General features: G+C 70.1%; 31 protein-coding genes. 20 read left to right on the top strand and 11 right to left on the bottom strand.

Going from position 1 to position 41563, the window contains the following annotated elements:
- Positions 1 to 828 (top strand): sensor histidine kinase (locus NX1_RS31000; protein ID WP_169812314.1); only part of this gene is annotated, 828 nt, incomplete at its 5' end.
- 4 nt (positions 829 to 832) lie between these two features.
- On the opposite strand, the gene NX1_RS31005 is transcribed toward NX1_RS31000, so the two are convergent.
- Entirely contained in the window at positions 833 to 1375 is a 543-nt protein-coding gene (locus tag NX1_RS31005) for a GtrA family protein (RefSeq protein ID WP_068067327.1), read from the bottom strand.
- A 39-nt stretch (positions 1376 to 1414) separates the two neighbouring features.
- Between NX1_RS31005 and NX1_RS31010 the strand changes: the two genes are divergently transcribed.
- The 6 genes from NX1_RS31010 to NX1_RS31035 all read left to right on the top strand — a co-directional run bounded on the left by NX1_RS31010 (position 1415) and on the right by NX1_RS31035 (position 19923).
- Positions 1415 to 2635, top strand: a complete 1221-nt coding sequence (locus NX1_RS31010; RefSeq protein WP_068067330.1) for a 5-(carboxyamino)imidazole ribonucleotide synthase — start codon at positions 1415 to 1417, stop codon at positions 2633 to 2635.
- Positions 2628 to 3128: a 5-(carboxyamino)imidazole ribonucleotide mutase gene (gene purE / locus NX1_RS31015; RefSeq protein ID WP_084501883.1), complete on the top strand. Its 501-nt coding sequence runs from the start codon at positions 2628 to 2630 to the stop codon at positions 3126 to 3128. Before NX1_RS31010 ends, purE begins: the two co-directional genes overlap by 8 nt.
- A 65-nt stretch (positions 3129 to 3193) precedes the next feature.
- Complete coding sequence (locus tag NX1_RS31020) at positions 3194 to 3883, top strand: TetR family transcriptional regulator (protein WP_068067336.1); 690 nt, start codon at positions 3194 to 3196, stop codon at positions 3881 to 3883.
- Between the two features lie 156 nt (positions 3884 to 4039).
- Positions 4040 to 5200 carry an acyl-CoA dehydrogenase gene (locus NX1_RS31025; RefSeq protein WP_068067339.1) on the top strand — a complete coding sequence of 387 codons (1161 nt, stop codon included), beginning with the start codon at positions 4040 to 4042 and terminating at the stop codon, positions 5198 to 5200.
- 476 nt (positions 5201 to 5676) lie between these two features.
- Positions 5677 to 6348, top strand: a complete 672-nt coding sequence (locus NX1_RS31030) for a DUF6875 domain-containing protein (RefSeq protein ID WP_245668769.1) — start codon at positions 5677 to 5679, stop codon at positions 6346 to 6348.
- 33 nt (positions 6349 to 6381) lie between these two features.
- Positions 6382 to 19923, top strand: a complete 13542-nt coding sequence (locus NX1_RS31035) for a non-ribosomal peptide synthetase (RefSeq protein WP_068067343.1) — start codon at positions 6382 to 6384, stop codon at positions 19921 to 19923.
- A 55-nt stretch (positions 19924 to 19978) separates the two neighbouring features.
- On the opposite strand, the gene NX1_RS31040 is transcribed toward NX1_RS31035, so the two are convergent.
- Both NX1_RS31040 and NX1_RS31045 read right to left on the bottom strand, forming a co-directional pair.
- Entirely contained in the window at positions 19979 to 20263 is a 285-nt protein-coding gene (locus NX1_RS31040; RefSeq protein ID WP_068067344.1) for a GNAT family N-acetyltransferase, read from the bottom strand.
- Positions 20264 to 20349: 86 nt separating this feature from the next.
- The gene (locus NX1_RS31045; protein WP_068067345.1) at positions 20350 to 21708 is read right to left on the bottom strand and encodes an FAD-binding oxidoreductase; all 1359 of its coding nucleotides are present in this window, start codon (positions 21706 to 21708) and stop codon (positions 20350 to 20352) included.
- 190 nt (positions 21709 to 21898) lie between these two features.
- Between NX1_RS31045 and NX1_RS31050 the strand changes: the two genes are divergently transcribed.
- Positions 21899 to 22210 carry a hypothetical protein gene (locus NX1_RS31050; RefSeq protein ID WP_068067348.1) on the top strand — a complete coding sequence of 104 codons (312 nt, stop codon included), beginning with the start codon at positions 21899 to 21901 and terminating at the stop codon, positions 22208 to 22210.
- 184 nt (positions 22211 to 22394) lie between these two features.
- Positions 22395 to 22832 carry a GtrA family protein gene (locus tag NX1_RS31055; protein ID WP_245668771.1) on the top strand — a complete coding sequence of 146 codons (438 nt, stop codon included), beginning with the start codon at positions 22395 to 22397 and terminating at the stop codon, positions 22830 to 22832.
- Positions 22833 to 22853: 21 nt separating this feature from the next.
- Here the strand turns inward: NX1_RS31055 and NX1_RS31060 are convergent, their stop codons facing one another.
- From NX1_RS31060 to NX1_RS31070, 3 genes are read right to left on the bottom strand one after another with little or no spacing between them, the layout of a single operon-like run.
- On the bottom strand, positions 22854 to 23492 hold the full coding sequence (locus NX1_RS31060) for a Type 1 glutamine amidotransferase-like domain-containing protein (RefSeq protein WP_068067351.1): 639 nt from the start codon (positions 23490 to 23492) through the stop codon (positions 22854 to 22856).
- 3 nt (positions 23493 to 23495) lie between these two features.
- Positions 23496 to 24335: a maleylpyruvate isomerase family mycothiol-dependent enzyme gene (locus NX1_RS31065; protein ID WP_068067354.1), complete on the bottom strand. Its 840-nt coding sequence runs from the start codon at positions 24333 to 24335 to the stop codon at positions 23496 to 23498.
- Positions 24332 to 24805, bottom strand: a complete 474-nt coding sequence (locus tag NX1_RS31070) for an HIT family protein (RefSeq protein ID WP_084501887.1) — start codon at positions 24803 to 24805, stop codon at positions 24332 to 24334. Before NX1_RS31070 ends, NX1_RS31065 begins: the two co-directional genes overlap by 4 nt.
- A gap of 405 nt (positions 24806 to 25210) precedes the next feature.
- Here NX1_RS31070 and NX1_RS31075 point away from each other — a divergent pair, with 405 nt between their 5' ends.
- The 7 genes from NX1_RS31075 (at position 25211) to NX1_RS31105 (ending at position 32809) form a co-directional block, all read left to right on the top strand.
- The gene (locus NX1_RS31075; protein ID WP_068067358.1) at positions 25211 to 26326 is read left to right on the top strand and encodes a Re/Si-specific NAD(P)(+) transhydrogenase subunit alpha; all 1116 of its coding nucleotides are present in this window, start codon (positions 25211 to 25213) and stop codon (positions 26324 to 26326) included.
- The gene (locus tag NX1_RS31080) at positions 26326 to 26646 is read left to right on the top strand and encodes an NAD(P) transhydrogenase subunit alpha part 2 (RefSeq protein ID WP_068067360.1); all 321 of its coding nucleotides are present in this window, start codon (positions 26326 to 26328) and stop codon (positions 26644 to 26646) included. Before NX1_RS31075 ends, NX1_RS31080 begins: the two co-directional genes overlap by 1 nt.
- A 4-nt stretch (positions 26647 to 26650) precedes the next feature.
- Positions 26651 to 28069, top strand: coding sequence for an NAD(P)(+) transhydrogenase (Re/Si-specific) subunit beta (locus tag NX1_RS31085; RefSeq protein ID WP_068067362.1), 1419 nt, complete (start codon positions 26651 to 26653; stop codon positions 28067 to 28069).
- A 124-nt stretch (positions 28070 to 28193) separates the two neighbouring features.
- Complete coding sequence (locus tag NX1_RS31090) at positions 28194 to 29324, top strand: DUF5925 domain-containing protein (RefSeq protein WP_068067403.1); 1131 nt, start codon at positions 28194 to 28196, stop codon at positions 29322 to 29324.
- A gap of 67 nt (positions 29325 to 29391) precedes the next feature.
- The gene (locus NX1_RS31095; RefSeq protein WP_068067365.1) at positions 29392 to 30645 is read left to right on the top strand and encodes an MFS transporter; all 1254 of its coding nucleotides are present in this window, start codon (positions 29392 to 29394) and stop codon (positions 30643 to 30645) included.
- A gap of 737 nt (positions 30646 to 31382) precedes the next feature.
- Positions 31383 to 32390, top strand: coding sequence for an AraC family transcriptional regulator (locus NX1_RS31100; RefSeq protein ID WP_068067373.1), 1008 nt, complete (start codon positions 31383 to 31385; stop codon positions 32388 to 32390).
- Complete coding sequence (locus tag NX1_RS31105; protein WP_245668763.1) at positions 32387 to 32809, top strand: acyl-CoA thioesterase; 423 nt, start codon at positions 32387 to 32389, stop codon at positions 32807 to 32809. The genes NX1_RS31100 and NX1_RS31105 overlap by 4 nt, the downstream gene beginning before the upstream one ends.
- 82 nt (positions 32810 to 32891) lie before the next feature.
- Here the strand turns inward: NX1_RS31105 and NX1_RS31110 are convergent, their stop codons facing one another.
- Both NX1_RS31110 and NX1_RS31115 read right to left on the bottom strand, forming a co-directional pair.
- Positions 32892 to 33695, bottom strand: coding sequence for an SDR family oxidoreductase (locus NX1_RS31110; protein ID WP_068067379.1), 804 nt, complete (start codon positions 33693 to 33695; stop codon positions 32892 to 32894).
- A 51-nt stretch (positions 33696 to 33746) separates the two neighbouring features.
- Complete coding sequence (locus NX1_RS31115; protein ID WP_068067381.1) at positions 33747 to 34241, bottom strand: Lrp/AsnC family transcriptional regulator; 495 nt, start codon at positions 34239 to 34241, stop codon at positions 33747 to 33749.
- A 143-nt stretch (positions 34242 to 34384) separates the two neighbouring features.
- On the opposite strand from NX1_RS31115, the gene pdhA reads away from it, so the two are divergent.
- The 3 genes from pdhA to NX1_RS31130 are packed head-to-tail and all read left to right on the top strand — an operon-like array spanning position 34385 to position 37831.
- The gene (pdhA, locus tag NX1_RS31120; protein ID WP_068067384.1) at positions 34385 to 35497 is read left to right on the top strand and encodes a pyruvate dehydrogenase (acetyl-transferring) E1 component subunit alpha; all 1113 of its coding nucleotides are present in this window, start codon (positions 34385 to 34387) and stop codon (positions 35495 to 35497) included.
- A complete protein-coding gene (locus NX1_RS31125) occupies positions 35494 to 36468 on the top strand; it encodes an alpha-ketoacid dehydrogenase subunit beta (RefSeq protein WP_068067387.1) in 975 nt (324 codons plus the stop codon). Before pdhA ends, NX1_RS31125 begins: the two co-directional genes overlap by 4 nt.
- A gap of 28 nt (positions 36469 to 36496) precedes the next feature.
- Positions 36497 to 37831, top strand: a complete 1335-nt coding sequence (locus NX1_RS31130) for a dihydrolipoamide acetyltransferase family protein (protein ID WP_084501886.1) — start codon at positions 36497 to 36499, stop codon at positions 37829 to 37831.
- Here NX1_RS31130 and NX1_RS31135 read toward each other — a convergent pair.
- On the bottom strand, positions 37821 to 39047 hold the full coding sequence (locus NX1_RS31135; RefSeq protein ID WP_068067411.1) for a benzoate/H(+) symporter BenE family transporter: 1227 nt from the start codon (positions 39045 to 39047) through the stop codon (positions 37821 to 37823). The genes NX1_RS31130 and NX1_RS31135 overlap by 11 nt on opposite strands.
- A gap of 186 nt (positions 39048 to 39233) precedes the next feature.
- Between NX1_RS31135 and NX1_RS31140 the strand changes: the two genes are divergently transcribed.
- Entirely contained in the window at positions 39234 to 40043 is an 810-nt protein-coding gene (locus NX1_RS31140; RefSeq protein WP_218024209.1) for a sulfurtransferase, read from the top strand.
- 90 nt (positions 40044 to 40133) lie between these two features.
- On the opposite strand, the gene NX1_RS31145 is transcribed toward NX1_RS31140, so the two are convergent.
- Both NX1_RS31145 and NX1_RS31150 read right to left on the bottom strand, forming a co-directional pair.
- A complete protein-coding gene (locus NX1_RS31145) occupies positions 40134 to 40841 on the bottom strand; it encodes an HNH endonuclease family protein (RefSeq protein WP_245668765.1) in 708 nt (235 codons plus the stop codon).
- Between the two features lie 80 nt (positions 40842 to 40921).
- Positions 40922 to 41284 carry a hypothetical protein gene (locus NX1_RS31150; protein ID WP_068067397.1) on the bottom strand — a complete coding sequence of 121 codons (363 nt, stop codon included), beginning with the start codon at positions 41282 to 41284 and terminating at the stop codon, positions 40922 to 40924.
- Between the last annotated feature and the right edge of the window lie 279 nt (positions 41285 to 41563).

A 41563-nucleotide genomic window follows, 5' to 3' on the forward strand; every position in this document is an offset into this window, starting at 1 on the left:
GATCCGCTGCGCGACGTCGCGGCACGCGCGGCGCGGCTGGCGAAGGGCGATTTCCGCCCCGACCCGCGCCGCCATGGCATCTCCGAACTGGACCGGGTCTCCGACGTGCTCGACTCGGCCACGGTCGAGATCGCGGGCAGGCTGCAACGCGAGCACGCGCTGGTCGCCGACGTCTCGCATCAGCTGCGAAGCCGCCTGACGGCGGTGCGGCTGCGGCTGGACGAACTCTCCGCGCACGCCGACCCCGAGGTGGTGCACGAGGCCGAAGAAGCGATGGCGCAGGTCGACCGGCTCACCGACGCCATCGACGAACTGGTCCGCGCCTCCCGCGACGAGGATGCCGCCGATCGTGATCCGATCCCGGTGATGGACGAGCTGAGCGGCATCGTCACCGAGTGGACCCACCCGTTCGCCGAGGCGGGCCGCACTCTGATGCTGACCGGCGACGCGTCGCTGCGCGCGCCGATCACCGCGTCGCGCCTGCGTGAGGCGGTGACGGTGCTCATCGACAACGCGCTCATGCACGGCGGCGGCACCTGCACCGTGTCGGTGCGCACGGTCCGTCCAGGCAATGCCCGCGAGCCGCTGGTGTGCGTCGAGGTGGCCGACGAAGGGGAAGGCGTGCGCGACGAGCTGGCGCCGCACATCTTCGATCGGGGCTTCTCGGCGGGCGGGTCGACGGGTGTGGGCCTGGCCTTGGCGCGCGCGTTGATCGAGGCGGACGGTGGTCGCCTGGAGTTGCAGCGCCGCAGGCCCGCGCTGTTCGCGGTGTTCCTCGGGCCGTCGGTCTCGGCGCGGACGCCGGGCACGGCGCCCGAGCCGCGGTGAGACCTCAGCTGCGGCCCAGCTGTTCCTCTTCGATGAGTTCCTCGAGCTCGGCCTCCAGCTCGGTCATCTCGTCCGGGAAGACCCAGCGGCGCATCGCCCAGAACCGGAAGGCCATCTGCAGGAAGTTGCCGATGATGAAGGCGCTGAAGAAGTCGGCCAGGTTCTCGACGGCGAAGCTGACGTTCGGTTGCCGCAGGTCGAACACGTAGCTGGAGATCCACAGCGGGATATTGCTCAGCACCACCCCGACGCCGCTGACCACGAAGAACAGCAGGGCTTCGTGGTGGCGTTCGCGGCCGCCGCGGTTCTTGAACGACCACTCCCGGTTCAAGATGTAGGAGGCGATCACGGCGATGACGCCGGAGATGATCTTCGCGGTGACCGGTTTCTCGGTCAGCACGGTCCATTTGAGCGCGTAGAAGATGCCGCTGTCGATCACGAAGGTCGACGCGCCGACGATGGCGAACTTGATCAGCTCGTGATGGCGGTAGGCCATCTCCCGCAGGGGCTGGGGGAGGACGCTGACCACGCCGTCGACGAAAGACACGAGAGCCGAGTGTACCGGTAGCGGTCATGGCGGCCGGACATGACAAGATTGCACGACGTGAGCACCCGTTCCTTCGATCAAGCCGCCATGCCGACCGTCACCATGATCGGTGGCGGTCAACTCGCCCGGATGACCCATCAAGCGGCGATCGCGCTCGGCCAGCGGCTCCGGGTGCTCGCCGAGAACCCGGACGACCCGGCCGCCCAGGTCAGTCCCGAAGTGGTGCTCGGCAGTCACACCGATCTCGCCGCGCTGCGCAAGGCCGCCGTCGGTTCGCACGCGCTGACCTTCGATCACGAGCACGTGCCGACCGAGCACCTCGAGGCGCTGGTCGCCGAGGGCGTCAACGTGCAGCCGCCGCCGCGGGCCCTGGTGTACGCGCAGGACAAGCTGGCCATGCGGACCAAGCTCGCCGAGCTCGGCGTTCCGGTGCCCCCGTTCACCGCGGTCGCGGAGCCGGCCGACGCGGTGCGCTTCGGCGACGACCACGGCTGGCCGTTCGTGCTCAAGGCGGTGCGCGGCGGTTACGACGGCCGCGGCGTCTGGATGCCCGCCGACGCCGCCGAGGCCGAGCGGATCGTCACCGATCAGCTCGCGCACGGGGTGCGGCTGCTCGCCGAGGCGAAGGTCGATCTGAAGCGCGAGCTCTCGGCGATGGTGGCCCGTTCACCGTTCGGGCAGGCCGCGACCTGGCCGGTGGTGGAGACGGTGCAGCGCAACGGTCAGTGCGCCGTGGTGCTCGCGCCCGCGCCCGATCTGGCCGACGCGCAGGCCGCCGAGGCCGAGACCCTGGCGCTGAACCTTGCCGCCGAGCTCGGCGTGGTCGGCGCGATGGCCGTCGAGCTCTTCGAGACCCACGACGGCGCGCTGCTGGTGAACGAGCTGGCGATGCGCCCGCACAACTCCGGCCACTGGGGTATGGACGGTGCGCGCACCGGGCAGTTCGAGCAGCATCTGCGCGCGGTGCTGGACTATCCGCTCGGCGACACCAGTCCGCTGGCTCCGGTCACCGTGATGGCCAACATCCTCGGCGCGGCGCAGGCGCCCGAGATGTCGATGGACGAGCGGCTGCACCATCTCTTCGCCAGGATGCCGGAGGCGAAGGTGCACCTGTACGGCAAGGGCGAGCGCCCCGATCGCAAGATCGGGCACGTCAACATCCTCGGCGACGACGTGGCCGAGGTGCGCGAGAAGGCAGAGCGGGCGGCGCACTGGATGTCGCACGCGGTGTGGACCGACGGATGGGATCCCCATGAGTAATCCTCGAGTTGGCCTGATCATGGGCAGCGACTCCGACTGGCCGACCATGGAGGCGGCCGCCGAGGCGCTGGCCGAGTTCGGCGTGCCTTTCGAGGTCGGCGTCGTTTCCGCGCACCGCACGCCGCAGCGCATGCTCGACTACGCGCGCGACGCGGCCGATCGCGGCATCCAGGTGATCATCGCGGGCGCGGGCGGCGCCGCCCACCTGCCGGGCATGGTCGCCTCGGCCACCCCGCTGCCGGTGATCGGCGTTCCCGTCCCGCTGAAGTACCTCGACGGCATGGACTCACTGCTCTCGATCGTGCAGATGCCCGCGGGCGTCCCGGTGGCCACCGTCTCCATCGGCGGCGCCCGCAACGCGGGCCTGCTCGCCGTCCGCATCCTCGCCGCAGCCGACCCGGCCCTGCGCACCCGCATGACCCAATTCCAGTCCGACCTGGAAAAGCTGGTCCTCGACAAGGACGAAGCCCTCCGCACCAAACTCCTCGGCTGACGTGCGCCCGTACCACCCGGCGCGCGGGCGCCGGTCCTCTCTCGCCGGTCGCTACGGTGGCTGCCGTGGCAAGTGAGGAGAGTGCGCGGGCGCGGGCCGGGGAGGATCCGGCGCAGTTTCGGCTGACGGTGGTGGATCAGGCGCTGCGGTTGTTCGCGGACAAGGGGTACGAGGCGACGACGGTCGACGAGATCGCGGAGGCGGCGGGGATTTCGCGGCGGACGTTCTTCCGGCAGTTCCGGTCGAAGGAGGACGTGATCTTCGCCGATCACGAGTCGCAGTTGACCCAGGCGGCGGCCTATCTCGCAAGCGCGCGGGACGACGATCCGTGGGAGGCGGTGTGCGCGGCCGTCGTGCAGGTCTTCGAGCGGTTCACGCAGTGGCGGGAGATCGCGGCGCGGCGCTACCGGGTGGTGCGCCGGGTGCCCGCGCTGCGCGAGCGCGAGATCGTCACGGTGTTCCGGTACGAGCGGCTGTTCACCGACTATCTGCGCGAGCGCCTGCCCGAGGTGCCCGATCTGGCCAGGGTTCAGTTCGCCGCGGCGGTCACCGCGACGCACAACTATCTGCTGCGCCGGATGGTGCGCGGCGAGTCGGACGCGGGCGCCGCGGATCTGCGGGTGGAGCTTTCCGCCATTCCACGCGGTAACGGCCGGATCCGCGACGCCGAGGAGATGGTGGTCGCGGTCTTCCCGAGGGACATGTCGTCGCGCCAGGTCGTCGATCTGCTCACCCGCAAGCTCGGCAACCTGTGACCTGGCTCACAGTGCCACGCGTTGACACTCAGTGCCAATAGGTATCCGCACGTTGCGGCAAATCTCGTGCGTATACTGGCGTTCGAAGTGGCACTGAGTGCCGACCTGTTGAAAGCTGCCGACGCGGCCTAAGACCATCACCCAGGAGCGTGTCCCATGGCGGGAAACCCCGATTTCGACCTGTTCAAGCTCGAGGACTTCCACGACGAACTGCGGGCGGCCATCCGCGGTCTGGCGGAGAAGGAAATCGCGCCGTACGCCAAGGACGTCGACGGTAACTCCCGCTTCCCCGAGGAGGCGCTCACCGCGCTGAACGCCGCGGGCTTCAACGCCGTGCACGTGCCGGAGGCCTACGGCGGCCAGGGCGCCGACTCGGTCGCCACCTGCATCGTGATCGAAGAGGTCGCGCGCGTCTGTGGTTCCTCCTCACTCATCCCCGCGGTCAACAAGCTCGGCACCATGGGCCTGATCCTGAACGGCTCCGAGGAGCTGAAGCAGAAGGTGCTGTCCGACATCGTCAACGGTGAGATGGCCTCCTACGCGCTGTCCGAGCGCGAGGCGGGCTCCGACGCAGGCTCCATGCGTACCCGCGCCAAGCAGGACGGCGACGACTGGATCATCAACGGCTCCAAGTGCTGGATCACCAACGGCGGCAAGTCCTCCTGGTACACCGTGATGGCCGTGACCGACGCGGAGAAGGGCGCCAACGGCATCTCCGCGTTCATGGTGCACAAGGATGACGAGGGCTTCGTGGTCGGCCCGCTCGAGCACAAGCTCGGCATCAAGGGCTCGCCCACCGCCGAGCTCTACTTCGAGAACTGCCGCGTCCCCGGCGACCGCATGATCGGCGAGCCCGGCACCGGTTTCAAGACCGCGCTGCAGACCCTCGACCACACCCGCCCGACCATCGGCGCGCAGGCCGTCGGCCTCGCCCAGGGCGCGCTGGACGCGGCCATCGCCTACACCAAGGACCGCAAGCAGTTCGGCACCGCCATCGCCGACTTCCAGAACACCCAGTTCATGCTGGCCGACATGGCGATGAAGATCGAGGCCGCCCGCCTCATGGTCTACACCTCGGCCGCCCGCGCCGAGCGCGGTGAGAAGAACCTCGGCTTCATCTCCGCCGCCGCCAAGTGCTTCGCCTCGGACGTGGCCATGGAGGTCACCACCAACGCCGTCCAGCTCTTCGGCGGCGCCGGTTACACCACCGACTTCCCGGTCGAGCGGATGATGCGCGACGCCAAGATCACCCAGATCTACGAGGGCACCAACCAGATCCAGCGTGTGGTGATGTCCAGGGCGTTGCTGCGCGGCTGACGCCTGCGCACTGCGTACAAGGGAACGGCCGGGTTGTTACCCGGCCGTTCCCTTTTTTCGTTCACGACGAATCGCGGAGATGCTTCCGAGTCCTATCGGTAGTTCCATCGTGTCCGTCCCACAGCTCGTTTCGAGACCTCCGGCGACATAAACATTGATAGCTGGATTTTGCGGAAGCCGGTCGGGGCTTTGTTCGTGGCTGACGTCGATCCTCGCTGATAGGAAGCGCCTCAATGGGCGTTTCGACGGTACGTCGGCAGGAGTTGACGGTGTTACGCCATATTGCATTCACTATTGGAAGTCACTCGCGAAAAGGAAGATGGGGTGATTCGTCGATCGCTCACCGAGGAGACTCGTGGAGCGACGCTCGACCTCGCATTGTGACGAGGTGAGTGATGTCCAAGATCGTCATCGGACCGCAATCGGGGATGAATTGGTTCCCTTTGTCCGAAACCGAAATTCCGTGTCCGCAAACCATGTCCCTGGTGGAGGACGTGCGGACCTGGGCCGAGGAATATCTGACCGCTACCTCGCCGGACCTCGGCCGCGACGGGCCCGTCTGTCCTTATGTCGGACCGTCGCTGCGCCGCGACCTGATGTGGGTCGGCAGGATAGCCGGCGTCCATCCGTGGCCGTCGTACGTGCGACTGGTCATCGATGACGCGCTCGAGCTGTTCGAGAGCCTTCCGCCGCAAGACGGCGGCGGTGCCGTCTTGCGCGTCCTCATCACCGCGATGCCTGATCTGCGGGACTTCTCGCTGATCGACAACCTGCACTCGGAACTCAAGTCGCGATTCGTCGAGCGCGGGTTGATGCTCGGGCAGTTCTATCCCGGATGCAAGGAGCCGGGATTGTGGAACAAGGACTTCCACCCGCTCGATTCGCCCATTCCGATGATCGCGGTGCGCAGCATGATGACCACCGACTTCCCGTTCCTGCTGGGGCGGCCGGAGTGGATGACCGCATACGTCAAGAAGTTCGCGCCCAGTCTGCCTGCCCACGTGCGGCGGGTGGTGGTCGGCCGGTTGACCGAGAGTTCGAACCTCGATGTGCCCGCCTACGAGCTGCTGGAAGCAGAGCAGGACAGTGCGGCGACGCCGACCAGGAACGGCAGGCCGGTCCAGCTGGGGCCGCGGAAAGCCAGCTGAGAACACAGCGATCGACGACCAAGGAACCGACTTATGACGCACGGACTTTCGGCCGCGCGGGGGATCGACATGGGCCAGAACGGGGAGTTCCCGCTCTCGCCCGCCCAGCTGGGCATGTGGTACGCACAGCAGCTCGATCCCTCCGTGCCGCTCAACGAGGCGCAATACATCGAGATGCGCGGCCCGCTGGACATCGACACCCTCGTCGAGGCCGCGCGACGCGCGGCCCACGAGTTCGAATCCGCGCTGCTGCGGTTCGGTGAGCGCGACTCGCGTCCGTACCAGGTCGTCGACCACAGCCTCGACACCACGTTGGCCTATCTGGATTTCAGCGATTCGGCGGACCCGGATGCCGAGGCACTGCGGTGGATGCGCGCGGACCTGGCCGCACCGGTGGATCTGCTCGGTGAGCGGCCGGGGGCGTCGGTGCTGATGCGCGTCGCACCGGATCGGGTGCTGTGGTACGCGCGCGCCCACCACATCGTGGTGGACGGGTTCGCTTCCGTGACGGGTCTGTACCGGGTGGCGGAGCTGTACAACGCGGCGCTGGCGGGCGAGGAGCCGAAGCCGAACAAGGCGGCCACGCTGCGCGAGATCTACGACTCGGAGATGAGCTATCGGGAGTCCAGCCGGTTCGCCGCGGACGCGGAGTACTGGGAGCAGCGCATCGCGCGAATGCCGCAGCGGTGCAGCTTGGTTCCGGGCGCCGCGCCCGCGCACGCGCTCGGCCGGGAGCACCGGCACCAGCTGTCCGACGAGGTGAAGGCCCGGCTCGACGCCGCGGCAACGCGGTTCGGCGTCGGCGCGCCCGCGCTGGCGATGGCTGCGCTGGCGGTCTACTACGCGCAGGCCACCGGCGCGCACGATGTGGTGCTGAGCCTGCCGGTCTCCGGCCGCACCACCGCGATTCTGCGCAGGTCGAGCGGCATGCTGGCCAATGTCGTTCCGCTGCATATCACGGTGGGGGAGCGCACCACGCTGGCCGAGATCGTGGACGCGATCCGGATCGAGGTCTCCGGCGCCCTGCGCCATCAGCGGTACCGGCACGAGGAGATCCGGCAGGCGACGGGCGAGGTCGAGGCGACGGGCGGCCGCGGTCTCGTCGGCCCGGTGGTCAACATCATGCTGTTCCCCGGTGAGGTCGAGTTCACCGGCATCGAGACCAGCCTGCACGTGCTCACCTCTGGCCCGATCGAGGACCTGTTCGTCAACATCTACCAGCACGGCGCGCAGGCGCCGGTCCACCTCGATTTCACCGCCAATCCCGATCTCTATGACGACGAGACGCTGGCCCGCCATCACCTGCGGTTCGTGAAGCTGTTCGAGGGCCTGCTCGACGCAGAGCCCGACACCGCGGTCAGGGATGTCGAGTACTTCCTCGACGACGAACTCGCGCTGCGCACGGGTGCGCACGGGCCGACGCCGCCCGCGCCCCGGCGGCTCTCCGATGTGCTCGACGAGGGCCTGCGTGCGGCGGGTCCGGACACCGCGGCCGTGGTGGACGGCGCCCGCACCGTGACCTACGGCGCGCTCGATCACGCCGCGGCCGTGCTGGCCGGACGGCTGGCAGAACTGGGCGCGGGACCGGATGACGCCGTGCTGGTCGTCCTGCCGCGCTCGGTGGAATCGGTGCTCGCGTTCTGGGGCGTGGTGCGTTCCGGCGCGGCGTATGTGCCAGTCGGCACCGGGAATCCGGCCGAGCGGGTCGCCAAGATGGCGGCGGAATCCGGTGCGCGGCTGGGGATCACGACTCGCGAGTACGCGGCCCGGCTGCCCGATGGTGTGCGATGGCTCGAGATAGATTCGGATGCGGGGATTCTCGCGGCTCTCGAACCCGGCGATGGCGCGCGGGAAGCTGCGGAAAGGGCTTCCTCGGAGGAGGATTCGACCGAATTCCGGCCGCGGGCAGAAGTCCGTCTCGACCACACCGCCTACATCGTCTTCACCTCCGGGTCGACCGGTGTGCCCAAGGGCGTCGTCGTCACCCACGCGGGGATCGCTGGTCTGGCCGACGCCGTGCGCGAGGCATACCGGCCCGAGGTCGGCTCGCGCGTGCTGCACTGTCTCAACCCGAGTTTCGACGCGTCCATGCTCGAACTGCTCATCGCGTTCGGCAACGGCGCGACGATGGTGATCGGCCGCGGCGAATCCATGGCCGGCGCCGAATTGTCCACGGCAGTCGCCGAATTCGGGATCACCCAAGTGTGCTCGACGCCCGCCGTGCTGGCGACGCTGCCCGAGGGCGCGCTGGACGGCGTGGTCGCGGTCTCCACCGGCGGCGAGATCTGCCCGCCGGAACTGGTGGCGCGCTTCGCTCCCGGCCGCAGGCTGGTGAACTCCTACGGCCCGTCCGAGACCACCGTCGCGGCCACCTTCACCGACCCGATGGACGTGGAGCGACCCTCCGGCATCGGCCGTCCGGTGCCCGGCGCCCGGCTGATGGTTCTCGACCGAAGGCTGAGCCCGGTGCCGATCGGCACGCCGGGAGAGCTCTACATCGCCGGACCCGGTGTCGCTCGCGGTTACGCGGGCCGTCCCGGTTCGACGGCGGACCGGTTGGTCGCCGACCCGTTCGGCCCGCGCGGAAGCCGGATGTACCGCACCGGTGACCTCGTCCGCTGGCGTTCGGTCGAACCATTCGACGACGCGGCGCGCGCGAGCTCCGACGGCGTGGTGCTGGATTACTTGGGCCGCAGCGATTTCCAGGTCAAGCTGCGCGGAATGCGCGTCGAGCCAGGCGAAGTCGACGCGGTGCTCGATTCGCATCCCGAGGTGGAGATCGCGGTCACCGTGGTGCGCACCGGCGCGTCCGGCCGCGCCATGCTGGCCTCGTATGTCGTTCCGGTGCATCGTGATTCGCAGCCCACCGCGCTGGACGTGCCGCACCTGCGGGAATTCTGCATGCGCAGGCTGCCCGGCCACATGGTGCCCGGCACCATCACCGTGCTCGACGCCCTTCCGCTCACCGGCAACGGCAAGGTCGACCGGCGGGCGCTGCCCGAACCGACGGCCGACGCCGCGCCGCGCACGGCGGCGACGGAGGTCGAGGGCGCGCTGTGCGCGCTGTTCGCCGAGGTGCTCGGCGTGCCCGCGGTCGGAGCGGACGTCTCTTTCTTCGCACTCGGCGGCGATTCGATCCTGTCCATCCAGCTCGTCGCCCGGGGCCGGGCGGCCGGTCTGGTGTTCTCCGCGCGCGACGTGTTCGAGCACCCGACGCCCGCCGCGCTGGCGTCGGTGGTGAGCGCGCCAGGCGAGCGGACGGTGCTGGCCGAACTGCCGGGCGGCGGTGTGGGTTTCCTGCCGAGGACGCCGATCGTCGACTGGTTGCTGGAGCAGCCGGGTTGGCAGCGGTTCAGTCAGTCCATGGTGCTCGCCCTGCCCGCCGGGCTGAGCGAGCCCGAGCTCGTGCGCACCCTCGGCGCGGTGCTCGACCGGCACGACATGTTGCGCGCCAGGGTCGTTCGCGGCGGCTTGGAGGTCGCGCCGCCCGCGACGATCGCGCCCGAGTCGCTGCTCGTGCGCGTGCCGTGCCCCGAAATCGACTGCGTGGATACCGAATCCGTCGTAGGCGATGCCGCCGCGCGGCTGGCGCCCGACGCGGGCGTCATGGTCGCCGCGACCTGGCTCGATCCGGGACAGGATGGCGCCGGTCTGCTCGTCCTGGTCATCCATCACCTGGCCGTCGACGCGGTGTCATGGCGCATCCTGATCGCCGATTTGATCTCCGCCTGGGCGCAGGTGCGCGCGGACGAGACACCCGAGCTGCCGTCCGTCGGCACCTCCATGCGCACGTGGGCGCACGCCCTCACCGAGGCGGCGACGACCGGACCGTGGACCGCCGAGGCCGACTACTGGGCCGCCGTGCTCGCCACCCCCGATCCGCCGCTCGGCCGCCGGGGGCTCGACCCGGTGGTCGACACCGGCGACACCCTCGACCGCCTCGAACTGAGCCTGCCCGCGGCGACCACCGCGACGCTGCTCGACCGGCTGCCTGCGGCCTATCGCTGCGGTATGGAAGAGGCGCTGCTCGCCGCGCTGGTCACGGCGCTGGCGGACCATCGTGGGCGGACAGGTCCCGCGCTGGTCATGCTGGAGCGGCACGGCCGCGACGAGGCCGCCGTCCCCGGCGCCGACCTCTCCCGCACCGTCGGCTGGTTCACCAGCCAGTTCCCCGTCCGGCTGGAGATCGGCGACGCCGATCCGCTGGACGCGCTCGCCACCGTCAAGGAACAGCTGCGCGCCGTCCCCCGCGGCGGCATCGGCTACGGCCTGCTGCGCCACTCGAACCCGGAGACCGCCACCACCCTCGGCGCGGCCCCACACCCGCAGCTCGGATTCAACTATCTCGGCCAGGTGGCCGAGGGCGATTCCGGCGCGACCCAGAACGCGGTGCCGTGGCTGCCGGTCTCGCTCGCCGCGAGTTTGGGTGGTGGCGGCGGCGAGCTGCCCGCCTCGGCAGTTCTCGCCGTCGACGCGGTGGTCGTCGAAAGTCCGAAAGGTTCGGTGCTGCAAGCGGTGTGGCGTTACGCCTCGGGGATCGTCGACGGCGTGGAGATGGAAGCGCTTGCCGGGAAATGGATCTCCGCGCTCGAGGAGCTGGCGAATCGGCTTGCCGAGCCCGACGCGGGCAAGCTGACGCCTTCCGATCTGCCTCTGGTCGCGGTCGGTCAGCGACAGCTGGACGCGTGGGCCGCAAGGTATCCCGCCATGACGGACGTGTGGCCGCTGGCTCCGCTCCAGCAGGGCCTGCTCTTCCACGCGCAACTGGCCGCAGGCCGCACCGACGAGTACGCGGTGCAGGCCGTGTTCGAATTCGACGGCGCCGTTGACATCGAACGCCTGGCGGCCGCCGCCACCGCGACCGTGCGCGCGCACGAGGCGCTGCGAACCGCGTTCGTGGCTGGCGCCGACGAGCCGGTGCAGATAGTGCTCGCCGACGTCGAGGTACCGTGGCGCACGGTGGACGTCGACCCCGCGGAATTCGACGCTTTCGCGGCCCGCGAGCTGGCCGCGCCGTTCGACACAGCGCAGCCGCCGCTGGTTCGGTTCGTGTGCGCGCGGTGCGGCGACGACGACATCCGGCTGCTCGTCACCAACCACCACCTGGTGCTCGACGGCTGGTCCATGCCGCTGCTGCTCGCCGAACTGCTCGCGCGATACGAAAGCGGCCGGGACGGAGCGGGTTTCCCGCCCTCGGTCTCCTACCGGAATTACCTGGAGTGGCTGACGCGCCGTGACCGCGCCGCGGCGATGGCGGCGTGGACGGACGCGCTGTCCGGACTGTCCGGCCCGACGCTGGTCACCGCGGGCCGTACCCCGGTGCGAACCGGCTCGGGGAAACTGGATCTGGAGTTGTCGCTCGCGCCCGCGACCGCCATCGCCCTCCAGCGCATGGCGGCCGACCAAGGCGTCACCCTCAACACGGTGGTGCAGTGCGCATGGGGCCTGCTGCTCGCCGAGCTCACCGGCGAGACCGACATCGTCTTCGGCGCAACGGTTTCCGGCCGCCCTGCCGATCTCCCCGGCGCGGAGCGGATCGTCGGCATGATGGTCAACACCCTCCCGGTGCGCATCGCCCTCGATCCGGCCGAGCCGGTCGGGGACCTACTGCGCCGGGTCCAGCGCGAGCAGGGCGCGCTGCTCGACCACCACACTGCGGGCCTCACCGAGATCCAGTCCGCGACCGGGCTCGGCGTGCTGTTCGACACCGCCATCGTCTACGAGTCCTATCCGGTGGACGCCGCGGCCCTGCGCGGCGCCGCCGAGCACGCGGCGCTGCGGGTCCGCGATTTCCGCGGCCGCGACGGCACCCACTACCCGCTCTCGCTGGCCGCCCACGCGCGCGACACCCTGCGGCTGATCCTCAGCTGCGCCACCGGATTCTTCGACGCCGCCGAGGCGGACGCGATCGGCACGCGCCTGGTGCGGATGCTCGACCGGATGGCCACCGACCCGGCGGGGCGGACCGCCGCCGTGAGCGGCGTCGATCGGGCCGAGGTGATCCGCTCCCGCCCGCAACCGACGCGGCTGCTGCCCGATCTGTTGCGCTGCGGCGCGCGCCCGAGCCGGGTCGCGGTCGAGGACGGCCCGTCGGCGCTCGACTACGCGGAACTCGACGCCCGGTCGAATCGCTTGGCCCGCAAGCTCATCGCGGCGGGGGCCGGTCCAGAGACCAGGGTGCTGCTCGCGCTGCCGCGGTCCGCCGACTGGTTCCTCGCGGTCTGGGCGATCGCGAAATCCGGCGCCGCGTTCGTCCCGGTCGACGTCGACCATCCCGAGGACCGTCTGGCGACGCTCGCCGCCGACAGCGGCGCGCCGCTCGGCATCACGATCGCGGAACATCGAGATCGACTGCCCGGCACCGCGTCCTGGCTGCTGCTCGACGATCCGGTGTTGTCCGCCGAGCTGCCCGACCATTCCGACGCGCCGGTCGCCGACGCCGACCGGCCGCGTCCGCTGCGCGCGGAGCACCCCGCCTACCTGATCTACACCTCGGGATCCACCGGAACGCCCAAGGGCGTCATGGTGACCCATGCTGGACTCGCCGGCCTCGCGGTGGGCACGGCGGCGCGCATGCGGGCCAGGCCGGGCGATCGCGTCCTGCTCAGCATGAACCCGAACTTCGACGCCGCGACGCTGGTGTGGCTGTCCACCTTCTACACCGGAGCCACCCTGGTCGTCGCGCCCGCGGCGGCGACCGCGGGCGACGAGTTGACGTCGGTGATCGTGGCGAACGAGGTGACTCACGTCATCGCGCCTCCCGCCGTGCTGGCCACGCTCTCGACCGCCTCGTGGAACGGCGTGCGCACCGTGGTCACCGGCGGCGAGGTCTGCCCGCCCGAGCTCACCGCCCGTGTCGCCACGGGACGGTCGATGATGAACTCCTACGGCCCGGCTGAGGCGACCGTCGCCGCGACCTTCAGCGGGGCCCTCGTCCCCGGCGAGGTCGCGGGTCTCGGCGCGGCGATGCCAGGATTCGGCCTCGTCGTGCTCGACCGCTGGCTGCGGTCCGCACCGGTCGGGACGGTCGGTGAGCTGTACCTGATGGGCCCCGGCCTGGCACGCGGATACAACGGTCGCGCCGGGCTCACGGCCGGGCGGTTCGTGCCCAACCCGTTCGGCGCCCCTGGCGACCGGATGTACCGCACCGGCGACCTCGTCCGGCGCGTCTCGCGCAGCGGCCTGGAATACGTGGGCCGCAACGACTCCCAGGTGAAGCTGCACGGCATCCGGGTCGAGCCGGGCGAGGTCGACGCGGCCTTGCGCGACCTGCCAGGGGTCGGGCTGGCGGTCACCGTGCCGCGGCGCGGGCCCACCGGCGATCTGGCGCTCGCGGCCTACGTGGCTCCGACGGCGGGCGCCGAACTCGACGCCGCGCGCCTGCGCGACCATCTGGTCCGCCGCCTGCCCCGCCACCTGGTGCCCGCTGCGGTGACCGTCCTCGACGTCCTGCCGGTGACCGGCAACGGCAAGGTCGACGTGCGCGCGCTGCCCGAACCCGAAAGCGTCGCCGTGGAATACGTGGCCCCGATCGGCGTCGAGCGCGTCGTCGCGGAGGTCTTCGGCGCGGTGCTCGATCGTCCCGGCGTCGGCGCGTTCGACGACTTCTTCGCACTCGGCGGCGATTCGCTGTCCGCGACCAGGGTGACCGCCCGGCTCGGCGCCGCGCTCGACATCCAGGTCCCGGTCCGGCTGCTGTTCGAAGCGCCGACGGTGCGCGCGCTGGCCGCCCGGCTGCCCGCGGCGGGTGACGGCGCGCGGCCGAGCATCGGACCACGCTCCGGCCCGCGACCCGAGCGGATTCCGCTCGCGCCCGCCCAGCAGCGGATGTGGTTCGTCAACCAGTACGACCCCGAATCCGGCGCGTACAACATCCCCGCCGTGCTCCGCCTGCGCGGCGATCTCGACGTGGCCGCACTGCGTTCGGCGCTGTCCGACGTGCTGGCCAGGCACGAGGCGCTGCGCACCGTGTACCCGGCGCGCGACGGCGTCGGATACCAGGTGGTGTTGCCGCCGGACGCGCTGGAACTGGACCCGGACCCGACCCCGATCGCGGCGGACGAGCTGCCTGCGGTGGTACTCGACTGCGTCACAAAGGGTTTTGCCGTGGCATCCGAGGTTCCGTTGCGGCTGCGACTGTTCCGCGTCGCCGCCGACGAACACGTCCTCGTCGTGGTGGTGCACCACATCAGCGCCGACGGCTTCTCCATGGGTCCGCTCGCGAGAGATGTGCTCGCGGCCTACGCGGCGCGTTCGCGCGGCGCCGTCCCCGAATGGACCGAATTGCCGGTGCAATACGCGGATTACACACTCTGGCAACGCGAACGGCTCGGTTCACCCGACGACCCGGAAGCCCTGCTCGCCGCCCAGCTGGCTTACTGGACCAGCACCCTGAAGGGCATGCCCGACCGCCTCGAACTGCCCGCCGACCGACCGCGTCCTGCCATCCCGTCGCTGCGCGCGGGCACGGTGCTGCGCACCCTCGACGCCGAATCGGCCGCCGCGCTGGACGAACTCGGCCGGACGCACCACAGTTCGCTGTTCATGGTGTTGCACGCCGCGCTCGCGGCGTTGTTCGCCAGGCTCAGCGGCACATCGGACATCGCGATCGGCACGCCGGTCGCCGGTCGCGGCGCGGCCGAATTGGACGACGTGGTCGGCATGTTCGTCAACACCGTCGTGCTGCGCACCGAGATCGACTCCGCCGCGTCTTTCGCCGAGCTGCTCGCCGGGACCCGGCGCACCGATCTGGACGCCTTCGCGCACGCCGACATCCCGTTCGAGAGCCTGGTCGACGTGCTCGATCCGGCGCGCTCGGCGGCGCGGCATCCGCTGGTCCAGGTGATGCTGGTGTTCCAGAATCTCGCGCCGGTGGAACTCACGCTGCCCGACCTGCATGTGGCCGCCGTGGAACTGGAGCAGCAGAGCCTGCGCTTCGACCTGAGCGTCACGGTGGCGCCCGACGAGACGTCTGGACTGACGATCCGCTTCGGCTACGCCGCCGATCTGTTCGACCACGACACCGTCGAGCGGTTCGCGGACCGGTGGCTGCGGCTGCTGCGCGCCGTCGCAGCGGATCCCGAAGCGCCCGTGGGCGATATCGACCTGCTCGACCCGGAAGAGCGCGCGGCCCTCGCCATCCCGGCTCGCCCTTTGGCGGCCGAACCGACGGTGTTGCCTCGGCTGCTGGCCGACGCGGTGGCCGCCGATCCGGACGGCGTCGCGGTGGTCGACGGCGTCACCCGGCTCACCTACCGCGAACTCGACGAGCACTCCAACCGGTTGGCCCGGGTGCTCATCGGCGCGGGAGCGGGCCCGGAAGGGCTGGTCGCGATCGCCATCCGGCGTTCGCTGGACGCGGTGCTCGCGGTGTGGGCGGTGGCCAAGACCGGCGCCGCGTTCGTGCCGATCGACCCTGCTTATCCGGCCGAGCGGATCGCCCAGATCCTGGACGATTCCGGGGCGCGGCTCGGGGTGACGGTCCGCGCCGTCGCGCCGTCGCTGCCCGGCTCGGGTTTCGATGACGTCGCGGAGACCTCCGGTGAGCCGCGGGTGCACTGGCTCGCCCTGGACGATCCGGCCACCACCGAGCTGGCGCACTCGGCCGCCGGTGCGCCGATCGACGCGGCCGAACGCAGCGCGCCGGTGCGTTGGCAGAACCCGGCTTACGTCATCTTCACCTCGGGTTCCACCGGACGACCCAAGGGCGTCGTCGTGACCCACGAGGGCCTGGCGAATATCGCTGTCGTTCAACGCGATCGGATGCGGATCACCACGGACTCGCGAGTGCTCGCCGTAGCGTCCCCGAGCTTCGACGCAGCGGTGCTCGAACTGCTCATGGCCGTCGGCGCGGGTGGCGCGCTCGTCATCGCCGGTCCCACCGCCTTCGGCGGACCCGAACTCGGTGAGCTGCTCGCCCGCGAACGTATTTCGCACATCGCGCTGACGCCTTCCGCCCTGGGCTCGGTCGACTCCGCCGCACTCGGCCCCGAACCCGCACTGCGCGGCATCATCACGGGCGGCGAGCCGTGCCCGCCGGAACTGGTCGAGAAGTGGGCCGCGCCGGATCGCCTGCACTTCAACGACTACGGCCCGACCGAGACCACGATCTGGGCGACGGGCAGCGAGGCGCTGCGCCCCGGCGACGAAATCACCATCGGCGGCCCCGCCCCCGGCCTCGCGGTTCGTGTGCTGGACGAGCGGCTGCACCCGGTGCCGGACGGCGTCGTCGGCGAACTGTATCTGTCCGGCCATGCCCTCGCGCGCGGCTACCACGGCCGCTCCGGGCTGAGCGCCGTCCGATTCGTCGCCGATCCCTACGGCGCACCGGGGGAACGCATGTACCGCACCGGCGACCTGGTGCGCAGGCGCGACGGCGCACTCGACTACCTGGGCCGCGGCGACCTGCAGGTGAAGCTGCGCGGCCTGCGCATCGAGCTCGGCGAGATCGAGTCGGCGCTCGCGAGCGATCCCGCGGTGCACCAAGCGGCGGTGACGGTGTACACCGACCCGGCCGTCGGTGAGCTGCTGGTCGGCTACGTGGTGCCGCACAAGACGGAGTCGAACGAGGCTCCCGACGCAAGGGCGCTCGGCGCGGAGGCGCACGACGCCGCGCCCTCCGATGTCGCGACGATCGACCTGGAAGCGCTGAAAGCGTCTATCGCCCAGCGGCTTCCGTCGTACATGGCGCCCTCGGCGCTCGTCGTGCTCGACGCGCTGCCGCGCACCGCGAACGGCAAGCTGGACCGGAACGCCCTCCCTGCCCCCGATATCAGGGCGGGTCGCTTCCGTGAGCCGAACACGCCCACCGAGCGCGTCGTCGCCGACACCTTCGGCGAGCTGCTCGGCGTGCCGCGGGTCGGACTGGACGACAACTTCTTCGCGCTCGGTGGCAATTCGCTGATCGCGACCCGCATCGCGGCCCGCCTCGGCGCCGCGCTGGACACTCGCGTTCCGGTGCGGATGGTGTTCGACGCACCGACCGTCGTCGAACTGGCCGAAGCGGTGCGCACCGCGGCCGCCGCCCCCGGTCCGCGACCGGGTCCGCGTCATCGTCCCGCCCGTATTCCGCTCTCGGCGGCGCAGCGGCGGATGTGGTTCCTCAATCGGTACGACCCCGCGTCACCGGCGCACAACGTGCCCGTCGCGGCCGAGGTGGAAGGAGATCTGGATCCCGCGGTCCTCCAGACGGCGTTGATGGACGTGCTCGCCCGTCACGAGTCGCTGCGCACCGTGTATCCGGTGGACGCCGAAGGCCAGCCCTACCAGGACATCCGCGCCCTGGCGGAAGCCTATGTGCCGGTTCGCGTTTCCGACGTCGAGCCCGACGCGGTGCCTGGGCGGGTCGCCGCGGCGATCGCCGCGGGCTTCGACCTCACCGTCGAGCTACCGATCCGCGTCTCGCTGCTGCGGCTCGGTCCGCGGCGGGCGGTGCTGGTCGTGGTCATGCACCACATCGCCTCCGACGGCTGGTCGCTTGCGCCGCTGACCCGCGACGTGATGATGGCCTTCATGGCTCGCCGCGCAGGCGCAGCGCCGTACTGGTCGCCGCTGCCGCTGCAATACGCCGACTACGCGCTGTGGCAGCAGGAACTGCTCGGCGCGGACGACGATCCCGACAGCGTCGCGCACCGGCAGCTGGAGTACTGGCGCGGCGCACTGGACGGATTACCCGATGTCTCGACCCTGCCGAGCGATCATCCGCGGCCCGCGATGTCCACCCACCGCGCCGGCGTGGTCGAGTTCGACATCGATGCGGCGGTGCAGCAACGAATTCGGCAGATATGCCGGTGGCACGGCGTCAGCATCTTCATGGTCGCGCACGCCGCGCTGGCCGTGCTGCTCGGCAGGCTCTCCGATAAACAGGACGTGGCGATCGGCTCGGTCATCGCAGGGCGCGGCGACGGCGAACTCGACGACCTGGTCGGCATGTTCGTCAACACTCTGGTGTTGCGCAGCCGGGTACGTCCCGAGGACACCTTCGAAAACCTGCTGGCCGCAACGAAAGACAGCGATCTGGACGCCTTCGGCAATGCGGACCTGCCGTTCGAGCGGCTGGTCGAGCTGCTCGCCCCGGCTCGCTCCACCGCCCACCATCCGCTGTTCCAGGTACTGCTCGTCTTCCAGAACTTCGAGCGCGAACCGGCCGCACTGCCCGAACTCGACGTCCGCCCGCTCGAAATGCCGACGGTGGGAGCGAAATTCGATCTGGAGTGGATGCTCGCCGAGCGCTTCGACGAGGAGGGCGCGCCGGCCGGTATGCGCGGCAGCCTGACCTTCGCGCTCGACCTGTTCGAACCGTCCACCGCGCAGACCTTCGCCGACCGATTCGTCGAGGTGCTCGACGTCGTCACCGCGAATCCGGGTCTGCTGCTCGGTGAACTGGACGTCACGGCTCCGCCGGGAACGGTCGTCTACGAGCCGCCGCCGAACCTCACCCAGCGACGCACCGCCGACCTGCCCTACCGGCCGCCCGTCACCCGCACCGAGCAGGAGGTGGTCAGCGCCTTCGAGACTGTGCTCGACGCCGACCGAGTCGGCTTGGACGACAACTTCTTCGAACTCGGCGGCACCTCCATGGTGGCCATTCGCCTGTGCGCCGACCTCCGGGAACGACTCGGCTGCGCCGTGCCGGTGCAGTGGATGTTCGGCGATCCCACGCCGGGGGCGCTGGCCCAGCGCATCGTCCAACAGCGGGAAGCCGGGCCGGACGGCGTGGATCCCGCGCTGCTGCCGCTGCTGCCGTTGCGGGCCAGCGGCACCGGACCCGCGCTGTTCTGCGTGCATCCGGCCATCGGATTGGCCTGGGGCTATGCGGGATTGGTGCGTCACCTGGATCCCGGCCACCCGGTGTACGGGCTGCAATCGCCCGGCGTCGCCGCCGAACAGCCGGACATGTCGTTGACCGAACGCGCGGCACGCTACGCCGACGAGATGGAGGCTGTTCAGCCCGAGGGCCCGTACCGGGTGCTCGGCTACTCGGCGGGCGGACCGCTCGCGCACGCTGTAGCCGTGGAACTCCAGCGCCGCGGCGCGACGGTCTCGGCGCTGGTCATCATCGACGGCCGCGCCGACGTGGAACCCGAGAGCGCCACGGAGATGCCGCCGCCGGAGGTTCTGCTCGCCGAATTCGGCGGCATCGACCCGGACCTGCTCGCCGGAGACCAGCCGCTGGCCGAGCGCGCCGCCGAACTGCTACGCGGTGGCGGGGACGCTCTGGGCGCTGGGCCGGATGGCGCGTTGGGCGTTGGGCCGGATGGCGCCTTGGGCGCGGTGGCCGCAGGCGCTCTCGGCGCGCTCGACGCCGCGGCGCTGGAACGCCTCCACCTGGACTCCCGGCAACTAGTCCGGCAGGCGGCCGAGTACCGGCCAGGCGTGTTCGACGGTGACGTGCTGTTCTTCAGCAGCACCAGTTCCCGGCCTGGTTACGGGCCCAACGTGGACACCTGGCGGCCGTACGTCGGCGGCGCGATCCTCGACCGTCAGACCGGTCACGAACACAACCGGCTGACCAGGCCGGAGGCCCTCGCGGTGATCGGCCCGATCCTGGCCGAGTACCTCAGGGAGCGCGGCTGACCGCTGTGAAACCGCCGTGCGCGATCCGGCGACCGCGCACGGCCGGGGTTACGCCTCAGGCGACCAGGCTCGCGTACTCGCGGTGGTCGGAGATGTACTTCTCGACGTACCAGCACGTCGGCACCACCGAGAAGCCGGCGTCCCTGGAGTCCTGGAGCGCGTACTCGACCACCTTGGCCGCGATGCCCTGCCCACGGAACTCGGGGAAGGTCATGGTGTGGTGGAAGTCGCGGACCTTGGTGTCCTCGCGCTCGGCGTAGTCGGCGTACCCGGCCAGGGTGTCGTCGACGTAGATCTCGAATCGGGTGTCGGCGGCGTTGTGCTCGAGCCTGGTGGTCATGGTGATGCCAACTCCTTCGTGCGCGGGAATGTTCCGGCCTGGTCGGGTGTGCCGAGTGTATAAGCCGCCCGCGCGGCGACCGGACCTCAGAGGATCGCGCCCGGATTGAGGATGCCGTGCGGGTCGAGCGCGTCCTTGATCCGCCGGGTCAACGCCATCACGTCCGGCCCGACCTGGTCGGGCAGCCAGGCCTTCTTGAGCCTGCCGACGCCGTGTTCACCGGTGATGGTGCCGCCGAGGGCGATGGCCAGGTCCATGATCTCGCCGAAGGCGCGCTGGGCGCGGGCGGTGTTGTCGGGGTCGGCGGGGTCGTGCACGATCAGCGGGTGGGTGTTGCCGTCGCCCGCGTGCGCGATCACCGAGACGGTCACGTCGTTGCGTTCGGCGATGGCGGCGATGCCGGTGACCAGATCGCCGAGGCGCGGCAGCGGCACCCCGACGTCCTCGAGCAACAGCGGGCCGAGCCGTTCGACCGCCGGGATCGCGAAGCGCCGCGCCGCGGTGAACGCCTCGCCCTCCTCGGCGTCCTCGGTGTGGAAAACCTCGGTGGCGCCGGCCTTTTCGCAGGCCGCGACGATGACCTCGGCCTCGCGCGCGGCGAATTCCCCCGGCGCGTCGGAGCGGGCGACCAGCAGCGCGGCGGCCTCGCGATCCAGTCCCATTCGCATCTCGTCCTCGACGGCGTTGATGGCGATGGCGTCCATGAACTCGAGCATGGACGGCCGCAGCGTGCCGGTGATGCCGAGAATCGCCTCGGTGGCGGCGGTGAGCGAGGCGAAACTCGCGACCACGGTGCTCTGCACCGGCTGCGCGGGCAGCAGCCGCAAGGTGAGTTCGGTGATCACGCCGAGCGTGCCCTCGCTGCCGACGAACAGCTTGGTGAGCGAAAGTCCGGCGGAATCCTTCAGCCGCGGCCCGCCGAGCCGCACCGGAGTCCCGTCGGCCAGTACCACTTCCATGCCGAGCACGTAGTCGGTGGTGACGCCGTACTTCACACAGCACAATCCGCCGGCGTTGGTTGCCGCGTTGCCGCCGATCGAGCAGATCTCGAACGACGAGGGATCCGGCGGATACCAGAGCCCGTGCTCGGCGACCGCTCGCTTGACCTCAGCGTTCAGCAGACCGGGCTGCACGACCGCGGTCCGCGTGACCGGGTCGACGGTGATCGCGCGCATCCGCTCGGTGCTCAGCACGATGCCGCCGTCCACCGCGGTCGAGCCGCCCGACAGCCCGGACCCGGCGCCGCGCGGGACCACCGGCACCCGGTGCTCGTGCGCCCAGCGCAGGGTCGCCGCGACGTCCTCGGTGGTGGTGGCGCGGACGACCGCGGCGGGCGTGCCCGCGTCCGGATCGCGCGCCCAGTCCTGCCGGTAGCCGGTCAATAGGTCGGGGTCGGTGAGCACCGCGCCCTCGGGTAGTGCGGCGACGAGTTCATGCAGGTCCACGCCTGTCCACACTATGCCGTTACGGGCGACTGGTACGGCCGGACTGGTAATTCGCGGCGCGTCGGGCAAGAATCGCGGGTGCAGGGGCTCGCCGTGCGCGGACCGGCCGTCATCGTGACGGCGGACGCACGCGGCCGACGGATCGTTCGACCATTCCGGGGACCTGCCACATACTCGGAGGGTTGACGGCATGCGGGTCGAATCACCGGACTACCGAGAGCTCATCGGTGCGTTGTTCGCCGACGAGTTCGCCGACGGCGCCGTCGATCTGGAGGCGCTGCGGAGCATTCACGCGGGCGAGTTCGGTACCTGGCTCACCGCGCTGGACCGGTCCGGGTTGTTCGGCAAGGAGGCGCTGGCGACGGTCGCCGAGCAGTGGCGACGCGATCCGAGGGTCCTGCTCGACGCGCTGCTCGCCGACGCCGACGACGTCACTCGCCGCCGCTGGCTGATGGCGTGGTCGAGCCTGGACCGCCAGGAACCGCTGGGCCAGATCGGCTGATCGACAGCGCCGCTTCGCACGCCGCGACATGGACCGGCTGTGCGCCGCGACCGAGATCGGCCGCGCTCCCGCGGGTTTGCCAACAGCTCACCTGACGGACACCTGCCGCTGCCATGCTGGCCGCGTGCCCGATCTGGCCGTCGCTACCGATTCCATCGCCGACCGGTTCACCCGTTGGTGCGAGATGGTCGTCGCGCGGCTGCCGTTGGGGCTGGACCGGGTCGTCCCGCCGACGTTTCTCGGTTTCGCGCTGATCAACAGCTTCACCTTCGGCGTCGACCTGGTGCTGCTCACGGTGTTCCACGGCTGGTGGAACTGGCCGGTGCCGGTCTCGATCACGCTGGCCTACATCTGCGCGTTCGGATTGGCCTTCGTGCTCAACCGCACTTTCAACTTCCACTCGCACGCACCTGTCGGCAGACAGGCCGCGCTGTACCTCGTGGTCGTCGTGATCAACTACCTGGCTTTCATTCTCGGCATCGGTAGCGGATTTACCGCCCTCGGCTTCGAATACCACCTGGCGCGCCTGCTCGCGGGCGCCTGCGAGGCCATATATATGTACAGCGCCATGCGCTGGATCGTCTTCCGCAACACCACCCCGCAGCCTGACCGCGCCATGTGAGGCATACACAAAGTGCGAGCGTCAGCGAAGAAGCTCGACCCGGTCGCCGTCGACCACGATCACCTCGTCGTCGGTGAGCGCCCAGTGGGGGATTCCCGCGGCGCGGTAGTCCGCGGCGAGCCGGTTGCCGAAGCCGTCCGGGTCGGTGGGGGAGTCGATGTGCGGAATGATCCGGCGTTCCACCAAATTCAATCCGTCCCAACGTGGTTCGACGCCGCATGTCGGCGGTACCTCGCGGGGATCGTCCATCGACTCGAGGCCGTGCAGGTCAGGGGTGAGCAGGCAGGCGCCCGCGCTGTACCCGGCGTAGACGAGCGCGTCGGCGGCCAGCAGCCGGGCGAGCGCGAGATCGGCTCCGCTGCGGGCGAATTGGGCGCGCAGCACGAAGGTGTTGCCGCCGCGCACCCAGAGCAGCGGGAATTCGGCGAGCCGCCGCTCCAAATCCGTTGCGCGCCCGACGTAGTCGCGCAGATCGAGCACCTCCGGCGCGTAGCCGAGCTTGCGCAGCGGCACCAGGTCGCTGGTCACCGCCGACGACCACGCCGCGGGCCAGGCGTCGCAGGCATTGGGAATCACGGCGACCCGGCCCGGCACGCCGACGAGCGCGGCGAGCCGATCCGCATGCTTGCCGAACCGATAACTGGCCAGGAACAGTCGCACAGTTCAGAGGGTGAAGGCCAGATGCCGGACCAGGCGGCCGCCGAGTTCCGCGTCGCCCGTGATCGCGATCTCGTCGAGATGATCGGCCGCTTGGCGACGCCCGCCGCCGAGCCGCACGAAAAGCCCGGAGTCCATGGTGATCTCGACATCGGCGGGGCCGTCGAAGGCGTCCACGTAGGAGGCGCGTTCGTCGACCGCGATGCGCAAGGTCTGCGGCAGCGCGCCGGTCAGCGCGAAGCCGATGCGGGATCCGGCGGGTGCCTTGCCGAGCTTGGCGACCACCCGCGGCACCGATCCGGCGAACTCGGCGAACGCCAGTTCCGCGCGCCTGCCGCCCTCGTCCACCCGGACGCCGAGCGCGTCGGCGATGTCGAGTTCGTGCATCCAGCAGTCGAACAGCCGCACCCGCATGAACCGGCCGTAGGGGACCTGACCGATCGGTGAGACGGTGGGCGTCGTCCACGCGGCGTCGTCCATCTCGCGCAGCGCGGCGAGCCGCCGGTCAGTGACCTCGCGGAACAGTTCCAGCAGTCGCGCGCCGGGCAGCGGGCGCAGCCGGTCGACCCAGATCTCGTTGAGCACCGCGGTCTCGTTGCGGACGTGCGGCAGCGACCGGACGTCGGTCTTCTCGCGCATCGGGTCGTGCGGCGGCGGCTTCTCGCCGAGCAGCCACGATTCGGTGCCGACCACGTGCGCGACCACGTCGAACACGGTCCAGCCCGGCAGCCGTGTCGGTGTGCGCCATCGGTTTTCGTCCAGGTCGGCGACCAGCGCCGCGATGGCCTCCCACTGTTCGGCCAGCAGCGCGGTCAGCTCGGCGCGGTCTATCGTCCGGTCGGTCATGCCTGCATTCCTTCCTGGGTGCCGAAGCCCTCGGTGTCGTCCTGACGCGCCAGCGTCGCCAGGCCCGTCCGGATGGCGTCGGCGGTGCTCTGCGGGTCGTGCGGCCTGCGCAGCAGGAAGCCCTTGGCGAAACTGAGCTTGTCGCCGTGCCTGCGCGGGATGACGTGCAGGTGGATGTGCGGCACGGTTTGGAACGCGGCTCTGCCGTCGTTGAGCACGAGATTGGCGCCGTCGGCGGCGAGGCTGCTTCGTCGCATGGCCAGCGCGATCCGGTGCCCGGCACGGAAGACCAGCGCGCCGACATCGGCGTCGAGATCCTCCAACTCCGTCGCGTGCCGTTTCGGCACGATGAGTGTGTGCCCGCGCGCGACGGGGCGGATATCGAGGAACGCGCACAGCAGATCGTCCTCGTAGACCTTGGTCGCCGGAGCTTCGCCCGCCACGATGCGGCAGAAGACGCAGTCGTTCACACCCGCGACCATACGGCGTAAGAGTGGTGTGGAACACCCCGAGCCCTCCGTCGAACATGACGCCCGTCACTCCGCGACTCGGTCTCGAGCGCCTGACCAGTTCGCTGACGTCCCGGTAAGTAAGAGACCTCTGGGTTCGTTCTTGTGGCGCTCACCTGCGCGGACGAGTATCGCAGTCGAGGCGAGCGCCGCGGCGTGATGGGAACGGAGGTGCCGACGAGCTGCGGTGAAGCGGTGCAAATCCGGCATATGGGCGGAATTCGACCACGCCCTGTGACCGGCATCTCAGCTACGCTCACCGCGAGCCGGGTACAGTTGCGAGGATTTTCGACGAACTTACTCGCGAGTAACTTCGTCCGGACATCGGTCGGTGGCCAACAGCCAGCACGAGAAGGAAGTCTGACAGTGGAGACAACGCAAAACGTTGGCGACTCGTCGCCGCGCGGAGCGCGTGTCGGAGTCGTTCGCGAGTCCAACGCGGGCGAGCGGCGTGTCGCTTTGGTGCCCAAGATCATTCCGGCGCTGCTCAAGCAGGGTGTCGATGTGGTCGTGGAAGCCGGCGCCGGACTGAATGCGCTCATTCCCGACGAGGCCTACGAGGCCGCCGGTGCGACCATCGGCGATCCCTGGTCGGCCGAGGTGGTCGTGAAGGTGGCCCCGCCGAGCGACGCCGAGGTGGCCAAGCTGTCGGGCGGGCAGACGCTGATCGGATTCCTCGCCCCGCGCAACGCCGACAACCAGATCGCGGCGCTGAAGTCGGCGGGGGTGCAGGCTTTCGCGGTCGAGGCGATTCCGCGTATCTCGCGCGCGCAGGTGATGGACGCCCTGTCGTCCCAGGCGAATGTCGCCGGATACAAGGCCGTACTTTTGGCCGCGTCGGAGTCGACTCGCTTCTTCCCGATGCTGACCACCGCGGCGGGCACCGTGAAGCCCGCGACCGTGCTGGTGCTCGGCGTCGGCGTCGCCGGGTTGCAGGCGCTCGCCACGGCCAAGCGGCTCGGTGGCCGCACCACCGGTTACGACGTGCGTCCCGAGGTCGCCGATCAGGTGCGTTCGGTCGGTGCGCAGTGGCTGGATCTGGGTATCGACGCCGCCGGTGAGGGCGGTTACGCGCGTGAGCTGACCGAGGAAGAGAAGGCGAAGCAGCAGCAGGCGCTCGAGGACGCGATCAAGGGCTTCGACGTGGTGATCACCACCGCGCTCGTGCCGGGTCGCCCCGCGCCGCGACTGGTGACCGCCGCCGCGGTGGAGGGCATGAAGCCGGGCAGCGTGATCGTGGACCTGGCCGGTGAGACCGGCGGTAACTGCGAGCTGACGGAGCCCGGTGAGACCGTGGTCAAGCACGGCGTCACCATCGCCTCGCCGCTGAACCTGCCCGCGACCATGCCCGAGCACGCCTCGGAGTTGTACTCCAAGAACATCGCGGCCCTGTTGGAGCTGATGCTGGTCGACGGCAAGGTGGCCCCCGACTTCGAGGATCAGGTGCTGGCCGATTCCTGCGTCACTCGTGAGGTGAACTGATGTATACCGAACTGTTGGCGAACATCGCGATCCTGGTGCTGTCCGGGTTCGTCGGTTTCGCCGTCATCTCCAAGGTCCCCAACACCCTGCACACCCCGCTGATGTCGGGTACCAACGCCATTCATGGCATCGTCGTTTTGGGTGCGTTGGTGACGTTGGGCCGGGTGGAGGATCCCTCGATCGGCATCCAGATCATTCTGTTCGTCGCGCTGGTGTTCGGAACCTTGAACGTGGTCGGTGGTTTCGTGGTGACCGACCGGATGCTGGGCATGTTCAAGGCCAAGAAGCCGGTCGCCGCGGTCGAGAAGGCGGGCGAGTAACGCTATGGACAACTTGGTCAACATCCTCTACATCGTCGCGTTCTCGCTGTTCATCTACGGTCTGATGGGTCTGACCGGCCCGAAGACCGCGGTGCGTGGCAACTGGATCGCCGCGGTGGGTATGGGCATCGCGGTCGTCGCGACGCTGATCGCGGTGCGCGACACCAGCAACTGGATCATCATCGTCGCCGGACTCGTGGTCGGTGTCGCGCTCGGTGTGCCACCGGCGCGGTTCACCAAGATGACCGCGATGCCGCAGCTGGTGGCCGCGTTCAACGGTGTCGGCGGTGGCACGGTCGCGCTCATCGCGTGGGCCGAATTCCTCGACACCACCGGCTTCTCGAACTTCCAGCACGGTGAGGAACCGACCGTGCACATCATCGTCGGCTCGCTGTTCGCCGCGATCATCGGTTCGGTCTCGTTCTGGGGCTCGCTGATCGCCTTCGGAAAGCTCCAGGAGATCCTGCCCGGCAAGCCGATCGGCATCGGCCGCCTCCAGCAGCCGCTGAACCTGCTGCTGCTGGTGGTCGCGATCGCCGCGGCGGTGGTCATCGGCATCGGCGCCGCCGACGGTGGCGCACCCTGGTGGTGGATGGTTCTGCTGCTCCTGGCCGCCGGTGTGCTCGGGTTGATGGTGGTGCTGCCCATCGGCGGCGCGGACATGCCCGTGGTCATCTCCCTGCTCAACGCGCTCACCGGTCTGTCGGCCGCGGCGGCGGGTCTGGCGTTGAACAACACCGCGATGATCGTGGCGGGCATGATCGTCGGCGCGTCCGGTTCGATCCTGACCAACCTGATGGCCAAGGCCATGAACCGCTCCATCCCCGCCATCGTCGCGGGTGGATTCGGTGGCGGCGGCACCGCACCCGGCGCGGGTGGCGGTGAGCAGAAGCAGGCCAAGGCCACCTCGGCCGCGGACGCCGCGATCCAGATGGCCTACGCCAACCAGGTGATCGTGGTCCCCGGCTACGGTATGGCCGTCGCCCAGGCCCAGCACGCGGTCAAGGAGATGGCCGAGCTGCTCGAGAAGAAGGGTGTGGAGGTCAAATACGCCATCCACCCGGTCGCCGGTCGCATGCCCGGACACATGAACGTCCTGCTGGCCGAGGCCGAGGTCTCCTATGACGCGATGAAGGAAATGGACGACATCAACGGCGAGTTCGGCCGCACCGACGTCGCCCTGGTCATCGGCGCCAACGACGTCACCAACCCGGCCGCCCGCGAGGATGCCTCCAGCCCGATCTACGGCATGCCGGTGCTCAACGTCGACCAGGCCAAGTCGGTGATCGTGCTCAAGCGGTCGATGAACTCCGGCTTCGCCGGCATCGACAACCCGCTGTTCTACGCCGACACCACCTCGATGCTGTTCGGCGACGCCAAGAAGTCCGTCGGCGCCGTCACCGAGGAACTGAAGGCGCTGTAGCGCTCGAGGCGCGGTGAACACGCAGTACGGCGGCCCCTCGCTCCGGTGGAGCGAGGGGCCGTTTCGTTCCGTCGCGGGTTAATTCGGTGGACGCCACCGGTCCGACACGCCGAACATGGTCGGAATGTTGGAACGCAAGGAACCACTTCGATTGATCGGGCCCGAGACGGGTCCGGCCGATCCGGCCGAGAGCCTGCGGTGGTCCGTCGCACTGGATTCGTACTACTCACCGCGCGATGTGCTCGACGTGCTCGCGCTGACCCCGTTCGTGCGCGGCGATCAGGCCCGCTACCGCAAGAAGCAGCTCGAACGCGTGCGCGTCGACGCGCCGCTGCGCCCGGCGGGTTCGCGAGTGGCCCGCGCCATCGAGGAGGACAACAGCCGCTCGATCCTCGTGGTCGGCGACGGATGGACGCTGCGCGCCGACCGCTGGGCCGACCGGTCCGCGGTGGTCGAGGTCACGGCCGTCACCGACGAACTGGCGAACGACATCCTGGCCGAATCGATCCGGGACGCCGAGGAGCCGTCCCCAGTGGACGACGGCATCGAGATGGGATTCTGGTACCTGCACGGACAGCACGGTCCGCGGCGGCGGCAACACGACATCGAGACACCGGTCTGGTCGGATATCCGCCGCAATTACCCGGATCTGGCCGCCGCCGCACTGGACCGGCTGATGGCCATGTCGCCGAACGACATTCGCGGTCGGCTGCTTCTGCTGCACGGCCCGCCCGGCACCGGGAAGACCACGGCGTTGCGCGCGTTGGCCAGGGCGTGGGAGTCGTGGTGCCAGGTCGACTGCGTGCTGGATCCGGAGATGCTGTTCAGCCAGCCCGGTTACCTCATGTCGGCCGCCACCGAAGTCGACGGCGAACGCCGCCGCTGGCGGCTGCTGGTGCTGGAGGACTGCGACGAGCTCATCAGGGCCGAAGCGAAAGCGTCCGCGGGCCAGGGTCTTTCCCGACTGCTCAACCTCACCGACGGCATGCTCGGCCAAGGCCGCGACGTGCTCGTCGCCATCACCACCAACGAGGACCTGTCCCGCCTGCACCCCGCCGTCACCCGCCCCGGCCGCTGCCTGGCGCAACTGGAGATCGGCCGCCTCTCGGCCGCCGAAGCACGCCGCTGGCTCGGCCCATCCTCCGCCACCATTCCCGACGAGGGCGTCTCGCTCGCCGAACTCCTCGCCCTGCGACACGGCGCGGCTCGCATCGACACCGCCGCGGCCCGGCCGGATTCGGGCATGTATCTGTAGGAGCCCGTGCGGTGGAGAATCAGCACCCCTCGCGCGACGCCCAGGTACCGTCGAGGTGGTGTCAGCCATGACGGTCGACGGGCGGACGCGCCTCGCGCGGGGTGCGGTGTTCACGGTATTCGGTCTGAACGGATTCCTGCTGGCGATGTGGGTCGTGCACATCCCGGTGATCACCGATCGGACCGGGGTTTCCCATTCGACGTTGGGCATGTTCATTCTGCTCATGGCGGGTGCGGGCATCGTCGGCATGCGGATCGCGGGGCCGCTCGCCGACCGGTTCGGCAGCAGCAGGCTGGTCGGCGCCGCCGCGTTCATAGCGTCGGTGGCCGTGCTCGGTCCTGGATTCGCGACCGGCCCGGTGTCGCTGGGTTCGGCGCTGGCCTGCTTCGGGTTCGGCAACGGCGCGTTGGACGTCTCGATGAATGCCCAAGCGGTGCAGGTCGAGCGAGCCTATGGGCGTCCGATCATGTCGGCGTTCCACGCGCTGTTCTCCGGCGGCGGACTGCTCGGCTCACTGCTGGGCGCCGCCGCCCTGCGCGCGGGCTGGGACGTGCGCGTCACGCTCGTCCTGGCCTCGGTGGCGTGCCTGGCGCTGCTGGCCGCGAGCGTTCCGCGCCTGCTGCCCGGCCCCGCCACGCCGCACCCGCCGGAGCCGCCCGGCTCGGAAGTGATCGGCCCCGCGCACACCGAGGACGCCGCCGACGTCCCGGAACCCGGGCACGGGCGCAAGGTGCTGGCGTTGGCCGCGCTCGCCTTCGCGGTGCTGCTCACGGAAGGCGTCGCCGCCGACTGGAGCACCCTGCACATGCGCGAACACCTCGGCGTCGACCAAGCCACCGCCGCGCTGGCGTTCGGCGCGTTCTCGGTGACCATGACCGCGGGCCGCTTCGCCGCCGACCGGGTCAGCGGCGCGTTCGGCCGGGTCGCCGTGGTCCGCTACGGAACCCTCCTCGCCGCCCTCGGCCTCGGCCTCATCATGTTCTCGCCCTTCACGCCGCTGACGCTGACCGGTTGGGCGCTCTGCGGCCTCGGTCTCTCCGGCAGCGTCCCGCAGATATTCACGGCCGCGGGCAATCTGGGCACCCGCACCGCCGCCACCGACATGTCCCACGTCTTCGGTCTCGGCTATCTCGGCCTGCTCGCGGGCCCCGCCATCATCGGCTGGCTCACCGAACTGATCCCTCTCACCACCGCCATGGTGGTCCCGCTCATCGCGGTTCTGCTCTGCGCCTGGCAGGCGGGTGTCGTCGCCCCGGCCGAGGACCCTCCCCCTCAGCACCCGCCCGCGGAACCGGTCCGGGACACCGTTGGCCCGAGCTGATCCGGATGCGCGGCGCTCGCCGTTGAACTCCACGTCCGCGGGTGGGCACATTCCTGTCCTTACATTTTCAACCGGTTTTCGCCATCCGCTATTCCGGTGGATCGCTTCACGGGGCCGATCGAGCCGTCAGCCGAGGCGGCGTTGCCTCCCAGACGAAGCCTCTTGCCGTCGCCGAGTATTCGAGGGCGTCCGGCGTCGAGCCGCGCTCACCGAACGGGCACCTGCGGCACCGCCCACACACCGGCCCGCGCGGTCTCGGCGACGTACTCGCTGAAATCCTTGCCCTCGCGCCCGAGCGCGCGCCGCACGCCATCCGTGACGGCGGAGTTCCGGCCCGGATTTCCGTACGATCCGCTCGCCTTCCAGCGCCTCCGGCTCGCCGCGTCCGGACAACAGCACCAGCTTGCGCACGCCACCGGCCGCGGCCGCCGCGCTGAACGCCCTGATGACGTCCGGAGCGTCCGGTGCGGCGAGATCACATCGGTCAGCGCGGGCCCCCAGGTGGCGCGGTCCGTCCAGTCGAACGGAATCTCCGCGGCACGGGACCGACGCGGACCTCGTGGCCGCCCGCCACGAGCCGGGCCGCCACCCGGGAACCGGTCTTACCGGTGCCTCCGGTGAGGAGGATGCGGGGCTCGGCGTTGTCGTTGCTTTGCATGAACCAAGTACATCGCCGGGAGTCGAGCCGGAACACGGTTCAGCCGCTCGGACCATGCGTCCGCGTCTACTGTGAACACGTGGATGCGCTCGCCAGTCTGCTCGAAGGCCCACGCGCCAGGGGCGCGTTCCTGATGTGCTCGCTGCTCGATCCGCCGTGGTCGTTGCGCATCGAGGACGAAGCGCCGCTCACCGTGCTGTCGATGATCCGTGGCACCGCGTGGATCGTCCCGGACCGGCCCGCACCCGAAGCGAAGTCGAAATCGCAAGAGGCGAGCAAGGTTTCGGCAACAAGCGAGCCGCGCCAACTGCACGCGGGCGATGTCGCCGTCTTCCGCGGCCCGCACCCCTACACCGTGGCCGACGATCCGGCGACGCCGCCGCAGATCATCATCCACCCCGGTCAGGTCACCAAGACTCCGGACGGTGAAATCCTCTGCGAGACATTGAGTCTCGGCGTCCGTCAATGGGGAACCGACCCCGAGGGCGCCACCATGATGGTCACCGGAACCTACGAGTCCGCCGGTGCGGCGAGCCAGCGTCTGCTACGTGCCCTCCCGCCCATCGCGGTACTGCCGCACGGCGATTTCGACAGCCGCCTGCTCGACGTTCTCGCCGACGAGGCCACCAAGGATCAGCCCGCCCAGGGCGCGGTGCTCGACCGGCTCCTCGACGTGGTGCTGATCGCCGCGCTGCGCGCCTGGTTCGCCCGCAACGACGCACCCGCGTGGTACCACGCCTACAGCGATCCGCTGGTCGGCAAGGCCCTGCGCCTGCTCCAGCACAATCCGGCGCACGGCTGGACCGTCGCGAGCCTCGCCGAGGCGGTCGGGGTGTCGCGCGCGGCGCTGGCCCGGCGGTTCACCGATCTGGTGGGCGAACCGCCGATGGCCTTCCTCACCGAATGGCGCCTCGCGCTCGCGGCCGATCTCCTCCAGGAATCGGACGCCACCATCGAGGCGATCGCGCGCCAGGTCGGCTACGGATCGGCGTTCGCGCTCAGCGCCGCCTTCAAACGCCACTTCGGGGTCAGTCCGCGCGACCACCGGCAGGGCGCCGCCCCCGCTGAGCTATCGTCGGCCGGGTGACGCAGCAGTATCCCGTGCTCTGGCCGGTGCCGACCCGGTGGGCGGACAACGACCACTACGGTCACGTGAACAACGTGACGTACTACTCGTACTTCGACACCGCGGTGAACGCCTGGTTGATGCACGCGACCGGCACCGACATCAGGGAACTGCCCGCGCTCGGCGTGGTCGCGCAGACCTCGTGCCAGTACCTCGGCTCGATCAGTTTCCCCGACCAGCTCCAGGTCGGGCTGCGCATCTCCCGGCTCGGCCGCTCGAGCATCACCTACGATCTGGCGATCTTCCGCGACGCGGACGGCTCGCTCGAGCTCGCGGCGACGGGCGTCTTCGTGCACGTCTACGTGGACTCCGAGACGCGCAAGCCGGTCGAGATCCCCGAGGTGATCCGCACCGCGGCCGCCGAGCTCGTCACGGACTGACGACGCCAACGGTGATCCGGAGCTGGAGCGCGATCGCGTCGTCCGGGTCGCCGCCGAGACCGGTGTCGATGATCAGTGCGGGCTACCCGCGCAACGCGGTCTGGAATCGGCGCATGCCCGCCAGCCACCGGTCGTAATCGGCGCCCTTGCGGCGATACATCTCCAGTACCTCTGGGTGGGGGAGGATCAGGAACTGCTCCGCCTCGACGCCCGCGAGCACGACGTCGGCGACCTCCTCGGGCGAGAGCACCGCGCCCGCCGTGGTGACCGCCTTGATCGCGAATGCGGCGGCCGCCTCGTCGCCGGGAATCAGATCGCCGTGTAGCAACTTGGTGTCGACGCCCATCGGGCAGACGCAGCTGACCCGAATCCCGCTGTCCCCGTAGGTGACCGAGAGCCATTCGGCGAAGCCGACGGCGGCGTGTTTGGTGACCGAGTACGGTGCCGAGCCGATCTGGGTGAGCAGGCCCGCGGCCGAGGCCGTGACGACGAAGTACCCCTCGCCGCGCGCCGACCAGCCGGGAACGAGCAGGCGAGCGGCGCGAACATGGGCGAGCACGTTCACCTCGAGCGCGGCCGACCACTGCGCGTCGGTGCTGTCGAGGCCGGGCCCGCCGCCGATACCCGCATTGGCGAAATACAGGTCCACCGGGCCGAATTCGGCTTCGGCGCGGTCGATCAGCGCCTGGATCACGCGCTCGTCGGAGACGTCTCCGCCCACGGAAACGGCTTGCGCACCAAGGGATTCCGCCACCGCAGCGGCCGATTGCGCGTCCAGGTCGGCGACCACGACGCGGGCTCCGCGCTCGGCGAGCCGCCGCGCCAGCGCCGCCCCGATCCCAGCGCCCGCCCCCGTGACGATCGCGACCTTGCCGGAAATCTCCATGCCCGCACCATACGCATGGCCGCAGAGCGGCGGGCGCGGCGCAGCCGTAGCTCAGCTGCTTCCGGCCAGTCGATCCAGCAGCGGCGCGGTGCGTGGACCCACCAGTTCCCGCATCACCAGCGCCATATTGGTGCGCTCGACACCCGGGATCTTGAGGATCTGCCCGGCGATTCGATAGAGGTCGTCGGCGTCCTGAGCGACGACACGGACGGTCAGGTCGGTGAGCCCCGTCATGCCGCACACCTCGGTGACCTCGGGGACTTCGGCGAGTTCGTCCACCACCGAATCCAATTGGTGCTGATCGACGACCACCGCGACGAACGCGGCGAGCGGATACCCCAGCGCCCTTGGCTCCACCCGTCGTTCGAAGCTCCCGAGCACGCCGCTGGCCTCCCACCGCGACAGCCGCGCCTGCACGGTGTTGCGGGACAGGCCGAGGCGGTTGGCCAGTTCCACGCCGGTCGCCCTCGGGTTGGCGACCAGCTCCAGCAGCAGGCGCGCGTCGGTGGCGTCCAACGTGGCGTCGACGGGTTCCTTACTGGACATACAACGCAGTATGACACCACTCGGCCGGGCCGATTTGAGCATTCTGCTCATTCGGGTGCCGGTCACTTGCGCAGACCGCTTTCTCGTGGATGCTGTGAGGTAGGACACATTCGTGCTCGGCGCAGATGAGGAGGCGAGCGGTCATGGCTGAGAAGCCCGCATACCCGGTGCAGTTGATCCAGCCCGACGGCCGCCGCGTTCTCGATCGCAAGCACGCCGCTCTCGTCGCCGACGTCGGACCGGACCAGCTGCGCGCGCTCTACGAGGACATGGTGGTCACCCGCCGCATCGACGTCGAGGCGACCGCCTTGCAGCGCCAGGGACAGCTCGGCCTGTGGCCGCCGCTGCTCGGCCAGGAAGCCGCCCAGGTCGGCTCGGCGCGCGCACTGCATCCCGACGACTACGTGTTCTGTAGCTACCGCGAAGCCGCCGTCGCCTACTGCCGCGGTGTCTCGCCCGCCGACCTCACCCGGCTGTGGCGCGGCGTTGCGCACTATTGCTGGGATCCGGGCGCGGTGAACATGACCAACCCGAATATCGTCGTCGGCTCGCAGGGCCTGCACGCCACCGGATACGCCTACGCCGCGCACCTGGACGATGCCGAGATCGCCACCATCGCCTACTTCGGTGACGGCGCGACCAGCCAGGGCGACATCGCCGAGGCGCTCGGCTTCGCCGCGAGCTGGAGCGCGCCGGTGGTCTTCTTCTGCCAGAACAACCACTGGGCGATCAGCGCGCCCGTGCGGGTGCAGAGCGCGACGCCGATCGCGCTGCGCGCGTACGGGTACGGCATGCCCGGCGTGCAGGTCGACGGGAACGATGTGCTCGCCGTGCTCGCGGTGACCAGGCAGGCCGTGGCGCGGGCGCGCTCGGGCGGCGGGCCGTCCTTCATCGAGGCGCTCACCTACCGGATGGGCCCGCACACCACCGCCGACGACCCGACCCGCTACCGCTCCGCGGCCGAGACCGAGGAGTGGAAGCGCCGCGATCCGATCGACCGGGTGCACAGGCTGCTGGAACGGGAGGGTCTGCTCGACGAGGACTGGGAACGCCGGGTCGCCGCGCACGCCGACGACGTCGCGCGGCAGGTGCGCAGCGCGACCATCGAGATGCCCGACCCGGGGCCGATGGAGCTGTTCGACCACGTCTACGCGACAGCGCATCCGCTGCTCGACCAACAGCGGCGGGAATACGCGGAGTACCTGACCGGCGACCCCGGTCCTTCCTCCGCACGACCGGAAGGAGCACGCCCATGATCACCACCTTCGCCAACGCGCTGAACACCGGGCTGCGCCGGGCGCTGGAGGACGATCCGAAGGTCGTGCTCATGGGCGAGGACATCGGCAAGCTCGGCGGCGTCTTCCGGGTGACCGACACGTTGCAGAAGGACTTCGGCGACCACCGCGTCGTGGACACACCGCTGGCCGAATCCGGCATCGTCGGAACGGCTTTCGGTATGGCGCTGCGCGGATATCGCCCGGTCTGCGAGATCCAGTTCGACGGGTTCGTCTACCCGGCGTTCGACCAGATCGTCTCCCAGGTCGCCAAGATCCACTACCGCACCAAGGGAAAGGTGATCGCGCCCATCACGATTCGCATCCCGTTCGGCGGCGGCATCGGCTCGGTGGAGCATCATTCGGAATCGCCGGAGGCGTACTTCGCGCACACCGCCGGGCTGCGTGTGGTCTCGCCGAGCAACCCCGCTGACGCGTATCACCTTGTGCGCCAAGCGATCGCGCTGGACGACCCGGTCGTCTTCTTCGAGCCGAAGCGGCGCTACTGGGACAAGGCCGACGTCGATTTCGACGCCCCGCCCGAGCTGCCGATGGATCGGGCCCGCGTCTGCGTCACCGGCGAGGACGCCACCCTCGTCGCGTACGGCGGCACCGTCGCCACGGCGTTGACGGCCGCGAAAATCGCTGCGGAGGAAGGGCATTCGATCGAGGTCATCGACCTGCGCAGCCTCGCGCCGATCGATTTCGACACCATCGAGGAATCGGTCGGCAAGACCGGCAGGCTGGTCGTGGTGCACGAGGCGCCCGTCTTCGGCGGGCTCGGCGCCGAGATCGCGGCCAGGATCACCGAACGCTGCTTCTATCACCTGGAATCGCCGGTGCTGCGCGTCGGCGGGTTCGACATCCCCTACCCCCCGGCTAAGCTCGAGAAGCACCACCTGCCCGACGCCGATCGCATCCTCGCCGCGGTCGATCGTTCGCTCGCCGCCTGACCATCGATCCGATCCGAGAGGCGCTCCCGTGGAAGACGACGGCCACGTACTGGAATTCCGGCTCCCGGATCTCGGAGAGGGACTCGCCGAGGCCGAGGTGGTGTCCTGGTCGGTGGCCGTCGGCGACGATGTCGAGCTGAATCAGACCATCGCGGAAGTGGAGACCGCCAAGGCCGTGGTCGCGCTGCCCTCGCCGTTCGCGGGCCGGGTCGAGGAGTTGCTCGCCGAGCCGGGGGAGACGGTCGAGGTGGGCGCGCCGCTGATCCGGGTGCGGATCGCGTCGCCCCAGTCGCCGGTGGCCGCCGTCCAGACCGAAGCCGAGGCGTCGGCCTCGCCCGGACCCGACACCGCGGACGGTAACGGCCGCAGGTCGGTGCTCGTCGGTTACGGGCCCGAGGGCGAAGCCGAGTCGCGCAGGCGCAGGCCCGCGCCGGAAACGCGTGCCGCGGCGACGCCCGCCGCTCGCAAACTGGCCAAGGAACTCGGCATCGACCTGTGGTTCGTCGCCGGTTCCGGCCCGAACGGCGCGGTCACGGTCGACGACGTGCGCGGCGCGGTGCCCGTCTCACCGCCGCGGCCCTCCGTGCCACGGACCGATCTCGCGCCCGTGACAAGCGTCGCGCCGTCGGTGTCGGATCAGAACGCGGGCGTCATTCGTCCCTCGGTCCGCGAGGAACGCACACCCGTCAGCGGCATCCGCAAGCGCACCGCTGCGGCCATGTCGGCGAGCGCCCGGACGATCCCGCAGGCCAGCGCCTTCGTCACGCTCGACTGCACCGCGTCGATGGAGCTGCTCGATCACCTGCGCACCACCAAATCCTTTGCCGGACTCACCCTCACGCCGCTGGCCTTGGTCGCCAAGGCGGCGCTGGCCGCCATCGCGGAGTTCCCCGGCGTGAACGCCTACTGGGACGAAGCGAATCAGCAGATCGTCACCAAGCACTACGTGAATCTCGGCATCGCGGTGGCCACCGGCCGCGGCCTGCTCGTGCCCAATCTCAAAGAGGCGCAAACGCTCGGCCTGCGCGACCTGTGCCGCGAGATCGGCTGGCTGGCCGAGACCGCGCGCTCCGGCTCGGCGACACCGGCCGACCTGCGCGGCGGCACCTTCACGATCACGAATGTCGGGGTCTTCGGTGTCGAGTCAGCGGTGCCGCTGGTCAACCCCGGCGAGGCCGCGATCCTGTGCCTCGGGTCGATCGCACGGCGGCCCTGGGTGTTTCGCGACGAGCTGGCCGTCCGGTGGGTGACCACGCTCGGCATCAGCTTCGACCACCGCATGATCGACGGCGAACTGGCCGCGCGCTTTCTCGCCACCACCGCCGGTCTCCTGGAAGACCCGCTCACGCTGCTCAGCCGGTAGCCGCGGTACGCGTGCGCAGTGCCGAGCGCACGATCAGGCCCGCGATCAGGGCCCAGAACGCGGGGCCGACGCCGAGGAATCCGACGCCGGAGGCGGCGACGAGGAAGGTGATCACGCCCGCCTCGCGGTGCTCTTCGGCACGCAGTGCGCCCGCCAGCGCCGCGGCAAGCGTCGCGAGCAGCGCCAGCCCGGCCACCGTCTCCAGCGTGCCCTCCGGCGCGGCGGCGACCAGGGTGACCAGGGCCGCGGAGCCGAGTGCGAGCAGCACGTAGGCGACGCCCGCGGTGCAGGCCGCGAGCCAGCGTCGCTTCGGGTCCGGGTGCGCGGCCGGCGCGGCGGACAAGGCGGCGCTGATCGCGGCCAGGTTGATCGTGTGTCCGCCCGCGGGCGCGCCGAGGATGGTGCCGACACCCGTGACGGTCATGGCCGCCCGCCACGGCACCCGGTAGCCGAACGACCGCATCACCGCGGTGCCAGGGATGTTCTGCGAGGCCATGGTGACGATGTAGAGCGGGATCGCGATGCCGATCATCGCCTGCCAATTCCACTGCGGCAGGCCGATTTCCACCGTCGGCGCCATCGCGGCGAAATCGAGGTCGCGATGCTCGGCGACGATGCTCAGGCCCGCGCCGGCGGCGGCGACGCAAAACGCCGCGATCACCGCCCAGCGTTTGGCGAACCGTTGCAGAACCAGCCACACCACGATCACCGGGACCACCACCGCGGGGCTGGTCGCCACCGCCCGCACCGGCGCGAGGCACAGCGGCAGCAGCACACCCGCGAGCATGGCCTGCGCGATCTCGACCGGAATCGCGGCGACCAGGTTCCCGAGCCGCTGCCACAGTCCGGTGATCACGATCAGCACGCCGGTCAGCGCGAAAGCTCCGAGCGCGGCCCGCCAGCCGCCCGCGATCGTGCCCGCTCCCGCGAGCAGCGCGGCGCCGGGCGTCGACCAGGCCAATGTGATCGGCATGCGATAGCGGTAACTGAGCAGGACGATTCCGACGCCCTGGGTGACACACAGCGCGAGCAGTCCGGACGCGGCCTGTGCCGAGGTCGCGCCGACCGCCGTCAACCCGCTCAGCACCACCGCGAACGAACTGGTGAACCCGACCAGCGCCGTCACCACGCCCGCCCCGAGCGGCTGCGCGAGCCCGGCGGCGGTCGCGTCCTGTGGCGCGGTCTCGAGGTCGTCGGGTGCGGAAACCTTGCTCATCATCCGGATACTGCCGCTGGTCACACGGCGTGTCACCGGCCAGTGCCCGGAAACTGGACCGACTTCGCGCACGGTTCCTACCGGCGGGTATGTCGCGCGAGTGCGCACATCAGCGGCGCGCGATGCGTAGTGTGAGAGGGTCGGCGCGCGAGGGAAACTGGACGAGGAGCTGGGTTGAGCGCGGTACTGATCTCTGCGGGGGACCTTCGGCAAGCATTGGCGGACAGGCGGTTTCGCCTACTCGACGTGCGCTGGGCGCTGGGCGATCCCGACGGGCCGCAGCACTACCTCGACGGGCACATTCCCGGCGCGGTCTTCGTCGATCTGGAGACCGAACTGGCCGCACCGCCCTCGCCCGCCCGCGGACGGCATCCGCTGCCCGATATCGGGCAGCTGGAGAAGTGCGCGCGCAGCTGGGGCATCCGCACCGGCGACCCGGTGGTCGTCTACGACGCGACCGGCGGCATGGCGGCCGCGCGGGCGTGGTGGCTGCTGCGCTGGGCCGGTCTCGACGACGTCCGCATCCTCGACGGTGGCCTGCCCGCTTGGACGAGCGAGGGCGGCGAACTCGTCTCCGGCGCCGAACCCGACCCGGAGCCCGGCGACGTCGAGCTGCGGCCCGGCAGGCTTCCGGTGGTCGACGCCGATGCCGTCGCCAAATGGAAGGGCGTGCTGCTCGACGCCCGCGCGGGCGAGCGGTATCGCGGCGAGGTCGAGCCGGTCGATCCCAAGGCCGGGCACATCCCGGGCGCGGTGAGCGCGCCGACCGCCGAGAATCTCGACGCGGACGGACGCTTCCGCGCCGCGGCCGAATTGCGCGAGCGCTTCGCCGGATTCGGCTCCGGCCCGGTCGCGGTCTACTGCGGCTCCGGCATCACCGCCGCCCACCAGGTCGCCGCGTTGGCGGTCGCGGGCGTGGAGGCCGCGCTGTACCCGGGTTCTTGGTCGCAGTGGTCCAACGATCCCAAGCGACAGGTCGCGACGGGCGCACAGTAGCTCCCTGAGACGAACCCGGCTTGTGCAGTACGGGCGCGCGGATTTCCCTCGTCGCGATCGAGCGGACCATCGGGACGCCACGGACGCGCCTCACGGACAGCTGCGGGCGACATCGCGCAGTGCGGCGTCGTCCGCGGCGGTGACGGGCAGGTCGTAGCGCACCGCGACGGTGAGGTAGCGGCCCGCGTAGAAGCAGTGGCTCGCGCGCGACGGCGGCAACCACTCCGAGGGTGTGCCGTCGCCCTTGGCCTGGTTGACGCGCGCCGAGGTGGCCAGCAGATTGGTCTCGACGTCGTTGGCGAACCGCACGCGCCGCTGCGTCGGCCAGGTGGACGCGCCCATGTCCCAGGCGGCGGCCAGCGGGTAGACGTGGTCGATCTGCACGGCGTGCGCGTCGGCCTTGCGGAAGGCGCCGCGCTCACCGGTGTACGGGTCATCGAGGGTGCCCGACACGACGACGCAGTCGCGGGTGCCATCCCGGAAGCGCACGTCGGTGAGCTGGGCGGCGAGCACGTTGTTGCGGGTATCGCAGCCGTCGTGCCCGCCTGCGCCGTCGTGGTCGTCGGTCCACGACGGCCCGAAGACGCAGCCGTCTCCGTCGCGGCAGCCGCGCTCGTAGCCGCCGGGCCGCGGTCGCTCGGCGATCACCCTGACCTCGGCGAGCAACTGTTCGAGCTCGGCCCTGCTCGGACTGCCCGGTGCGGGCGCGACCGGTCCGGCGGACCACCCGCCGCAGGCCGCGAGCAGCAGCGCCGCGACCAGCGGCGCGAGCGATCGACCCCGAATGTCCGCACGCACGATGCCACTTGTACTCGTGTGCACCGACATTCGCGGGTCTTGCGAAAAGCGAGCCGATCAGTTGTACGGCGGACGCGTCCTCACAACCAGGCGCGCGCCAGCAGGTCGTCGCCCGCGACCTCGGTCGCTCGCGGCGGGAATCTGGTGGCCGCGATCGACTCGGTCTGCGTCCCGTCGTGCCCGATCAGCCAGGAGCCGCCGCGCTCCTCGCACTCGGCGATCTTGGCGAAGGTGGTGAGCAGGAAGGTGATCGCCTCGTGCGGGTCCGGGACCTGGGCCAGGTGCTGTGATTCCCCCGGACGTGACAGGTCGATCCACACGCCGCCCACACCGTCGAGACGCATCCCGACGATCTTCGCGGCGTTGACGAAGGTGAATTTGCGCCGTTCCCACGGCGTTGTAGGCGAGAAGCTCTGCTCGGTTACCTGGAGCAGAATTGTCATGCTGCTGCCCTCCGCTTTCCTTGAGACTCAGTGGGGTTCTCGGTTGTGACCAGCGGATATCCCAGTATGTTCCGGCCGGCGCCAGAAATCCAGGACAGCGCGGCGCCGAGATGTCGGACCCGCCTGATTGGATGGGCGGATGCTGCACGGACTGTGGTCGCCAGGGGCCGGTCTGCTGCTGTGGACCGAGAACGGGGTGCCGGACGCGCTGCCCGACCCGCTCGGCGGCGTCCTGCGCGCGTCGCGGTTCCGGCACCGGGCCGAGGTTCTCGCGCCCGC

Origin of the sequence: Nocardia xishanensis NBRC 101358 (genome assembly GCF_001613365.1) — a bacterium.
Lineage (GTDB): Bacteria > Actinomycetota > Actinomycetes > Mycobacteriales > Mycobacteriaceae > Nocardia > Nocardia xishanensis.

Coding starts and splice junctions, on each gene's coding strand:
- NX1_RS31010 (WP_068067330.1), top strand. CDS start 1,415: ATGACAAGATTGCACGACGTGAGCACCCGTTCCTTCGATCAAGCCGCC.
- purE (WP_084501883.1), top strand. CDS start 2,628: ATGAGTAATCCTCGAGTTGGCCTGATCATGGGCAGCGACTCCGACTGG.
- NX1_RS31025 (WP_068067339.1), top strand. CDS start 4,040: ATGGCGGGAAACCCCGATTTCGACCTGTTCAAGCTCGAGGACTTCCAC.
- NX1_RS31030 (WP_245668769.1), top strand. CDS start 5,677: ATGTCCCTGGTGGAGGACGTGCGGACCTGGGCCGAGGAATATCTGACC.
- NX1_RS31035 (WP_068067343.1), top strand. CDS start 6,382: ATGACGCACGGACTTTCGGCCGCGCGGGGGATCGACATGGGCCAGAAC.
- NX1_RS31040 (WP_068067344.1), bottom strand. CDS start 20,263: ATGACCACCAGGCTCGAGCACAACGCCGCCGACACCCGATTCGAGATC.
- NX1_RS31050 (WP_068067348.1), top strand. CDS start 21,899: ATGCGGGTCGAATCACCGGACTACCGAGAGCTCATCGGTGCGTTGTTC.
- NX1_RS31055 (WP_245668771.1), top strand. CDS start 22,395: ATGGTCGTCGCGCGGCTGCCGTTGGGGCTGGACCGGGTCGTCCCGCCG.
- NX1_RS31065 (WP_068067354.1), bottom strand. CDS start 24,335: ATGACCGACCGGACGATAGACCGCGCCGAGCTGACCGCGCTGCTGGCC.
- NX1_RS31080 (WP_068067360.1), top strand. CDS start 26,326: ATGTATACCGAACTGTTGGCGAACATCGCGATCCTGGTGCTGTCCGGG.
- NX1_RS31085 (WP_068067362.1), top strand. CDS start 26,651: ATGGACAACTTGGTCAACATCCTCTACATCGTCGCGTTCTCGCTGTTC.
- NX1_RS31090 (WP_068067403.1), top strand. CDS start 28,194: ATGTTGGAACGCAAGGAACCACTTCGATTGATCGGGCCCGAGACGGGT.
- NX1_RS31095 (WP_068067365.1), top strand. CDS start 29,392: ATGACGGTCGACGGGCGGACGCGCCTCGCGCGGGGTGCGGTGTTCACG.
- NX1_RS31110 (WP_068067379.1), bottom strand. CDS start 33,695: ATGGAGATTTCCGGCAAGGTCGCGATCGTCACGGGGGCGGGCGCTGGG.
- NX1_RS31115 (WP_068067381.1), bottom strand. CDS start 34,241: ATGTCCAGTAAGGAACCCGTCGACGCCACGTTGGACGCCACCGACGCG.
- pdhA (WP_068067384.1), top strand. CDS start 34,385: ATGGCTGAGAAGCCCGCATACCCGGTGCAGTTGATCCAGCCCGACGGC.
- NX1_RS31125 (WP_068067387.1), top strand. CDS start 35,494: ATGATCACCACCTTCGCCAACGCGCTGAACACCGGGCTGCGCCGGGCG.
- NX1_RS31135 (WP_068067411.1), bottom strand. CDS start 39,047: ATGAGCAAGGTTTCCGCACCCGACGACCTCGAGACCGCGCCACAGGAC.
- NX1_RS31150 (WP_068067397.1), bottom strand. CDS start 41,284: ATGACAATTCTGCTCCAGGTAACCGAGCAGAGCTTCTCGCCTACAACG.